The organism is Reyranella sp. CPCC 100927 (genome assembly GCF_007859315.1).
In the GTDB taxonomy this organism is placed as follows: domain Bacteria; phylum Pseudomonadota; class Alphaproteobacteria; order Reyranellales; family Reyranellaceae; genus Vineibacter.
Genome location: NZ_VOHA01000011.1, coordinates 114,138 through 168,373, shown reverse-complemented (window position 1 = coordinate 168,373; position 54,236 = coordinate 114,138). Strand labels below are relative to the sequence as shown.

The 54,236-nt window shown below is 67.2% G+C and carries 59 protein-coding genes and 1 pseudogene (2 of these 60 cut by a window edge); 37 read left to right on the top strand and 23 right to left on the bottom strand.

Features of this window, described 5'->3' with window-relative positions:
* Window positions 1–337, top strand: the 3' end of a protein-coding gene (locus tag FQU96_RS26130; RefSeq protein WP_146544293.1) for a DMT family transporter. The gene continues 617 nt to the left of window position 1, outside the view; 337 of the gene's 954 nt are visible here — the last part of the coding sequence; its start codon lies off the left edge, out of view; its stop codon occupies window positions 335–337.
* A 74-nt stretch (window positions 338–411) separates the two neighbouring features.
* Entirely contained in the window at window positions 412–1,359 is a 948-nt protein-coding gene (locus FQU96_RS26125) for an SDR family oxidoreductase (RefSeq protein ID WP_146544292.1), read from the top strand.
* A 13-nt stretch (window positions 1,360–1,372) separates the two neighbouring features.
* On the opposite strand, the gene FQU96_RS26120 is transcribed toward FQU96_RS26125, so the two are convergent.
* Window positions 1,373–2,278: a LysR family transcriptional regulator gene (locus tag FQU96_RS26120; protein ID WP_146544291.1), complete on the bottom strand. Its 906-nt coding sequence runs from the start codon at window positions 2,276–2,278 to the stop codon at window positions 1,373–1,375.
* Between the two features lie 106 nt (window positions 2,279–2,384).
* Here FQU96_RS26120 and FQU96_RS43180 point away from each other — a divergent pair.
* From FQU96_RS43180 to FQU96_RS26095, 6 genes and pseudogenes are all read left to right on the top strand, one after another.
* Window positions 2,385–2,618, top strand: a pseudogene (locus FQU96_RS43180) (DUF4865 family protein); the annotation flags it as partial.
* 10 nt (window positions 2,619–2,628) lie between these two features.
* On the top strand, window positions 2,629–2,967 hold the full coding sequence (locus FQU96_RS42790) for a DUF4865 family protein (RefSeq protein ID WP_255468564.1): 339 nt from the start codon (window positions 2,629–2,631) through the stop codon (window positions 2,965–2,967).
* Window positions 2,964–3,785 carry an acetoacetate decarboxylase family protein gene (locus FQU96_RS26110; protein WP_146544290.1) on the top strand — a complete coding sequence of 274 codons (822 nt, stop codon included), beginning with the start codon at window positions 2,964–2,966 and terminating at the stop codon, window positions 3,783–3,785. Before FQU96_RS42790 ends, FQU96_RS26110 begins: the two co-directional genes overlap by 4 nt.
* A 20-nt stretch (window positions 3,786–3,805) precedes the next feature.
* A complete protein-coding gene (locus FQU96_RS26105; RefSeq protein ID WP_255468554.1) occupies window positions 3,806–4,573 on the top strand; it encodes an alpha/beta fold hydrolase in 768 nt (255 codons plus the stop codon).
* A gap of 150 nt (window positions 4,574–4,723) precedes the next feature.
* Complete coding sequence (locus tag FQU96_RS26100) at window positions 4,724–6,226, top strand: amidase (RefSeq protein WP_146544289.1); 1,503 nt, start codon at window positions 4,724–4,726, stop codon at window positions 6,224–6,226.
* Between the two features lie 110 nt (window positions 6,227–6,336).
* The gene (locus FQU96_RS26095) at window positions 6,337–6,492 is read left to right on the top strand and encodes an AbrB/MazE/SpoVT family DNA-binding domain-containing protein (RefSeq protein WP_146544360.1); all 156 of its coding nucleotides are present in this window, start codon (window positions 6,337–6,339) and stop codon (window positions 6,490–6,492) included.
* A gap of 150 nt (window positions 6,493–6,642) precedes the next feature.
* On the opposite strand, the gene FQU96_RS26090 is transcribed toward FQU96_RS26095, so the two are convergent.
* The 6 genes from FQU96_RS26090 to FQU96_RS26065 all read right to left on the bottom strand — a co-directional run bounded on the left by FQU96_RS26090 (window position 6,643) and on the right by FQU96_RS26065 (window position 13,327).
* On the bottom strand, window positions 6,643–8,025 hold the full coding sequence (locus tag FQU96_RS26090) for an aminotransferase (RefSeq protein WP_146544288.1): 1,383 nt from the start codon (window positions 8,023–8,025) through the stop codon (window positions 6,643–6,645).
* 30 nt (window positions 8,026–8,055) lie between these two features.
* The gene (locus FQU96_RS26085; protein ID WP_146544287.1) at window positions 8,056–8,889 is read right to left on the bottom strand and encodes an ABC transporter permease; all 834 of its coding nucleotides are present in this window, start codon (window positions 8,887–8,889) and stop codon (window positions 8,056–8,058) included.
* A gap of 1 nt (window position 8,890) precedes the next feature.
* On the bottom strand, window positions 8,891–10,051 hold the full coding sequence (locus tag FQU96_RS26080; RefSeq protein ID WP_255468552.1) for an ABC transporter permease: 1,161 nt from the start codon (window positions 10,049–10,051) through the stop codon (window positions 8,891–8,893).
* A 185-nt stretch (window positions 10,052–10,236) separates the two neighbouring features.
* Window positions 10,237–11,286, bottom strand: a complete 1,050-nt coding sequence (locus FQU96_RS26075; RefSeq protein ID WP_370461393.1) for an ABC transporter substrate-binding protein — start codon at window positions 11,284–11,286, stop codon at window positions 10,237–10,239.
* Between the two features lie 11 nt (window positions 11,287–11,297).
* On the bottom strand, window positions 11,298–12,470 hold the full coding sequence (locus FQU96_RS26070; RefSeq protein ID WP_146544285.1) for an ABC transporter ATP-binding protein: 1,173 nt from the start codon (window positions 12,468–12,470) through the stop codon (window positions 11,298–11,300).
* A 122-nt stretch (window positions 12,471–12,592) separates the two neighbouring features.
* Window positions 12,593–13,327, bottom strand: a complete 735-nt coding sequence (locus FQU96_RS26065; RefSeq protein ID WP_178130708.1) for a GntR family transcriptional regulator — start codon at window positions 13,325–13,327, stop codon at window positions 12,593–12,595.
* Window positions 13,328–13,647: 320 nt separating this feature from the next.
* Between FQU96_RS26065 and FQU96_RS26060 the strand changes: the two genes are divergently transcribed.
* The 16 genes from FQU96_RS26060 to FQU96_RS25985 all read left to right on the top strand — a co-directional run bounded on the left by FQU96_RS26060 (window position 13,648) and on the right by FQU96_RS25985 (window position 28,247).
* Complete coding sequence (locus FQU96_RS26060; protein WP_146544283.1) at window positions 13,648–14,523, top strand: pseudouridine synthase; 876 nt, start codon at window positions 13,648–13,650, stop codon at window positions 14,521–14,523.
* Window positions 14,520–15,134 (top strand): 16S rRNA (guanine(966)-N(2))-methyltransferase RsmD, encoded by a 615-nt coding sequence (gene rsmD / locus FQU96_RS26055; RefSeq protein WP_146544282.1) that lies wholly within the window; start codon window positions 14,520–14,522, stop codon window positions 15,132–15,134. The genes FQU96_RS26060 and rsmD overlap by 4 nt, the downstream gene beginning before the upstream one ends.
* Window positions 15,131–15,820 (top strand): histidine phosphatase family protein, encoded by a 690-nt coding sequence (locus FQU96_RS26050; RefSeq protein ID WP_146544281.1) that lies wholly within the window; start codon window positions 15,131–15,133, stop codon window positions 15,818–15,820. Before rsmD ends, FQU96_RS26050 begins: the two co-directional genes overlap by 4 nt.
* A gap of 40 nt (window positions 15,821–15,860) precedes the next feature.
* A complete protein-coding gene (gene queF / locus FQU96_RS26045; protein ID WP_146544280.1) occupies window positions 15,861–16,319 on the top strand; it encodes a preQ(1) synthase in 459 nt (152 codons plus the stop codon).
* Window positions 16,319–16,768, top strand: coding sequence for a nucleoside deaminase (locus FQU96_RS26040; protein WP_255468550.1), 450 nt, complete (start codon window positions 16,319–16,321; stop codon window positions 16,766–16,768). The genes queF and FQU96_RS26040 overlap by 1 nt, the downstream gene beginning before the upstream one ends.
* Window positions 16,769–16,924: 156 nt before the next feature.
* On the top strand, window positions 16,925–17,563 hold the full coding sequence (gene pncA, locus FQU96_RS26035) for a bifunctional nicotinamidase/pyrazinamidase (protein WP_146544279.1): 639 nt from the start codon (window positions 16,925–16,927) through the stop codon (window positions 17,561–17,563).
* Window positions 17,564–17,671: 108 nt separating this feature from the next.
* Window positions 17,672–18,973 carry a glucose-6-phosphate isomerase gene (locus FQU96_RS26030; RefSeq protein WP_218574863.1) on the top strand — a complete coding sequence of 434 codons (1,302 nt, stop codon included), beginning with the start codon at window positions 17,672–17,674 and terminating at the stop codon, window positions 18,971–18,973.
* A 112-nt stretch (window positions 18,974–19,085) separates the two neighbouring features.
* Entirely contained in the window at window positions 19,086–20,936 is a 1,851-nt protein-coding gene (mutL, locus tag FQU96_RS26025; RefSeq protein ID WP_146544277.1) for a DNA mismatch repair endonuclease MutL, read from the top strand.
* A gap of 36 nt (window positions 20,937–20,972) precedes the next feature.
* Window positions 20,973–21,407 (top strand): hypothetical protein, encoded by a 435-nt coding sequence (locus FQU96_RS26020; protein WP_146544276.1) that lies wholly within the window; start codon window positions 20,973–20,975, stop codon window positions 21,405–21,407.
* Between the two features lie 227 nt (window positions 21,408–21,634).
* Window positions 21,635–23,212 (top strand): glucan biosynthesis protein, encoded by a 1,578-nt coding sequence (locus tag FQU96_RS26015; RefSeq protein ID WP_178130707.1) that lies wholly within the window; start codon window positions 21,635–21,637, stop codon window positions 23,210–23,212.
* A 2-nt stretch (window positions 23,213–23,214) separates the two neighbouring features.
* Window positions 23,215–25,245 (top strand): glucans biosynthesis glucosyltransferase MdoH, encoded by a 2,031-nt coding sequence (gene mdoH, locus FQU96_RS26010; RefSeq protein ID WP_146544274.1) that lies wholly within the window; start codon window positions 23,215–23,217, stop codon window positions 25,243–25,245.
* Window positions 25,246–25,258: 13 nt separating this feature from the next.
* Complete coding sequence (locus FQU96_RS26005; protein WP_146544273.1) at window positions 25,259–25,687, top strand: hypothetical protein; 429 nt, start codon at window positions 25,259–25,261, stop codon at window positions 25,685–25,687.
* Window positions 25,688–25,749: 62 nt separating this feature from the next.
* Complete coding sequence (locus FQU96_RS26000) at window positions 25,750–26,613, top strand: AraC family transcriptional regulator (protein WP_146544272.1); 864 nt, start codon at window positions 25,750–25,752, stop codon at window positions 26,611–26,613.
* Entirely contained in the window at window positions 26,610–27,302 is a 693-nt protein-coding gene (locus tag FQU96_RS25995; protein WP_146544271.1) for an AzlC family ABC transporter permease, read from the top strand. Before FQU96_RS26000 ends, FQU96_RS25995 begins: the two co-directional genes overlap by 4 nt.
* Complete coding sequence (locus tag FQU96_RS25990) at window positions 27,299–27,598, top strand: AzlD family protein (protein ID WP_146544270.1); 300 nt, start codon at window positions 27,299–27,301, stop codon at window positions 27,596–27,598. The genes FQU96_RS25995 and FQU96_RS25990 overlap by 4 nt, the downstream gene beginning before the upstream one ends.
* Before the next feature lie 127 nt (window positions 27,599–27,725).
* A complete protein-coding gene (locus tag FQU96_RS25985) occupies window positions 27,726–28,247 on the top strand; it encodes a hypothetical protein (protein WP_146544269.1) in 522 nt (173 codons plus the stop codon).
* Window positions 28,248–28,256: 9 nt separating this feature from the next.
* Here FQU96_RS25985 and FQU96_RS25980 read toward each other — a convergent pair whose 3' ends face one another.
* Window positions 28,257–29,096, bottom strand: a complete 840-nt coding sequence (locus tag FQU96_RS25980) for a nucleotidyltransferase domain-containing protein (protein ID WP_255468546.1) — start codon at window positions 29,094–29,096, stop codon at window positions 28,257–28,259.
* Between the two features lie 126 nt (window positions 29,097–29,222).
* On the opposite strand from FQU96_RS25980, the gene FQU96_RS25975 reads away from it, so the two are divergent.
* Window positions 29,223–29,576, top strand: coding sequence for a putative quinol monooxygenase (locus FQU96_RS25975; RefSeq protein WP_146544268.1), 354 nt, complete (start codon window positions 29,223–29,225; stop codon window positions 29,574–29,576).
* A gap of 1 nt (window position 29,577) precedes the next feature.
* Here the strand turns inward: FQU96_RS25975 and tgt are convergent, their stop codons facing one another.
* On the bottom strand, window positions 29,578–30,702 hold the full coding sequence (tgt, locus tag FQU96_RS25970) for a tRNA guanosine(34) transglycosylase Tgt (protein ID WP_146544267.1): 1,125 nt from the start codon (window positions 30,700–30,702) through the stop codon (window positions 29,578–29,580).
* Between the two features lie 186 nt (window positions 30,703–30,888).
* Here tgt and FQU96_RS25965 point away from each other — a divergent pair, with 186 nt between their 5' ends.
* Window positions 30,889–31,377 (top strand): hypothetical protein, encoded by a 489-nt coding sequence (locus FQU96_RS25965; protein WP_146544266.1) that lies wholly within the window; start codon window positions 30,889–30,891, stop codon window positions 31,375–31,377.
* A gap of 5 nt (window positions 31,378–31,382) precedes the next feature.
* On the opposite strand, the gene queA is transcribed toward FQU96_RS25965, so the two are convergent.
* The gene (gene queA / locus FQU96_RS25960) at window positions 31,383–32,429 is read right to left on the bottom strand and encodes a tRNA preQ1(34) S-adenosylmethionine ribosyltransferase-isomerase QueA (RefSeq protein ID WP_146544265.1); all 1,047 of its coding nucleotides are present in this window, start codon (window positions 32,427–32,429) and stop codon (window positions 31,383–31,385) included.
* 13 nt (window positions 32,430–32,442) lie between these two features.
* On the bottom strand, window positions 32,443–33,024 hold the full coding sequence (locus tag FQU96_RS25955; RefSeq protein WP_255468544.1) for a queuosine precursor transporter: 582 nt from the start codon (window positions 33,022–33,024) through the stop codon (window positions 32,443–32,445).
* Window positions 33,025–33,179: 155 nt separating this feature from the next.
* On the opposite strand from FQU96_RS25955, the gene FQU96_RS25950 reads away from it, so the two are divergent.
* Window positions 33,180–34,241 (top strand): tartrate dehydrogenase, encoded by a 1,062-nt coding sequence (locus FQU96_RS25950; protein ID WP_146544264.1) that lies wholly within the window; start codon window positions 33,180–33,182, stop codon window positions 34,239–34,241.
* Here FQU96_RS25950 and FQU96_RS25945 read toward each other — a convergent pair.
* Window positions 34,213–34,893, bottom strand: a complete 681-nt coding sequence (locus FQU96_RS25945; protein ID WP_146544263.1) for a TetR/AcrR family transcriptional regulator — start codon at window positions 34,891–34,893, stop codon at window positions 34,213–34,215. The two genes, FQU96_RS25950 and FQU96_RS25945, sit on opposite strands and share 29 nt — an antisense overlap.
* A gap of 87 nt (window positions 34,894–34,980) precedes the next feature.
* On the opposite strand from FQU96_RS25945, the gene FQU96_RS25940 reads away from it, so the two are divergent.
* The 4 genes from FQU96_RS25940 to FQU96_RS25925 all read left to right on the top strand — a co-directional run bounded on the left by FQU96_RS25940 (window position 34,981) and on the right by FQU96_RS25925 (window position 37,483).
* On the top strand, window positions 34,981–36,054 hold the full coding sequence (locus tag FQU96_RS25940; RefSeq protein ID WP_146544262.1) for a DUF2855 family protein: 1,074 nt from the start codon (window positions 34,981–34,983) through the stop codon (window positions 36,052–36,054).
* 21 nt (window positions 36,055–36,075) lie between these two features.
* Entirely contained in the window at window positions 36,076–36,456 is a 381-nt protein-coding gene (locus FQU96_RS25935) for a RidA family protein (RefSeq protein ID WP_146544261.1), read from the top strand.
* A gap of 63 nt (window positions 36,457–36,519) precedes the next feature.
* Window positions 36,520–36,885: a VOC family protein gene (locus FQU96_RS25930; RefSeq protein ID WP_146544260.1), complete on the top strand. Its 366-nt coding sequence runs from the start codon at window positions 36,520–36,522 to the stop codon at window positions 36,883–36,885.
* Between the two features lie 16 nt (window positions 36,886–36,901).
* Window positions 36,902–37,483 (top strand): VOC family protein, encoded by a 582-nt coding sequence (locus tag FQU96_RS25925; protein ID WP_146544259.1) that lies wholly within the window; start codon window positions 36,902–36,904, stop codon window positions 37,481–37,483.
* A gap of 128 nt (window positions 37,484–37,611) precedes the next feature.
* Here FQU96_RS25925 and FQU96_RS25920 read toward each other — a convergent pair whose 3' ends face one another.
* The 3 genes from FQU96_RS25920 to purD form a co-directional block, all read right to left on the bottom strand.
* Entirely contained in the window at window positions 37,612–38,580 is a 969-nt protein-coding gene (locus FQU96_RS25920; protein ID WP_146544258.1) for a hypothetical protein, read from the bottom strand.
* Window positions 38,549–39,670, bottom strand: a complete 1,122-nt coding sequence (locus FQU96_RS25915; RefSeq protein ID WP_146544257.1) for an MBL fold metallo-hydrolase — start codon at window positions 39,668–39,670, stop codon at window positions 38,549–38,551. Before FQU96_RS25915 ends, FQU96_RS25920 begins: the two co-directional genes overlap by 32 nt.
* A gap of 62 nt (window positions 39,671–39,732) precedes the next feature.
* The gene (gene purD, locus FQU96_RS25910; protein WP_146544355.1) at window positions 39,733–41,025 is read right to left on the bottom strand and encodes a phosphoribosylamine--glycine ligase; all 1,293 of its coding nucleotides are present in this window, start codon (window positions 41,023–41,025) and stop codon (window positions 39,733–39,735) included.
* Between the two features lie 120 nt (window positions 41,026–41,145).
* On the opposite strand from purD, the gene xseA reads away from it, so the two are divergent.
* The gene (xseA, locus tag FQU96_RS25905; protein WP_146544256.1) at window positions 41,146–42,708 is read left to right on the top strand and encodes an exodeoxyribonuclease VII large subunit; all 1,563 of its coding nucleotides are present in this window, start codon (window positions 41,146–41,148) and stop codon (window positions 42,706–42,708) included.
* A 22-nt stretch (window positions 42,709–42,730) separates the two neighbouring features.
* Window positions 42,731–43,468: a ribonuclease activity regulator RraA gene (locus tag FQU96_RS25900; RefSeq protein ID WP_146544255.1), complete on the top strand. Its 738-nt coding sequence runs from the start codon at window positions 42,731–42,733 to the stop codon at window positions 43,466–43,468.
* 92 nt (window positions 43,469–43,560) lie between these two features.
* Here the strand turns inward: FQU96_RS25900 and FQU96_RS25895 are convergent, their stop codons facing one another.
* Window positions 43,561–44,646, bottom strand: a complete 1,086-nt coding sequence (locus FQU96_RS25895) for a glycosyltransferase family 1 protein (protein WP_146544254.1) — start codon at window positions 44,644–44,646, stop codon at window positions 43,561–43,563.
* A gap of 7 nt (window positions 44,647–44,653) precedes the next feature.
* Entirely contained in the window at window positions 44,654–45,460 is an 807-nt protein-coding gene (locus FQU96_RS25890; RefSeq protein ID WP_146544253.1) for a UDP-2,3-diacylglucosamine diphosphatase, read from the bottom strand.
* A 166-nt stretch (window positions 45,461–45,626) separates the two neighbouring features.
* Here FQU96_RS25890 and FQU96_RS25885 point away from each other — a divergent pair, with 166 nt between their 5' ends.
* Window positions 45,627–46,562, top strand: a complete 936-nt coding sequence (locus tag FQU96_RS25885) for a diacylglycerol kinase family protein (RefSeq protein WP_146544252.1) — start codon at window positions 45,627–45,629, stop codon at window positions 46,560–46,562.
* Window positions 46,563–46,704: 142 nt separating this feature from the next.
* On the opposite strand, the gene FQU96_RS25880 is transcribed toward FQU96_RS25885, so the two are convergent.
* Both FQU96_RS25880 and FQU96_RS25875 read right to left on the bottom strand, forming a co-directional pair.
* Complete coding sequence (locus FQU96_RS25880; RefSeq protein WP_146544251.1) at window positions 46,705–47,943, bottom strand: lytic murein transglycosylase; 1,239 nt, start codon at window positions 47,941–47,943, stop codon at window positions 46,705–46,707.
* Between the two features lie 26 nt (window positions 47,944–47,969).
* Window positions 47,970–49,373, bottom strand: a complete 1,404-nt coding sequence (locus FQU96_RS25875; protein ID WP_370461394.1) for a TldD/PmbA family protein — start codon at window positions 49,371–49,373, stop codon at window positions 47,970–47,972.
* Here FQU96_RS25875 and FQU96_RS42785 point away from each other — a divergent pair.
* A complete protein-coding gene (locus FQU96_RS42785) occupies window positions 49,357–49,854 on the top strand; it encodes a hypothetical protein (RefSeq protein ID WP_255468541.1) in 498 nt (165 codons plus the stop codon). The two genes, FQU96_RS25875 and FQU96_RS42785, sit on opposite strands and share 17 nt — an antisense overlap.
* 82 nt (window positions 49,855–49,936) lie before the next feature.
* Here FQU96_RS42785 and FQU96_RS25865 read toward each other — a convergent pair whose 3' ends face one another.
* The 3 genes from FQU96_RS25865 to FQU96_RS25855 form a co-directional block, all read right to left on the bottom strand.
* Window positions 49,937–50,587, bottom strand: a complete 651-nt coding sequence (locus tag FQU96_RS25865; protein ID WP_255468539.1) for a class I SAM-dependent methyltransferase — start codon at window positions 50,585–50,587, stop codon at window positions 49,937–49,939.
* A 3-nt stretch (window positions 50,588–50,590) separates the two neighbouring features.
* A complete protein-coding gene (locus FQU96_RS25860; protein ID WP_146544248.1) occupies window positions 50,591–51,823 on the bottom strand; it encodes a DUF3419 family protein in 1,233 nt (410 codons plus the stop codon).
* A gap of 88 nt (window positions 51,824–51,911) precedes the next feature.
* Window positions 51,912–52,298, bottom strand: coding sequence for a lytic transglycosylase domain-containing protein (locus FQU96_RS25855; RefSeq protein ID WP_146544247.1), 387 nt, complete (start codon window positions 52,296–52,298; stop codon window positions 51,912–51,914).
* 210 nt (window positions 52,299–52,508) lie between these two features.
* Here FQU96_RS25855 and FQU96_RS25850 point away from each other — a divergent pair, with 210 nt between their 5' ends.
* Window positions 52,509–53,528: an NAD(P)-dependent alcohol dehydrogenase gene (locus FQU96_RS25850; RefSeq protein WP_146544246.1), complete on the top strand. Its 1,020-nt coding sequence runs from the start codon at window positions 52,509–52,511 to the stop codon at window positions 53,526–53,528.
* A gap of 43 nt (window positions 53,529–53,571) precedes the next feature.
* Here the strand turns inward: FQU96_RS25850 and FQU96_RS25845 are convergent, their stop codons facing one another.
* The gene (locus FQU96_RS25845; RefSeq protein ID WP_146544245.1) at window positions 53,572–54,057 is read right to left on the bottom strand and encodes a DUF3237 domain-containing protein; all 486 of its coding nucleotides are present in this window, start codon (window positions 54,055–54,057) and stop codon (window positions 53,572–53,574) included.
* Between the two features lie 120 nt (window positions 54,058–54,177).
* Between FQU96_RS25845 and FQU96_RS25840 the strand changes: the two genes are divergently transcribed.
* Window positions 54,178–54,236, top strand: the 5' portion of a protein-coding gene (locus tag FQU96_RS25840; protein WP_178130706.1) for a phytanoyl-CoA dioxygenase family protein. The gene runs 802 nt beyond the window's last position; the window shows 59 of its 861 coding nt (coding positions 1–59); its start codon is at window positions 54,178–54,180; its stop codon lies off the right edge, out of view.

The following is a 54,236-nucleotide window of genomic DNA, read 5'->3' as shown; positions in this document are numbered from 1 at the left end:
CAGCGACCCTCTGCAGACATTGGTCTTCCAATGCGTGGTCGGCGCCTTGCTGATGACACCGCAGGCGGTCGCATCGTGGACGACGCCGGCATGGAGCGATCTCGTCTTCTTCGTCGGCCTGGGTGTTTTTTCTGCCGTCGGTCACATTCTGTCGATCGTCGCTTTTCGCCTGGCCGACGCCTCGACGCTGGCCCCGCTGGTCTATGTCGAGCTGATCGGTGCAGCGGCCATCGGCTATCTCGTCTTCCACGAGGTCCCCGGTCCCGGCACCTTGATCGGCGCTGCCTTGATCGCGGCCGGCGGCCTGATCCTGCTGCAGCGACAGCGGCCGGCATAGCGAGCGTGATCCACCTCTTGCCGTCGGTGCAACCTTGATGGCTCAATCGCGGCGGCGAACAGGGAGGCCGAGCCATGGCATGGTCGCCGGATCCGGAAGCGTTGCGCGGCCGCGTGGCGGTCGTCGCGGGCGCGACGCGCGGAGCGGGACGCGGTATCGCGGCCGCCTTGGGCGAGGCGGGCGCCACGGTGATCTGCACCGGCCGGACGACGCGCCAGGCGCGATCCGAGTACAACCGCGCCGAGACGATCGAGGAGACCGCCGAACTTGTCACGCGCCTCGGCGGTACCGGCATTGCCATGGCCGTCGATCATCTGGAGCCCGATCAGGTGAGGCATCTGGCCGAGACGATCCGCAACGATCACGGCCACATCGATGTGCTCGTCAACGATATCTGGGGCGCCGAGAAGCTCAAAGGCGGACCAGCCCAGTGGAATACCCCGATCTGGAAGCTCAGTCTCGACGATGGTCTTCGGATCCTGCGGCTGGCCATCGAGACGCATCTCGTCACATCCCATCATCTCCTGCCGCTTCTGATCGACCGGCCTGGCGGCCTGCTGGTGGAGGTGACGGACGGTACGAGCGACTACAACGCGTCACGCTACCGGATCTCGGTGTTCTACGACCTCGCCAAGGTGGCTGTGAATCGCCTGGCGTTCTCCCAGGGGCATGAGCTGGCGTCCCATGGCGGCACCGCGGTTGCCATTTCACCGGGCTGGCTACGCTCGGAAATGATGCTCGACAACTTCGGTGTCGGTGAAGCGAACTGGCGTGATTGCGTGGGGAAGGCCGCGCCGGCGGACTTCGCCCTCTCCGAATCGCCTCGATATGTCGGGCGTGCCGTGGCCGCCATGGCCGCCGATCCTGCGCGCGCCCGATGGAATCAGAAATCCGTCAATTCCGGTCAGATGGCGGCTGAATACGGCTTCCAGGACCTGGACGGTTCGCGTCCGGACATCTGGCGTTACATCACCGAGATCCGCGAGACCGGCCGCGAAGCCGATCTCGACAGCTATCGTTAGTCCCATCGCAACCTTACGCCCGCACCTTCAAACGTGCGGCCTTGGCGCGCGGCATCTCCGTCGCAATGGCAAGCTCGGTCGCCCGGATTGCGGCGGACAACGTGCGCAGTGCCTGGCGCGCCTGGCGATCGGCGACGTTGGCATAGAGCACCACGTCGCGTGACGGCAGCGGTGGCAGCCCCAGCCGCGGGCCGACATCGATCGTGCCGGCCGGCGCGACGCGACGGCCCAGCGCCGCCACGGCGAGTCCGGCCGAGATCGCCGCCCCGATCGTGGTGACGCCGCCGCCGACAAAGACTTCCGTCCACGGTATGCCGGCGCCGTCGAGCGCGGCGACCGCCATGCTGCGCACGCTGCACGGCTCGGCTTGCGTCGCCAGCCGCAAGGGCTCGCCGGGACGATAGGCGAAGTCGGGCGCCGCCATCCAGCCGAACACCTCCTTGAGCAGGACATCGCCGTCGCGACGCTGATGGTCATGGCGCAGGACGATTGCCGCATCGAGGCGGCCGCGATCGAAGTCGGCCAGCACGTCACGCGACATCGACACGCGCAGCTCCATCACCAGGCCGGGCTCGCTGTCGTTCATGCGCCGCAGCAGCAGCGGCAGCTCGGCGCAGATGATGTGATGGCTGATGCCGACGATCAGCCGTCGCTGTTCGCCGGCGAAGGCGCCGACGGCGCTCTGGTGCGCGGCCACCAGCGCGCGGGCCGCACCGAGGAAGGCGGCGCCGTCGGCCGACAGGCGCACCAGCCGTGGCGTGCGTTCAAACAGGCGGCGACCCAGCCCGTCCTCCAGGCGCTTGATCTTGAGGCTGACCGCCGACTGCGTGGTGTCCAGCGCTTCCGCCGCGCGCGTGAAGCTCTTCAGGTCAGCCACCAGCACGAACGCCTGCACGGCCTCCAGGTCGAGGGCCTTCATGACAGGTTATCCATTTCAATCGGAAATCATAGAAATACTCTTTCATATGGTTTTCCAATGATCAAGCCATCGCTACGTTCCGCCGCGAGATGCTCGGAGTTTGCCGATGATCATTGCGCACTACGGCCATCGCCTGCCGGCCGACTACGATGTCGGCCTGATCCGGGCGCGGGCACGCCAGCGTGGCCCGCTGTGGGACGCCGTGCCGGCTCTGTATTTCAAGGCCTTCCTGCTGCGTGAGAAAGGCCGCCGCGGCAGCAGCGCCAACCACTATTCGTCGCTCTACCTGTGGCAGCACGACACCGCGTTTCGCGACATGCTGGTCGGCGGCGGCTACACGGTCGTGACCGATAAGCTTCGGTCGCGCCGGCATCGATACGGTGGTGGCGCTGGATGCCCGCCGCGGCCGCGGCCGCGAGGCCCGCTTCGCCAGCACACAGGCCTTGGACATTCCGCTCGATGCCGATCTGGCGGCGACCCTCGCTCAGGAGATCGCGTGCAACCGGGAGACAGCCGACCAGCCCGGAACAGTCGCTGCGGCGGTCGGGGTCGATCCACGGCGCTGGGCGCTCACGCGCATCCTGTTGTCAGACCGTGAACCAGAAGGGTTCGAACGCGGCACGTCCTACGAGGTCCTGCATCTGGCACGACCACTGCTGGACTCGCTGCCGGCGGCAGGCGCGCGATGAGCTACCGTTTCGAGGCCGGCCGGATCTATCGCATGCCGACGCATTTCGGGCCGGCACCGGGGCCGCGTCAGGTACCCACAGGTATCGCCGTTGATCCGACGCGCAGTCCGCGCCGCCTCACGGTCGAGGCGCGCTTCCTGACCGATCCGGCACGGCTGGAGCGCCACGTGCCGGAAGGCTTCGTGCTGGCGGGGGAACCCATCGTCACCGTCGAGTTCCACTATATGACCGGCATCGATTGGTTGGCCGGGCGTGGCTACACGATGATCCACGTCAGCTGGCCGGCGACGTTCAGCGGCCGGCGCGACAAGGCCGCAGGCAAGTTTCTCGCCGTGATGTGGGAGAACCTCGCCGATCCGATCATCACCGGGCGTGACGAGATCGGTCACCCCAAGCTCTATGCCGACATCGCCGAACCGCGCTTGTGGGATGGTCGCCAAGTTTGCACGGCCGGCTGGATGGGATTTCGTTTCCTCGATCTCGAGGTCACGCAGCTTCACGATGCGCCGCCCGCGGCACCATCGGCGGCATCGGACGGCACGCTGATGCTGAAATACGCCCCGCGCACCGGCGCCTGGGGCGAGGCTGACGTGTGCCAGGTCACGCTGACGCCCAGCGGCGATCCCGACAACACGGTCGAGCATCGCCAGGCCGGCACGGCATCCCTGCGCTTCCACCGCGCCACATGGGCCGATCTGCCCACGATGGCTCACGTCGTGAACGCGCTCGCCGACCTGCCGGTGATCGAGATGCGCGGCGGCAGCGTGACGCGCTCGCGTGGCGGCAAGTCCGCGCGCGATCAACGGGTGCTGGTGTGATCGAGGGGAGAGGCGTTGCGATGACGGACACGCGTGCGACGATGAAGGGCGAGGGCGGTGCCGACACCTTCGTGTTGGTGCATGGCGCCTGGCACGGCGGCTGGTGCTGGCGTCGGGTGGCCGATCGCCTGCGGGCGGCAGGCCACAGGGTCTTCACCCCGACACTGACCGGCCTGGGCGAACGCCGGCATCTGATGTCCCGTGCCATCACGCTCGATACCTTCACCGAGGACGTACTGAATGTGATCGTGATGGAGGACCTGTCCGACGTGGTGTTGGTGGGGCATTCGTTCGGCGGCTCACCCATCAGCGGGGTGGCCGACAGGATGCCCGAACGCATCCGGCACCTCGTCTATCTCGACTCCTTGATCACCCAGCCCGGCAAGACGGCATTCGACGCATTGCCGCCCGATGGCGTCGCGGCCCGGCTCAAGCTGGCCCGGGAATCCAGCGGTGGTCTCAGTCTGCCGCCACCGTCAGCGGAAGCCTTTGGTATCCGCGACGCCGACGACATCGCCTGGGTGACACGGCACCTGACGCCACATCCGCTGGGCGCCTATACCAGCCCGCTCGCCATCAACGGCCCGATCGGCAATGGCCGGCCGTGCACCTACATTGGTTGCGTCGATCCTCTCTACGCTGCGCTCGACGGCTCGCGACAGTGGGCGCAGCAGCAAAAAAGCTTTCGCTACGTCGAGATGGCCGCCGGCCACGACGCCATGGTCACCCATCCCGATGACCTCGTCCGCTTGCTGTGCACACTGGCAGGAGAGAGCAGTGCCCTGTAGCCATCGCATGGCGAGCATCGGCTGCGTCGCCATGGGCTGCGCGATGACGGCGGTGATCTCGTCCTGATCGCGCTGCAGAACCTGCCGCGATGTGCGCGCTCGGCAGCCGCAGCCTGTCTACGCCGGTTTCATTTGGTTGGAGAGCCCTTCGTGACCGTCACCCTTCCCACACCCGATCAGGTGCGCGCCGTCGCCGACCAATGCGGCCTGTCCCTGACCGACGACGATGTCGCCTCGTTCCGCGGCCTGATGCAGGGCTCGATCGACGCCTACAACGCCGTGGCGGCGATGCCGGACGAAGTCCCCGCCGTGAAATACCCGCGCACGCCAGGCCACCGTCCGGCGCCGGCCGACAACCCGTACAACGCCTGGTATCGCAAGGCGGTCGTGAAAGGCGCCGCCGACGGCAAGCTGAAGGGCCGGACGGTGGCGTTGAAGGACAACATGATGCTGGCCGGCGTGCCGATGATGAACGGCTCGTCGACCCTGGAAGGCTATGTGCCGGACTTCGACGCGACCATCGTCACCCGCATGCTGGATGCCGGCGCCGATATCATGGGCAAAGTGCACAGCGAGCACTTCTGTATCTCCGGCGCCAGCCATACCAACTCGATCGGGCCCGTGCACAATCCCCACCGGATGGGATACTCAGCCGGCGGTTCGTCGTCGGGCAGTGCCGTCGTGGTGGCGCGCGGCGAGGTCGACATGGCGGTCGGCGGCGACCAGGGTGGCTCGGTGCGCATCCCGGCCTCGTTCTGCGGCATCTATGGAATGAAGCCGACCTGGGGCCTGGTACCGTACACCGGCATCATGCCGATCGAGGTCTTCATCGACCACACCGGGCCGATGACCGCCAATGTTGCCGACAATGCGCTGCTGCTGGAGGTCATTGCCGGCGACGACGGCTACGATCCGCGCATCAAGGCACCGCGTGTCGAGACCTACACCGAGGCACTGGGTGGCAGCGTGAAGGGGCTCAAGATCGCGCTGGTCAAGGAGGGTTTCGAACAGCCCACGGCCGAGGCCGCGGTCAATGATAGCGTCCGGGCCGCCGCCCGGCGCTTCGCCGACCTGGGCGCCAGCGTCGAGATGGTGTCGATCCCCATGCACCTGGTCGCGCCGGCGCTGTGGACGCCGATCGGCATCGGCGGCGTGACCCAGACCATGATGCATGGCGATGGCTACGGTCAGGGGCGGCCCGATCTCTACGCCACCTCGTTGATGGAATTCCATCGCGGTTGGCGGCGCCAGGCCGACTCGCTGTCGGAAACCACCAAGCTGTTCCTGATGCTGGGTACCCACATCAACAACCAGTTCGGCCCGCGCTATTACGGCAAAGCGCTCAACATCACCCGACGGCTGACCGCGGCCTATGACGCGGCCCTGCAGCGCTACGATCTGCTGCTGATGCCGACCACGCCGATGACCGCAACACCGCTGCCGGCGCCGACCGCTGCCCGTGAGGTCTATGTGTCACGCGCGGTGGAGCCCATTGCCAACACACTGCCGTTCAATCTCACCCACCATCCGGCGATGTCGATACCGTGCGGCATGATCGATGGTCTGCCGGTCGGCCTCATGCTGGTCGGCCGCCATTTCGACGAGGCGACCATCTATCGTGCCGCACACGCCTTCGAGCAGTCCGGCGACTGAGGCACGTCGACCACGCGCCGTGCTCGAGAAGGATCCAATCGTTGGTGTGGATTGACAGTAAGGCGCTTTTTACCTTGCTGTGCGGGCACTCGAAGCAAGGTATCGCCAGGATGAGCACGCTCACTGTCAGCGCCAAGGGGCAGGTCACGCTCCGCAAAGATGTGTTGAAGCATCTGGGTGTTCAACCCGGTGAGAAGATCATTGTGGAGAACGGCCCGTCATTGTCGATCGAGGAAATGAACAAGATCACCGCCGGCAGGCGATGAAGATCACAGCCGACACCATGTGCTCGTTCGGGCCATTTGGCAGAGGACTGACCGGGCCAGCCACTCCTTGAAGGCGCACCGGTCAGCGCGTCATGTGCGGAGCCGGATGAAGGGCGCGCGACAAATCCGAGCATCCGGCGCCGGGCTTGGCTATCGAGCGAACTGCCGCGCTTCCGCCCACGTATCGTCGAGCGTCTTCTTCAGGCGCAGCAACAGTTCATCGACCTCCGCGGCCGTAATGATCAGCGGCGGTGACAACGCGAGGCGGTTGCCGATGACGCGCAGGATCAGGCCGTGTTTGCGGGCGGCACGATCGGCGATCGCGCCAATCTTCACCTCGGCCGGGAACGGCTGCCGCGTCGCCTTGTCGGCCACCAGCTCGATGCCCGCGATCAGGCCGACGCCGTTGGCGTGGCCGACGATGGGATGGTCACCGAGCGCGCGCAAACCCGCGATCAACCGTGGGCCGACCGTCTGCACGTGCCCGACAATGTCGGTCTCCTCGTAGATCTTCAGCGCTTCCAGCGCCACGGCGGTGGCCACGGGATGGCCGGAATAGGTGTAGCCGTGCGCGAAGCTGCCCTGCTTGTCGCCCTGGACCAGCATGGCCTGGTAGACCTTCTCGTTGATCAGCAGGGCCGAGATCGGCTGGAAGGCGGCCGACAAGGCTTTGGCGCACGAGATCATGTCGGGCTTCAGATCGAAGGTCTGGCTGCCCCACCAGTTGCCGGTGCGGCCGAAGCCGCAGATCACCTCGTCGGCCACGAACAGCACATCGTATTTGCGCAGCACCGCCTGGATCTTCTCGAAGTAGGTGCGCGGCGGCAGCACCGCGCCGCCGGCACCCATCACCGGCTCGGCAAAAAAGGCCGCGATTGTCTCCGGCCCCTCGTCGAGGATGAGCGTCTCCAGCGCCTCGGCCATGCGGGTGGCGAACGCCTCCTCGCTCTCGTCCTCCTGGTGGTGGCGATACCAATGCGGGAACTCGGTGTGGCGCATCATCGGCAGGGGAATGCCGAAGTCGGCATGCATGTCGGGCTTGCCCGACAGGCTGGCGGCGGCAACGGTGTTGCCGTGATAGCCCGCCATGCGGCCGATGATCTTCTTCTTGGCCGGCTTGCCGATGGCGTGATGATAGTACCAGATCAGCTTGATGGCGGTGTCGTTGGCCTCCGAGCCCGAGCACTGCAGCAGCACCTTGGACATCGGCACCGGCGCCAGCTTCAGCAGCTTCTCGGCCAGGTCGATGGTGGGATCGTTCGAACTGCTGCGATAGGTCTGGTAGTAGCCGAGCTTGCGCATCTGCTCGTAGGCGACCCGCGCCAGCCGCTCGTTGGCGGCGAAGCCCAGCGAGGCGCACCACAGGCCGGCGGCAGCATCCAGAGCGCGCTTGCCCTCGTTGTCCTCGATCCAGATGCCGTCGCCCTTGGCGATGATGTTGGGTCCGGTCTCGCGATGGGTGCGCGGGTTGGTCTGCGGGTGGATGTAGGAGGCGACGTCGCGGGCTTCCGGTGAATTCGGCATGAAGGTCATGTGGCTTCTCTCCCAGGGCTGCTCGGTGGTTCAGGAAGGTCTGGCTTTGGCGGAAAATCGTTCGCTGCGCCGGCGCAGCATCTCGATCGTCACCAGCAGGGCGATCGACAGCAGCACCAGCAGGGTAGCGGCGGCGGTGATGGTGGGGCTGATCTCCTCGCGCACGCCGTTGAACATCTGGATCGGCAGGGTGCGCTGGGTCGGTCCAGCCAGGAAGAGGCCCATCACGATCTCATCGAACGAGGTCGCGAAGGCGAAGACGGCGCCAGAGACCACGCCGGGCAGGATCATCGGCAGCATCACGCGGCGGAACGCGACCACGGGTGACGCACCCAGGCTGGCCGCCGCGCGCAGCAGGCTGCCGTCGACATTGTGCAGGCTCGCCGACACGGTGAGCACCACGAACGGGATCGCCAGCACGGTGTGCGCCAGCACGAGGCCGATATAGTTGTTGGTGAGCCGCAGCGGTGCATACAGGAAATAGACACCGACGCCGGTGATCACCACGGGAACGATCAGCGGCGCCAGGATCACGGCGCCCAGCACGCTGCGCGCCCGCGGCTTGAGTCGCATCAGTCCGATGGCGGCCGTCGTTCCCAGCGTCGTGGCGAGCACGGTCGTGGCGGCACCGATGCCGAAGCTGTTGTAGACGGCGGCGAGCCACTTGGGCGAGGTGAAGAAGTCTTCGTACCAGCGTAGCGAGAGGCCCGGCATGGGGAAGGTCAGGAACGATCCAGCGTTGAACGACAGCGGCACGATCACGGCGATGGGCAGCACCAGGAAGACGAACACCAGTCCGCAATAGAAGCGAAAGACCTGCCGCCAAGCGACTTCGCCCCGTGCCGCTGAGGTCCACCCGTCCATGTCAGGCCCACCCCGGGCCAGCGCGCCCGGCCAGTCGGCCGTAGACGGCGTAGAGCAGTGCGGTGATGACCAGCAGGATGCCGCCCAGGGCGCCGGCCATGCCCCAGTTCGTCGTTTCGTTGGTGTAGAACGCGATGAAGGTGCTCAGCATCTGATCGTCGGCGCCGCCGATCAGCGCCGGCGTTACGTAGTAGCCCAGCGCCGAGATGAACACCAACAGCGTGCCGGCGGTGATTCCCGGCACGGTCTGTGGGAGATAGACGCGCGCGAAGGCCAGGAACGGATGGGCGCCCAGCGAGACGGCGGCGCGCATGGTCGTGGGGCCGATGCCTTTCATGACGCTGTAGAGCGGCAGGATCATGAACGGCAACAGCACATGGGTGATCGCCACATACACGCCGACCCGGTTGAAGATCAGGCGCAGCGGCTCATCGATCAGGCCGATCCCGTGCAGAAGGCCGTTGACCGGCCCGTCCTTCTGCAGCAGTACGACCCAGGCGGTGGTGCGCACCAGCAATGACGTCCAGAACGGCAGCAGGACCAGGATCATCAGCAGGTTGGCGATCCGGCTTGATGCCGTGGCCAGCAGGTAGGCGACCGGATAGCCCAGTGCCAGGCACAGCACCGTGACCCAGAAGCCGATCCACAGTGTGCGGCCCAGCACCTTGACGAAGATGGCACGCTCGGCACCGACGCTCTGGATGTCGCCGCTGGCGCTTTGCTTGAGATCGAGCGCGCCCAGAAGAAAGAAGCCCGTCAGCGGTCCGGCGGCGCGCTTGATGGCGGCCCATGTCTTCGTCTGACCCCAGCGGGGATCGACGGCCACCAGCGCCTGCAGCGCATCGCCATCACCTGGCGCGGGCAGGTTGCGCGCCGTCTTCAACAGCAGCGAGCGAAAGCCGTTGATGTCGTAGTTCAGGCGGTTGGCGGCGCGGCTGAGATCGGCGCCGCCGCGCGCGGCGTCGAGTTCGCCGATCATCAGCGTCGCGACGGTCGCGGGCGGCAGGTCACGCCCGTCCCACATCGCGAGCGCCGCCGTCGTTTGCGGCATGATCGCGCGCACATCCGGATCGTCGACGCTGCGGAACAGCATCAGGGCGATGGGCAGCAGGAAATTGACCGCCAGGAACAACAACAGCGGTGCCACCAGCGCCCCGGCCATCAGCGCCTGCCGCCGTTCGATGCGCCGCAGCTTCGCTTTCAGTGCGGCTGTCCTGGGAGCGCGGGCGTCTCGCCCGCATTCGCCCGCAGCGTCAGCAGAGGGCGAAACGGCGCTGGTCGGCGCTGGCGCGCCGGTGCGGGCGAGACGCCCGCGCTCCCAGCGGAACAAGCCCATCGCCGTTTGCCTTACTTGCTCGCCCAGGCGTTGAAGCGCTGGTTGAGCTGGTCGGTGTTGTCGACCCAGAACTCGACATCCAGCGGCAGGGCCACGCGCAGGTTGTCGGGGCTGGTCGGAATGCTGGGCACGACGGCGGCGTCGATCTGCTTGCCGGCCTCGATGCTGGTGATGCCCTGCAGCGCCAGCGGCGGGAACTGCTTCTGGTTCTCCGGCCGCGTCATGAAGGTGACCAGCTGCATGGCCTGCGCCTTGTTGGGGCTGCCCTTCAGGATCACCCAGAAGTCGATGGCGTAGACGCTGGCCGGCCACACGACCTTGAAGTTGCGGCCATCGGCCTTGTTGGCGGCCAGCACGCGGCTGAAATAGGCGTCGCCCATCACCACCTCGCCCGACGCCAGAAGCTGCGGCGGTTGCGAGCCTGCCGTCCACCACACGATGTGCGGCTTCAGTTCGTCGAGCTTCTTGAAGGCGCGATCGACGCCGGCCGGCGTGCGCAGCACCTTGTAGACATCGGCCGGCGCGACACCGTCGGCCATCAGTGCCGACTCCAGCGTGTACTTGGCGCCTTTGCGCATGGTGCGTTTGCCGGGGAACTTGGCGACGTCCCAGAAGTCGGCCCAGGTCTTGGGCCCGTCCTTGAAGCGGTTGCCGTCGTAGACCAGCCCGGTGGTCCAGACCACCGATCCGACGGCGCAGTCCGTCGCGGCGCCCTTGATGAAGCTGTCCTTGCCGCCCAGCATCGTCCAGTCGAGCTTCTCGAACAGGCCTTCGTCGCAGCCCAGCACGGCCTCGTCGGCCTCGACCTGCACGACATCCCAGTTCGCGTTGCCGCCCTGGACCTTGGTGCGCAGCAGGCCGATGCCGCCCGACCACGAGTCTTCCAGCAGCTTCACGCCGCTCTTCGCCGAAAAGGCTTCGTAGTAGATCTTCTTCTGCGCCGCCTGCGAGGAGCCGCCCCAGGCTGTCACCGTAAGCTCGCGCGCCGTGGCAGATCCCGTCAGCCAGAGCGCGCAAAGCGAAACCGCCATGGCAATGCCCACGCGTTTGGAAGGGTGCATGGCGAACTCCTCTAGGACGACGGTGTGGTCGAGGGTGCGAGCGGGTCCAGTGCCCGGCAGTCGGTGGCGCGCCAGGCCAGGCGCACATCGACGCCGACGGCGAAAGCGCCGGCGTGGCGCGGGTTGGAGATCTTGACGGTAAAGGCATGGCCGCCGGCGAGACGGAACTGCGCGCGGGCATGATCGCCGTGATAGATCAGGTTTTCGAGCCGGGCGGGCACGACGTTGTCCCAATGTCCGTCCGTCGGATCGATGACGACATGCTCGGGTCGGATCGACAGCGTCGTGCGCGATCCGACGTCGCCGACGGCGACCGGGACGGCCCTGACCGTCAGCGCGCCATCGACGCGCACCACGCAGCGATCGCCGTCGCGCGCCTCGACCGCGCCGTCGAGCCGGTTGCTCTCGCCGATGAACTGCGCCACGAACGAGGTCGCCGGTCGTTCATAGATTTCGACGGCGCTGCCGATCTGCTGGATGGCGCCATCCTTGAAGACCGCGATCCGGTCGGACAGCGTAAGTGCCTCCGATTGATCGTGCGTCACGTAGACGATCGTCACGCCGAGATTGGCGTGGATGTGCTTGATCTCCAGCTGCAGCTGCTCGCGCAGTTGCTTGTCGAGCGCCCCCAGCGGTTCGTCCATCAGCACCAGGTCGGGATCGAACACGACGGCGCGCGCGACCGCCACCCGCTGCTGCTGGCCGCCGGAGAGTTCGCTCGGCCGGCGATGGCCCAGACCGTCGAGACGCACCAGCGCCAGCGCGCGTTCGACGCGCCGTGCGATCTCCTCGCGCTTCACGCCCCGTACCGACAGCGGAAAGCCGATGTTCTGCGCCACCGTCATGTGCGGAAACAGCGCGTAATTCTGGAACACCATGCCGATGTTGCGCTGGTGCGGCGGCGTGTGGCGGACGGAACGGCCGGCCAGCCGGATGTCGCCGTCCGTCGGGGCTTCGAAGCCCGCCAGCATCATCAGCGAGGTGGTCTTGCCCGATCCGGATGGGCCGAGGAAGGTGACGAACTCGCCCTTGGCGATGCGCAGATCGACATGGGCGACCGCCAGCGTGTCGCCGTCATAGCTTTTGCAGACGTCGAGGAACTCGACGAAGGGAGTCGCGCGCTCAGCGACGGCCGCGGGTTCGGTCGGGATATCCTGCGTTGCTCTCGGCACGGAACGCGGCATCACGGCTTTCGATGGGGTGCTTGGTCCGTGAAGTCTGGTATACCATCATACAAACATCCAGCGGTTTTCGCCGCCGTTTCGGTCGGATGAGCCATGCCGGCAGCGCGCCACTCCCAGGGAGTCTAGCTCGCCGCGCGCTCCGGCGTGTCGCGTTCGTCCACGGCCGCGACGGCGCCGCTGTTCAGCAGGTCGAGCACGCCGGCCAGTGCGTTGGCGACGTGCGCCTCGGCCAGGGCGCGCGCCTTCTGCGCGTCGCGGGCGGCAATGGCCTGCACGATCGCGCGCTTTTCCTCGAGGCTCGACTGTCCGCGCTCACGGCGCGAGAGCGCGATGGCGCGCAGCCAGGCCAGCCGGGCGCGATGCGATGCCACGGCCTGGCACAGCATGTCGTTGCCCGTACCGCGCAGCAGCAGATCGTAAAAATGCTCGACCGCCTGGCGCTGTCCCGCGCCATCGCCGCGCTGATAGCAGTCGGCGATGGTCTCGACGGCGGTGGCCAACGCCGCGACGGCCGAATCCGCGGCGCGCTCGACGAACAGCTTGGCCGCCAGCCCCTCCAGGGCGCCGCGCATCTCGTAGATCTCTTGCACCTGGGCGGGCAGCAAGACCGCAACCGACGGCCCGCGGTAGGGCGCGTTCTCGACCAGCCCCTCGGCCTCGAGCTGGCGCAATGCCTCGCGGACCAGGGTGCGGCTCACCCCCAGCAGGTCGCATACCTTGCGCTCCACCAGGCGTTCGCCGGCCTTGAATGTGCCGTCGATGATGGCGTTACGCAGCGTGCTGACGACCTGCGTCCGCAATGTCCCCGCCGGCCGCAAGATTCTGAGGGAATGGCCTTGCGGCTCACCAGCGGTCATCCGGGCCTCGTTCGGGTGCTGCACTGCAGTAGAATAAGCGTCCCCGATGAACAGCGGCAAGGTTGGGTGGGTGTCCCGATTTTTCTTGTTCTTGAATAGAGAATTGTATAGAGTGCGTGGTTGAGGAGATCTGTCCCCCGGTGGTGGTCTGGTCGGGTGTTTCTGTCGCTTTCTGTCAGGTTTCTGTCGGGGCGCCATCCCAGGCATAACTTGTTGCTATCCTTACCGGAATCGGTTTCTGTCGTTTCTGTCGCCCTGTCGGCGTCGCGGCACTGCCAAACGAATTCCCCCGGGGCGAAATCCGCCCTAGAAGCCTGTCCATGACTCTTTCACCCCAACCGCCGGCCGACACCGGCAAGGGCGAACGTATCGCCAAGCGACTGGCGCGCGCTGGCCTGTGCTCGCGCCGCGATGCCGAGCGCTGGATCGCCGAAGGCCGGGTCGTCGTCGACGGCCAGCGCATCGACACGCCGGCGACGCTGGTGACCGCCACGAGCGACATCCGCGTCGACGGCAAGCCGGTCGCGGCGCCTGAAAAGGCGCGCCTGTGGCTCTACCACAAGCCGGTCGGACTGGTCGTGACGGCGCATGATCCCGAGGGCCGGTCCACCATCTTCCAGGCCTTGCCCAAGGAGATGCCGCGAGTCGTCTCGGTGGGGCGGCTCGATCTCAATTCCGAGGGGTTGCTGTTGCTGACCAATGATGGCGCGCTGGCGCGGCGGTTGGAGTTGCCGGCCAGCGGTTGGACCCGGCGCTACCGGGTGCGGGCGCACGGCCAGATCGACCAGGCGGCGCTCGATCGCCTGCGTGACGGCGTGGTGGTGGACGGCGTCACCTACGGCGCCATCGATGCCCGGCTCGACCGCCAGCAGCGCAGCAACATGTGGCTCACCATCGCGCTGAAGGAAGGCCGCAACCGCGAGGTGCGCCGGGTGATGGCGCATCTGGGGTTGGGCGTGAACCGGCTGATTCGTATCGCCTACGGTCCCTTCACCCTGGACGCGCTGCCGGAGGGCGCGGTGATCGAGGCCAGCCCTCGGCTGGTGGCGCAGGTTTCCGGTGAGCAGGGCGTCGATGCCCGTGGCCGCAAACCGGGCTGGGCCAAGCCCAAGCCGCGCGACGATCGCAAGCGGCCGAGCAAGCGCCCATCGCGCAGCCCGTCGGGTGGCGCGCGGCGCAGCGGAGGACGGCCATGAGCCGGTTGCGACGCGATGTACCGCCGGCGCCGCCCCGCATCGTGGCCGGCAAATACCGCGGCCGCCCGCTGGTGGTGCCGCTGGGTGTCGAGATCCGGCCGACCTCGTCGCGGGCGCGCGAGTCACTGTTCAACATCCTGGTGCATGCCGACCTCAATGGTGACGGCACCTCGCCGCTGCCGGGCGCGCGCGTGCTGGATGTCTTCGCCGGTTGCGGTGCGCTCGGTATCGAGGCGCTGTCGCGCGGCGTGGCGCACGTGACGTTCATGGACAGCTCGTCCGAGGCGATCCGCACCGTCGGCGAGAACCTGCGCACCTTGAAGGAAACCGCCAACGCCCGCGTGCTGCGCACCGACGCCACACAGCCGCAACCGGCGCCCAGTGATGCCGCCTGCGGGCTGGCGTTCCTCGATCCGCCGTATCGGTCCGGGCTGGGCCCGCGTGCGCTCGCGGCGCTGGCGCGTGTGGGATGGCTGGCGTCGGGTGCCATTTGCATCGTCGAGATCGCGGCCAAGGAGGATCTCGAGGCGGTGCCCGATTTCACGGCATTCGACGAGCGCCGCTACGGCGCGGCCAAGATCATCTTCCTGCGCTACCAGCCGTCATCATGAGCAACCCGCATCCGATCTATGTGTTCCGGCACGGGCGCACCGAGTGGAACACGATCGAGCGCATTCAGGGAGCACTCGACTCGCCGCTCACCGCGCAAGGTCGTGCCCAGGCGCGTGCCGTGGGCGCGGCGTTGCGTGCGGCGTTGCAACGGGCCGGCATCGCGCCGCGGGATGTCGCGCTGTTTGCCAGTCCGTTGGGCCGCGTGCGCCAGACGGTCGACCTTGCCTGCGCCGAGGCCGGTATCGATGTCGCGCAGTGCCGCTTCGATGACCGCTTGCGCGAAGTCACCTGGGGCGATTGGGACGGCCTGACGCGGCCCGAGATCGAGCAGCGTCAGCCCGGCGCGCTGGCCCGGCGCGATAGTCTGAAATGGCATCACCAGCCGCCCGGCGGCGAGAGCTACGCCATGGCGGCACCGCGGGCGCAGGCGGTGCTTGCTGATCTCGTGACGTCGGCCGCGACGCGGCCCGTGGCGGCGTTTTCGCACGGCGCGATCGGTCGCCTGCTACGCGGTGCGTATGCCCGCCTGTCGCCCGACGAGATCATCTGGCTCGACGAGCCGCAGGACGCCTTCTTCCGCCTCCAGTCCGGCACTGTCACGCGGATCGAAGCAACGTCAAGTTTCGGACCGCGCGCGTTCCCGCGCGCTCAAGACATATCATCCGCAGCGGGGACGACGTCATGAGGCGCGCATGGACGCGCGCGGTCCAAAGGGACAAATCCTGATGGCCAAATACAAGCACCTCCAACAGCTGGGACAGGCAACATCGTTGCCGGCATCACCGGACCAGGCCGTGCTGGAGACGGTACCCAACCCGCATCCGCGCACGCTCTATCTCGTGCGCTTCACTCAGCCGGAGTTCACCTCGCTTTGTCCGATGACCGGCCAGCCGGATTTCGCGCACCTGGTCATCGACTACGCGCCGGCGGCCAAGCTGATCGAGAGCAAGTCGCTGAAACTGTTCCTGGGCAGCTTCCGCAATCACGGCGCCTTCCACGAGGACTGCACCATGCTGATCGCCAAGCGGCTGGTGGCGGCGTTGAAGCCGAAGTGGCTGCGGATCGGCGGCTACTGGTACCCGCGCGGCGGCATGCCGATCGACGTGTTCTGGCAAACCGGCGCGCCGCCGCGGGGACTGTGGTTGCCGGATCAGGGCGTTGCGCCCTATCGCGGTCGCGGGTGATGTCAAAGCCGTCGCCCATGGAGCTTGCGCTGGCGCAGGCGCGATTGGCGGCGGCGCGCGACGAGGTGCCGATCGGCGCGGTGGTCGTCGGGCCCGACGGTGCGGTGCTGGCGGCGGACGGCAATCGCGTCGAGGCCATGAACGATCCGACGGCACACGCCGAACTGCTGGTGATCCGCGCCGCCGCCGCAGCCCTGGGCGCGCCGCGCCTGGTTGACTGCGATCTTTATGTGACCCTGGAGCCGTGCCCCATGTGTGCCCAGGCGATCGCCTTCGCCCGCCTTCGCCGGGTCTACTATGGCGCCGCCGATCCCAAGGGCGGCGGTGTCGAGCACGGTCCGCGCATCTTCAGCCAGCCGACCTGCCACCACGCGCCGGAGGTCTATTCCGGTATCGCCGAGACTGATGCGGCCGAGCTCCTGCGGGACTTCTTCCGTGCGCGCCGGTGATACGTAATCTTCCTCCCCACGCAGTGGGGAGGTGCCCCCGAAGGGGCGGAGGGGACCCGACGTGGTCTATGTAACTGAGACCGCGTCGGGTCCCCCTCCGGCCTTCGGCCACCTCCCCCAGCGAAGCTGGGGGAAGGCAGCAAAGAGGACAACGCCATGACCAACACGCCACTCGGGCCGGGAACGGCGCTGCTGGTGATCGACGTGCAGAATGATTTCTGCCCGGGCGGTGCGCTTGCGGTACCGCACGGCGATGCGATCGTGCCGGCCGTGAACAAGCTCATCGCTGCGGCCGACCTCGTCGTGCTGACGCAGGATTGGCATCCGCGCCGCCACGGTTCCTTCGCATCGGTGCACAAGGGCAAGGCGCCGTTCGAAACCATCGAGGTTGCCTACGGACCACAGACCTTGTGGCCCGATCATTGCGTGCAGGGCACGTCGGGCGCGGCCTTTCATGAAGATCTGATGACGGATCGCGCTGCCTTGGTGGTACGCAAGGGCATGCGGCCGGCAGTCGATTCCTATTCGGCCTTCTTTGAGAACGATCGCACGACCACGACGGGCCTCGACGGCTGGCTGCGCGCCCGTGCGGTATCGCGTGTCGTGTGCTGCGGCCTTGCCTTCGATTTCTGCGTGGCCTACTCGGCGCTGGACGCGCAGGGCCTGGGATTTGGCGTCGTCGTCGCCGAGGATGCCTGCGCCGCTATCGACCTCGACGGCAGCCGCGCGGCACAGGCTGCGGCCATGGCGAAAGCCGGCGTGACCTTGACGACCGTGGCGTCACTGAGCGCCTGAGCCTGCCGCTATCCTGACGAATTCCACAGGCACAGCACGCCAGCCGGCGCTTTCACGCGCCGCGGCACTCCTCTAGTCTCGGACCCCGTTCACAACCATATGCGGCGCATGTCCTACCAGCACCAGATCGACTCCATCTTCGCCGATGCCATCGGCGCCAACGGCCTGTCGCGGCGCGCCTACGAGCGCGAGCTGGAACAGGTCCTGCCGGCCTTGCAGGGCGTCAAGCGCCGCCAGACCGACGGCTCGTTGCCGCTGTTGCGCCTGCCGGCCGCGCGCGATGATCTTGCGGCCCTGAAGCCGCATGTCGAACGGCTGCGCCAGTTCGCGCACGTGGTCATCCTCGGCACCGGCGGCTCCAGCCTGGGCGGCCAGACCTTGTCGGCGCTGACCGACATCGGCTTCGGCCCGGCGGTCGGCGCACCCAAGCTGTGGTTCATGGACAATGTCGATCCGGCGACGTTCGCCGAACTGCTGACACGCCTGGACCTGGCGAAAACGGCGTTCGTGCCGATCTCGAAGTCGGGCGGCACGGCGGAGACGCTGACCCAGCTCTTCATCGTGCTCGACGCGCTGGAGGCCAAGCTCGGCAAGGGCAAGATCGCCGACCACGTGCTGACCATCACCGAGCCCAAGGACAACGCACTGCGCAAGATCGCGCAGCGTATCGGTGGTTCCATCCTCGATCACGACCCGGGTGTGGGCGGCCGCTTCTCGGTGTTGTCGCTGGTCGGCCTGCTGCCGGCGATGATCGCGGGCCTCGATGCCGTCGCCATCCGCGAAGGCGCGGCGAGCGTGCTCGATCCGGCGTTGTCGGCCACGGACGCCACGACCAGTGCGCCCGCGGTCGGCGCGGCGTTGTCGGTCGGGCTGTGGCGCGAGCGCAACGTGGGGACCACGGTTGTGATGCCCTACGTCGATCGCTTGGCTTACTTCGGTCTCTGGTTCCGCCAGCTGTGGGCCGAGAGCCTGGGCAAGAACGGCAAGGGCACGACGCCGATCCGCGCCATGGGCACGGTCGATCAGCACAGCCAGCTGCAGCTCTATCTCGACGGGCCGGCCGACAAGCTTTTCACCGTGATCATCCGCGATACGGCAGGCGAGGGCGCCAAGGTACGTCCTGACGCGCTGGGCGGCGATGCGTCGCTGAACTACCTCGCCAACCATTCGCTGGGTGACCTGCTGCTGGCCGAGGCCGACGCGACCGCAGCGACTCTGGCCAAGAACGGACGGCCCACGCGGGTGATGCGCATCGCTAAACTGGACGAGCGCGTGATGGGTGCGCTGCTGATGCACTTCATGCTGGAGACCATCATCGCCGCCGATCTGCTGCAGGTCGATGCCTTCGACCAGCCCGCCGTCGAAGAGGGCAAGGTGCTCACGCGCGAGTACCTGGCGGGGAAGCGGTGAGCCCCTTTTTGGACCGCGGGCGTCCACGCCCGCATTCGCTCGGAGCGCCAGCGAAGAGCGAAGGTGTGTCGGCGCTAGGGCGCCGATGCGCGCGGTCCAAAAGAGAAGAGCCATGACCATCCGCCGCCTGCCGCTGACCGTGGTGAACCGCATCGCCGCCGGCGAAGTGGTGGAGCGGCCGGCGTCGGCGGTGAAGGAACTGGTCGAGAACGCCATCGACGCGAGAGCAGGCCGTGTCGCGGTGAGCCTGGTCGAAGGCGGGCGCAGCCTGATCACCGTCACCGACGACGGCGTCGGCATGACGCCGGACGAACTGGCGCTGGCGGTCGATCGGCACTGCACGTCCAAGCTGGCCGACGACGAGGACCTGCTTGACATCCGTACCTTGGGTTTTCGCGGCGAGGCGCTGCCGTCGATCGCCTCGGTCAGCCGGTTTGTCGTCACGTCGCGGCCCAAGGGCGCCGACAGTGCCTGGGCATTGCGCATCGAGGGTGACGGCAAGGGCCAACCGCAGCCGGCGGCACATCCGCCCGGCACGCGCGTGGAAGTGCGTGATCTTTTTTTTGCCGTGCCGGCGCGCCTGAAGTTCCTCAAGGAGCCGCGCACCGAGCAGGCACAGGTCGCCGACACCATCAAGCGCCTGGCGATGGCGCATCCGCAGATCGCCTTCTCGCTCGAGGACGAGGACCGAACGCTCTTCAACTATGCTGCCATTGCACCGTCGCTGGTCGAGGACGGTGAGGACGCCGCGCGCCTGGAGCGCCTCGCCGCCATCATGGGCCGCGACTTCGCCCAGAACAGCCTGCCGATCCGCGCCGAACGCGAAGGTTTCGTCCTGACCGGTCATGTCGGCCTGCCGACGCTCAACCGGGGCACGGCGCAGCATCAGTATTTGTTCGTGAACGGCCGGCCGGTGCGCGACAAGCTGCTGGTCGGTGCCGTGCGTGGCGCCTACCAGGATTTCCTTGCCCGTGACCGGCATCCGCTGGTGGCGCTGTTCCTTGAAGCGCCGTCCGGCATGGTCGACGTCAACGTGCATCCGGCCAAGACGGAGGTGCGCTTCCGAGACGCCGGCATCGTGCGTGGCCTGATCGTGGGCGCCATCCGACAGGCGCTGGCGGCTGCCGGCCATCGTGCCAGCACGACGGTGGCGCAGGCGGCGCTGGGCGCGGTGCGGCCGGTGGGCGGCCTGCCGCTGGGCGGCGGACCGCGTGGCGGTGCATGGCCCTCATCTTATTCTGGCGGCATGGCGCGGCCCTCGCCCGGGCTGGCTGAAGCGGCGGCGGCGTTCCTCGCACCGCACCCCGCGGCGGCGACGCTCGACGGTGTCGACCACATCTCGGCCCGTGCCGAGATGGCGGCGCCGGTCGAGGATCTGCGACGCTATCCGCTGGGCGCGGCGCGGGCGCAGGTGCACGAGACCTACATCGTGGCGCAGACCGAGGACGGCGTGGTGATCGTCGATCAGCACGCCGCGCATGAACGCCTGGTCTACGAGCGTATGAAGGAGTCGCTGGCCGAGCACGGCGTGAAGCGCCAGATGCTGCTGATCCCCGAGATCGTCGAACTGGGTGACGATGCGGCGCGCCGATTGCTGGCGCGCGCTGAGCAACTGGGCGAACTGGGGCTGGTGATCGAACCGTTCGGCGCTGGCACGGTGGCGGTGCGCGAGACACCGGCGCTGCTGGGCGACACCGACGTGGCCGGCCTGGTGCGTGACCTCGCCGACGAATTATCCGAATTCGGCGAACATCTGTCGCTGAAGGAAAAGCTCGAAGAGGTGTGCGGCACCATGGCGTGCCACGGCAGCGTGCGCTCGGGCCGGCGGCTGTCGGTCGACGAAATGAACGCGTTGCTGCGCCAGATGGAAGCGACGCCGCATTCAGGCCAGTGCAATCACGGTCGGCCGACCTATGTCGAACTCAAGCTGGCCGATATCGAGCGATTGTTCGGCCGACGGTAGTCGTCAATGCCGAGTGGTCCTGAGGAGAACAAAAGCATGCTGTCCTTGTCGTTGCATTGCGCCCTGCGGATGGCTGTCGGTACCGGCTTCGTCATGCTGGCCACCACCGCGTGGGGACAATCCGACGGCGCCTGGATCGGCCGTGCGGAGGCTGCGGGCCGCTGTGCGTTGCTGGACGTGCGTATCACGATTGAAAGCGGGTTGCTCGACGGTACCGCCAGCGAGCCTGACACCGGTGCACCGCGGGTGCAGGGCAAGAAGGGCGAGCAGCTGCCGGCGCCTCCGGCGCTGTGGCAATTGAATGGCCGCGTCGACGGCAATGGCACCATCGCGATCATCGGCCTGCGATCCATGCGTGACCGGGACCGCGAGCGCTCGCGCTGGAGCGGCCGCGCCGACGGCAACGCCTTGCGTATCAGCGAAACCGAAGGCCCCTGCCGTCGCACAGCGACACTGACACGCAGCCGCTAAATCCTTTCTTCTCGTCTGCGCGCAGAGAAGAGGCACAACGCCGCACGGCGCCCGCGATTGCGCCGCAATACGGTCCCAAACATTCACTACGCCTGACGTCTCCGAGCAACCGCGAGCGTGAGCGTTTCCTGATGAGTCTGCGTAAATCTGCATGGATGCAACCTGCCCCACCGCCCGGCGTTCCAAGCGATGCGGAGCGTCGCGCTTCGGTGGGGGACAGTCAGATCATGCGGAGCTGTACGCGGCGAAACCTGACGATCGGTGCGCTGGCCGCCGCGGCGTTGGCGCCTTCTGTCGCGCGCGCGCAGCTTCCGCCGCCGGTCGGGCAGATCCCGGCGCCGCCGCCGGCATCGTTCGACTACACCACGGTCCTGGATGAAGCCCGCCGGGTCGCCGCCGGTCCCTATCAGGCGCCGAGCCCGGCCGCGTTGCCAGCCGAATGGCGGGACCTGGGCTATGATCGCTACCAGCAGATCCGCTTCCGGCCTGCGGCATCGCTGTGGAGCGATCGCAAGGCTTTCTTTCGTGCCCAGTTCTTCGCTGCCGGTTTCATCTACAGCGCACCCATCTCGATCAACATCGTGACGGACGGCGTGTCCAATCCGTTCGTCGCCAGCCGCGACATGTTCGATTGGAGTGACGTCAAGCTGAAGGAACCGCCGCCCGAGCAGATACCGCTGGCAGGTTTTCGCCTGCACTACCCGCTGCATGGGCCGGAGCCGGTGGACGAGATCGCCGCCTTTCTCGGCGCCAGCTACTTCCGCCTGCTGGGCCGCAACCAGGTCTACGGCATCTCGGCGCGCGGGTTGGCTATCGACACCGGCCTGCAGCGCCAGGAGGAGTTCCCGTTCTTCCGCACCTTCTGGCTGGTGACACCGACGCCGGAGGCGCGCGAGATCGTCATCTACGCGCTGCTCGACAGCCCGGCGCTGGCCGGCGCGTACATGTTCACCTTGCGGCCGGGCACGGAGACCCGTCTTGAAGTGACGGCAACCCTGTTCATGCGCCACGGCGTCGGCATGCTGGGCGTGGCGCCGCTCACCAGCATGTTTCTCGCCGGCAAGAACAGCGACCGCCGCCAACGCGGCGACTTCCGCCCCGAGGTACATGACTCTGACGGCCTGTTGATCGAGACCAGTGCCGGCGAGTGGATCTGGCGTCCGCTCAGCAACTCGGCCGAACTCGACATCTCCAGCTTCGGCGACAAGAATCCGCGCGGCTTCGGCCTCATTCAGCGCGACCGGTCGCTGGACCACTACCAGGACCTGCAAGCGCTCTATCACCGACGGCCCAGCCTCTGGGTCGAGACGATGGGTGAGTGGGGCGAAGGCGAGATCAGGCTGATCGAGATCCCCACCGACTCGGAGATCCACGACAACATCGTGGCGTTCTGGGTCGGCCGCGAGCCGGTCAAGGCAGGCCAGCGGATCGAGCTGCGCTACCGCCTGCATTCCTTTGCCGATGCGGCACGCTTCCCGCCGGGCGGACGCGCGGTGGCAACCCGCATCGGCCTTACCGATATCCCGGGCAGTGGCAAGCCGGCCAAGACCACGCGCCGTGTGCTTGTTGACTTTGCGGGCGGTGAACTGGTCAACCTGCGACCGGAGCATCCGGTCAGTGCCCAGGTGAACGTCACGGCCGGCAAGCTGGTGAACGCAGAGCTGCAGTCGATCCCCTCGACCAAGATGTGGCGGCTGGTGGCGGACGTCGAGCCTGACGGCAAGAAGCCGATCGAAATGCGTGCATACCTGCGCCTCTATGACGAGGCGCTGACCGAGACCTGGACCTACCGTTGGCGGCCCTGACCATGCTCCACCTTGAACCGAAGGCGAAGTGGGCGTTCTGGCGCCGCGGGCTGATGGCGCTGCTGGTGCTCGGCAGCACGGCCGGCGCCACGTGGCTGATGGGCGTGGTGCTGGGCACCAATTCCCTGACCGTTGCCGAAGGCGCGGTGCTGGTGGTGTTTGCCGTCAGCTTCGGCTGGATCGCATTGTCGTTCTGGGCTGCTGCCGCCGGCTTCGTGCTGTCGGTGCTGGGCCGCCATCCGGTGACCTTGCGGTGCGAGAGCGCCGCCGATGGCCCGATGCCCACACTGCGCGCGCGCACCGCGATATTGATGCCGATCTACAACGAGGATACGCGCCGCGTGTTCGCCGGCCTGGCCGCGACCTATCGCTCGGTCGAAGCCACCGGGCAGCTGGCGCAGTTCGATTTCTTCGTGCTGAGCGACACCACCGATGCCGACATCTGGGTGGCCGAGGAAGCGCAATGGCATGACACCTGCCGGGCGCTGGGTGCCGGCGGCCGGCTGTTCTATCGCCATCGCGCGGCCAATGTTGGCCGCAAGGCCGGCAACATCGCCGAATGGGTGCGGACACAGGGCGGCGCCTACGAAAACATGGTCGTGCTCGACGCCGACAGCGTGATGGAGGGTGACACCATCGTGCGGTTGGCGGGGCTGATGGAGGCCAATCCCAAGGCCGGCATCATCCAGACCTTGGCCATCGCCGCCAACCGCACCACGTTGTTCGCGCGCTGGCTTCAGTTTGCCAGCCGACTCTATGGCCCGCTGCTGGCGGTCGGCCACAGCTTCTGGTGGGCCGGCGAAGGCAACTACTACGGCCACAACGCGATCATCCGCACGCGGGCGTTCGCTGCGCATTGCGGCCTGCCCAAGCTGCCCGGCAAGGCGCCGCTGGGCGGCGAGATCATGAGCCATGATTTCGTCGAGGCGGCCTGCATGCGCCGCGGCGGTTGGCACGTCTGGTTCCTGCCCGAACTGCGTGGCAGCTACGAGGAGATTCCGTCCAACATCGTCGACTATGCCGTGCGCGACCGGCGCTGGGCGCAAGGCAATCTGCAACATGCCCGCATCCTGAAGGCGCCGCGACTGCACTGGGTGAGTCGCCTGCACATGGCGATGGGCGTGCTGGCCTTCATCGCCTCGCCGCTGTGGCTGCTGCTTCTGTTCCTCAGCAGCTACGTGGTGATCCAGCAGGCCTTGGCCGGCCATGCCTACTTCCTGCCCGGCTACAATCTCTTTCCCATCTGGCCGGAGTACCGGCCGTTCGAGAGCCATGCGCTGCTGGCGGTTACGGCGGCCGTCCTGTTCCTGCCCAAGCTCTTCAGCCTGGTGCTGACCCTGGGCAGCCGCGCACGCCGGGTGCGATTCGGCGGCGCCGGACGGCTGCTGCGCAGCGCCGTGGCCGAGATGATGTTCTCTCTGCTGCTGGCACCCGTGATGATGCTGTTCCACAGCAAGTTCGTGTTCACCATCCTGGCCGGCAGCAGTGTCGGCTGGGCCTCGCAGCCGCGTGACGACCGCGGCATCACATGGTCGGAAGCGGCACGCCGGCACGCGGTGCATAGCCTGATCGGCCTGGCCTGGGGCGGTGTCGTCTTCTGGTACGCCATCGACTTTCTATGGTGGGTGGCGCCCATCGTGCTGGGCATGGCGGTGGCGATACCGCTCAACGTGATCTCCAGCCGCACCGGCGCCGGGCTGGCGATGCAGCGCGGCGGTTTCTTCTGGACACCGGAAGAGACGGCACCTTCGCCGGCGTTGCGCCTGCTGGACGAAGAGCTGAAGCGCCTCGAAGACCGGTCCTTGCCCAGCTTCGTTCATGTGCTGAGCGACCGGCCGCTGGCGGCACTGCACATGGCGATGCTGCCCGATCGCACGCCGGCGGATCACGCGCTGATCGATTCGGCGGAGCGCGCCGCGATCCGCGCCGAGTCGCTGGAGCCCGTCGAGCGGCGCGCTCTGCTGGGCAGCGCGGCGGCGCTAGAGCACGCTCTGCGGACGCTCGAGCAGCGCCGCCTGCAGCGGGCGGCGTGAGAGGATGCCTGCCATGTCGCCTGAAGACGACTTGTCGCCAGTACCATCGATCGTCGCCCGGCGGCTGGCGATTGCAGCCGAACGGCGGCTGGCAGCCTGGGGTCCGTTCGAACCGGACTGGCAGCGGCGACTGGTCGGCGCCGTCACCGCGGCTGCCGCCGAGGCAGCGGCAAGCCCGCCATATGATGCCGACCGGGCTGCCCGCGAGGCTTTGGACGGCTTGCTGGCGCGCTGGGCCGCGTCGCTGGCCAGCGACGATGGCGGCCCGGTGCCCGTCGATGCTCTGCGAGCCGCCTTTCTCGCCATTGATGGCGCTCGGCGCTGGCCGGATCAGTTCCTGGAAACGCAGCCGGAGTCGGATTTTCGCGATGACTTGCGGCGGGCCTTGCCACGCCCGCTGCCGGCAGGTGCCCCACTGGAGATGCCGGAACAGCCTTTGTAGGCGGGCCCGACAGCAATTTTCTTCAAGACGCGCCGTGCCAGATCGGCTTTACACTGCGGTGCATGGACGGGATCACCCAGGCCGAAGCCGTGGCCGCGACGCCGCTTGCCGCGGGCGAGCGCGCGCGTTTCTTCATGGCCGGCCGCTTTGATGGGCTGGAGTGCCTGGCGGCGACCTTCCGCACGCATCGCTATGCCCTGCATATTCACGATACCTACGTGGTGGGCGGCATCCTGGCGGGTTGCGAGACCTGGAATGTGCGTGGCAGCCGCCGCTACGCGACGCCCGGCGACCTGGTCTTCAACCATCCGCACGATGTCCATGATGGCGAGGCCTATGGCGGCGGCTATTGCTATCGCATGACGTATCCGTCGGTGGTGCTGCTGCAGGGCATTGCCATGGAAGTCTCCGGCGTACCGGTCGTGGGCACGCCCTGGTTTCCCGAACCCGTGGTCCATGACCCGCACGGTGTGGCGCTGATCTCCGCGGCCCACAGCATGCTCGAGGAAGAAGGTGCCACCCTGGCCGCCGACGAGCTGCTGTCGCGGGCCTATGCGCATTGCCTGGTGCGTCACGCGCGGATCGTGCCGGCCCCGTTGGGTCGCGAGCGGGGGCCGGTGGCGCGCGTGAAAACGCTCTTGGAACAGCGCCATGCCGAAGACCTGCCGCTGTCGCTGCTGGCTGCCGAGGCCGGATTGTCGCCGTACCACCTGATCCGCGCCTTTCGCCGCGAGACCGGGCTGACGCCGCATGCCTGGCTGATCAACCTGCGGGTCGAGGCGGCCAAGATCCGGCTGCGTCGCGGTGAGACGCCGGTTGTGGTTGCCTCGGCGACCGGCTTCTGTGACCAGGCCCATCTGACACGCGCATTCAAAGCCCGCATCGGCGTGACACCCGGGGCCTACCGCACGGCTGTCGTGGCATGAATCCACCAGCGACGGCGCGCGAGGGCGCCCGCGATATTCTGCCCGCCATGATCGCGGCCGTCCCGATCGGCATGCTGTTCGGGGCGTTGGCGGTCGGCAAGGGGCTATCCGTGCTCGAAGCCGGCCTGATGTCCATCCTCGTGTTCGCCGGCGGGGCGCAGTTCGCGGCGCTGGAACTGTGGTCCTATCCGGTGCCGGTCCTGGCGCTGGCATTTTCGACGCTGCTGATCAATGCCCGCCACACCCTGATGGGCGCGTCGCTCAACCCGAAGATGGATGGCTTTTCGCTGGCCCAGCGCCTGGCCGCGGCGTGGGTACTGACCGACGAATCCTGGGCCCTGGCCGAACGGCGCGCGATCGAGCGGCGCATCACGCCGGCGTACTGGTTCGCGGTGGCCGGCATGCTGCCGGTGGCGTGGATCGGCTGTACCTTTCTCGGTGCCTGGCTGGGCTCGTTCCTTGGCGATCCCAAACGGCTGGGCGCGGACTTCGCCTTTACGGCGCTCTTCATCGGACTGATTGCGGGACTGTGGAAGGGGCGTGCGACGGCGATCGTCGTCGCGGCCAGCGCCGCCGCCTCGGCCCTGGCCTACATTGCCGCCGGACCACCATGGCACGTGGCCGCCGGCGCCTTCGCCGGGATTGCGGCCGCCTGGTGTGCGGCCACGCCGGAGCGCGCCACGCCATGACCCTCGATCCCGCTACCGTGGCCGCCATCGTCGCCATGGCGGTCGTGACCTACCTCGGCCGCGTGGCCGGCTTCTTCATCACCGGCAAGCTGGCGCTGCAGGGCCGTGCCAAGGCGGCGTTCGATGCCATCCCACCGGCCGTGCTGGTGGCGGTGATCGCTCCCACCGCATTGACCACCGGGTGGCCGGAGACAGTGGCCGCGGCCGTGACGATCCTGGCGGCGACGCGCTTGCCGCTGCTGGCGACCGTCGCCGTGGGGGTGCTGGTCGTCGTCGCATTGCGCGCACTCAGCTGACGGTTTTCTGCAGGTACGCGCAGCCATGCGCCGCGAGGCCTTGCGCGTGAGCGCCGGCGCGCGCCTACTGTTGCCACAATGATCCTGTGCGGTGAGGGGGCCGACACGCAGCATAGGGGAGTGGCGTATGAGGCGGCTGGCGCTCTTTGTCCTGCTGTTGCTGGTGGCGGCATTGCCGGCCGCGGCGCAACGGACCGAGCTATACGATGGCACCGTGTCGCTGCAACTGCCGGCCGGCTTCCGGCCGATGACCCCGGCCGAGATCACGCTGAAATATCCGCGCTCCCAACCACCGCAGTTCGCCTTCACGAGCAGCGACGGCCTGACGCAGACGATCGCCGTCAGTCGCCTGCGCTTTCCACCCGGCAGCCCGCCACCGCTCGGTGATCTCGGCAACGAGATGCAGCGCCGGGTCGCGCTGCAGACCGGTGCGGTCGTCCATCGCCACGGCCTGGTCGAGATCGGCTCGCGTCAATGGTATGCGATCGAATTCCAGTCGCCGGCCGCCGATCAGCCGGTCGAGAACATCATGCGCGTGACCATGGCCAACGACCACATCATCATTCTGACCGCCAACGTCGTCAGCCGCCTGTTCGCCGAGAACGAGGCGATGCTGCGTCAGTCGGTCGAGTCGGTGGTGGTGCGCTAAGGTCGCCGGCTATGAACCGGTCAGCGCTGTCGTTTCCGCGATGAGGCTGTCGAGCGCATCAAGTGCTGCGGCGCCGTCACCGTCACCGTCACCGGCATCGCGATAGAGCGCCGCGATCCGCGCGGCGAAGCGCTCGGGCCGTTGCGTGAAGCGATCGGCGATGGCCACGGCGCCCTTCTCGTTCAGCAGATAATGGCCATTGTGGGCGAACAGCGTCTGGCACAGGCAGGCGACGGCCCGGAAGATGCAGCCGGCGAGGTAGTTGCTGTCACCGCGATCGAGACTCTTGCGGGCATTGGCTGCTGCGAATCCGGCTTCCCAGCCGAACCGCCGGATCACCGCGGTGCGCAGCGCCGCCGGGTAGGGGGTGGTGCGGGCGATCTGGTCGCGCAGCACGGCATCGCGCTCCATCAGCGGCCGGCAGATGGCGACTTCGCCCATGTAGATCGCCGAGACGAACGCATGCGGGTGCCCCGGCTGATAGGCGACGTCGATGGCCCCGGCATGGCAGTCGTCGATCACGGCCCGGACACGGCCGAGATCGCGGTACAGCAGGTCAACGCGTGCGCCATCGATGGTCAGCCAGCCGCCGCCGTTGATCCACGGTCCCCATTCGCCGATCGGCGTTACGGTTGCATCGGCATCGTCGAGCGTTGCCGCGGCGTGGCTCAGCGTTGCGTGGTCGAACGGCGCATCGCCCTCATAGTAGAGGCCGATGTCGTAGTCGGACTGCGGCGTTGCCGTACCGCGGGCACGCGAACCACCCAGCACGATGGCCGCAATGCCTGGCACTGCCGCCAGCGTTTCCACGATGCGCGCCAGCAGACGCTCGTCGTTGGCAGCGATCACCACTGCTCTCTCCCTCGCCGTCGCTCCGCTCGTAGCGCGGTCAGCCCTACCTGTCACGTAATTGAGGCCGGCGGGGCGTGCTGCCACCGTGTGGGTGTTGGCGAATGACAGCACGGGAGAGATCTGATGCTTCGGCAAAAGCCAGCTTCAAGTGAACTGGTGGCCGTGATCGTGTCCATTCATGTGAAGCCGGATTGCGAGGCTGAGTTCCTGGCGCTGCTGACGCCGGTCCTCGACGCCATGCGGAACGAGCCGACCTTCATCAATGCCGTCCTGCATCGCGACATCGATGATCCTGCACGCTTCATGCTCTACGAGACCTGGGCGAGCCACGACGATCTGATACAGGTCCAGCTCAAGCGTGACTACCGCCAGGCCTACGAGGCGCGCCTGCCTGAACTCGTATGCCGGCCGCGGCAGGCCCACGTTTTTCAGCCGATGCGGGGCGACTTCAACTTCCTTGCTGCAGCCTATCGATAGCCTACAGCGCCGCGATGTCGCCCTTGGCCTGCTCTTCGTGAAACCAGCCGGTCCAGTCCGCCATGCCGCCTTTCTCGATGGCGCCGCGCAGGCCGCGCATGACGTCCTGATAGAAGTGCAGGTTGTGCCAGGTGAGCAGCATGGCGCCGAGGATTTCGTCGCTCTTGATGAGATGGTGCAGGTAGGCGCGGCTATGTCCCGTGCAGGCGGGGCAGGCGCAGCCATCCGATAGCGGCCTGGGATCGTCGCGGTGCCGCGCATTGCGCAGGTTCAATTCGCCGCGCCAGGTGAACGCCTGTGCCGTGCGCCCGGCGCGGGTCGGCATCACGCAGTCGAACATGTCGATGCCGCGCTGGACGGCGCCCACGATGTCGGCCGGACGGCCGACGCCCATCAGATAGCGCGGCCGGTCATCCGGCAGCGCCGGCACGGTGATGTCCAAGGTGCGGAACATCGCCGGCTGGCCTTCGCCGACCGCCAGACCACCGATGGCGTAGCCGTCGAAGCCGATGTTCGTGAGGGTGCGGGCCGACTCCAGGCGCAGATCCTCGTAGGTGCTGCCCTGCACGATGCCGAACAGGCCGTAACCGGACCGCGGCACGAAGGCACGCTTGCCGCGCTCGGCCCAGCGCATGGACAACCGCATCGAGGTCGCCGCCTGTGGTTGCGTGGCCGGGAAGGGGGTGCACTCGTCGAAGCTCATGGTGATGTCGGCGTCGAGCTGGCGCTGGATGGCGATCGAGCTTTCCGGCGTCAGCCGCTGCCGGGAGCCGTCGATGTGCGACTGGAAGTCGACGCCGTCGGCATCGATCTGGCGCAGCTTGCTGAGCGACATCACCTGGAAACCACCGGAATCGGTAAGGATCGGCGCCGGCCAGTTCATGAACGCGTGCAGCCCGCCGAGTCGCTCGACGCGCTCGGCGCCCGGCCGCAGCATCAGGTGATAGGTATTGCCCAGCACGATCTCGGCACCGGTGGCGGCAACCGATTGCGGCAGCATGGCTTTGACCGTCGCGGCGGTGCCCACGGGCATGAAGGCGGGTGTTTCGACCGTGCCATGGGCGGTCTTCAGCCGTCCCCGGCGCGCGCTGCCGTCCGATGTCAGCAGGGAAAATTCAGTGGTCATGGCTGTTCATTGTTTAGCGGTGTGGCGCGCCGCATCGAAGCTCTCGAAGAAACGCGCAAAATCGCATAAAATGGGCCGGTTGGGGCGGCGGCCACGTTGGCTGCCCGAAAAGGGGCCTGGCGGGCGGCCACTGGCGTATGCCGGATGGCGTAAGGGAAGCCCGTACGGGTATTGGGGTGAGACACGATGCGTAGATATCTGGCGGCGATCCTGGGGTTGACGGCGTTCCTGACCACGGGGGTCGCCGGTGCCGAGGTGATCCAACGCTATAACACCGGTTCGTGGACAGTGGAGGCCAACGCCGAGAACGGCTCGTTGCAGAACTGTACGGCCTCGGGCCAGTATGGCGGCGGCGCCTCGGTGATCTTCATGTTGACCCGCAGCCTGACCTGGGGCATCGCGATCAACAACCCGAACTGGAATTGGCGCACCGGCTCGGAAGGCGGGATCAGCTATTGGGTCGATTCCTTTGGGCGGCGCAACGGCACGGCGCGGGCGCTGGGGCCGACCCGGCTGCTGGTGCTGCTGGCCGACTCGCAGCAGCTGTTCCACGAAATCCGGCAGGGCAATCGGATGTATTTCGAGCCAAAAGGCGCCAACGGTTTCTCCATCACCCTGGTCGGCACGTCGGTGGCGCTGAATGAACTGCTGGCGTGCGTCCAACGCCATCGCTGAGCCGGTCATACCGCCTCCCGCCGCTCCAGCAGGGAGGCATCGCCATAGGAATAGAATCGGAAATCACGCGCGATCGCGTCGGCGTAAAGCGCCTGCATGCGCTGCAGGCCGGCGAAAGCCGATACCAGCATGAACAGCGTCGAGCGCGGCAGGTGGAAGTTGGTCATCAACAGGTCCACGGCGCGGAACCGGAAGCCGGGCGTGATGAAGAGGTCGATGTCGCCGCGCCATGGTACCAGCGCGCCGTCGTGGTGCGCCGCGACCGCCTCGAGCACGCGCAGGCTGGTGGTGCCGACGGCGATCACCCTGCCACCGCGGGCTCGGCAGGTGTCGATCGCGGTGATCGTATCGGGGCCCAGCTCGCCGTGTTCGATGTGCATGACGTGTGCATCGGTGTCGTCGACGCGCACGGGCTGAAAGGTGCCGATGCCGACATGCAGGGTCACGGCGGCCGTCGCGACGCCGGCATCGCGCAGGCGCGCCAGCAACGCCTCGGTGAAGTGCAGCGCCGCCGTCGGTGCCGCGATGGCGCCGTCATGGCGCGCCACGACGGTCTGATAGTCGTGGCGGTCGTGGGCATCGTCGCGTCCGCCGCGGATGTAGGGCGGTAACGGCATGTGACCGTGCGCCCGCAGTGCAGCCAGCACGGCACTGTCGGCGAGGCCGAAGTCGAGCACGACCGTGCCGTCGCCGCCGATCGCCGTCACCGCGGCCGACAAACCGCCCTCGAACGTGAGCCGGGCGTCGAGGCGCAGTTTCGCCACGCCGCGCACCATGGCCGTCCACGCACCGCTGTCGGTCGGTCCCAGCAGCAATGCTTCGATCTTACCGCCGCTCGCCCGTCGGCCGTAGAGCCGGGCTGGGATGACGCGCGTGTCGTTGAACACCAGCAGGTCGCCCGGGCGCAGCAAATCCGGCAGATCCCGTACGGCATGCTCTGCCGCCGCGGCGTCGCGAGGCAGGTGCAGCAACCGCGCGGCATCGCGCGGCACGGCAGGCCGCTGCGCGATCAGCCGCTCGGGCAGGTCGAAGTCGAACAGGTCGACGCGCACGATGCCGCCGCGCTCAGCGCGATGCCGTGATTGGCTTCATCGGCACGATGCGCCCCATCAGGGCGCGGAACGGGGCCAGGAAGAACAGCGCGAACGACAGCTTCACGATCAGGTCGCCTTGGATCAGGGACAGCACCGACGGCCCAAGGCCGGCCGGCAGCAACGGAAAGATGCCGATGAAGGCCACGCAGAAGAACAGCACCGTGTCGATGATCGAGCCCAGTGCCGAGCCGGCGAACGGTGCCTGCCACCAGGGGGCCTGGCGCAGTCGGTTGAAGACGGCAATGTCGAGCAGCTGGCCGACCAGGAATGCGGTGCCCGACGCCACCGCGATCCGCCACGGCGCCAGCAGGAGCGACACCACCACGCCGACCGCGAAGCCGGCATAGATCACCTGTCGCGCCCGTTGCGGACCGAAGGCGCGGTTGGCGAGGTCGGTGACGAAGAACGTCACCGGATAGGTCAGCGCACCCCACGTCACGGTGCCCAGCACCGACAGCGTGAAGATCTCGAACTGCACGACATAGTTGGACAGCGCGACGGCGCCGACCATGGCGGCAACGGCGATGGCCATGCCGCGGGAGATCCCGGTCATCTTCTCCTCCATGCCCCTTCCGGCGACACAGGCCAGCGGGCGGCGGGCTTATAGAACAGGTGGCACCGCTTGGCGAGGGCAGGAGGAAGGCCATGACCGCGCACCCCTGGGCCGGCTAAGGTGCCCGCTCCGGCGACTGAGCAGAGGAAAACACCGTGCGCGAATACAGGATCGCCGCCATCCCCGGCGACGGCATTGGCAAGGAAGTGATCCCGGCCGGGCTCACGGTGCTGCAGCGGCTGGCGCGGCTGACTAACGAATTCCGCCTCGACGTCACCAGCTTCGACTGGGGCTCGGATTTCTACCGGCGGACGGGCGCGCTGATGCCCGAGGACGGACTGGCGACGCTGAAGCCATTCGATGCCATCTATTTCGGTGCGGTTGGCGATCCGGCTGTGCCTGACCACGTGACCCTGTGGGGCCTGCGGCTGAAGATTTGCCAGGGCTTTGACCAGTACGCCAATGTCAGGCCGACCCGCGTCCTGCCCGGGCTGAGGAGCCCGCTGGCTGATTGCCCGCCGGGCAAGCTCGACTGGGTGATCGTGCGCGAGAACAGCGAGGGCGAGTACGCCGGCCAGGGCGGCCGCTCGCACCGCGGCCACCCCGAGGAGGTGGCGACCGAGGTCTCGATCTTCACCCGTGCCGGCGTGACCCGCATCATGCGCTTTGCCTTCGCGCTGGCGCGCTCGCGGCCGCGCCGGAAACTCACCGTGATCACCAAGTCCAACGCCCAGCGCCACGGCATGGTGATGTGGGATGAAATCGCCGCCGAGGTCGCGCAGGACTTCCCCGACGTCACCGTCGACAAGGAGCTGGTCGACGCCGCCACGGTGCGCATGGTGAACCGGCCTGACAGCCTCGACACCATTGTCGCCACCAACCTGCACGCCGACATCCTGAGCGATCTCGCGGCGGCGCTGGCCGGCAGCATCGGGATCGCGCCGACCGGCAACATCAATCCCGAGCGCCGCTATCCCTCGATGTTCGAGCCGATCCACGGCTCGGCCTTCGACATCATGGGCAAGGGGCTGGCCAACCCGATCGGCACCTTCTGGTCGGCGGTGATGATGCTGGAGCACCTGGGCGAGAAGGATGCCGCGCAGCGCCTGATGGCGGCTATTGAAAAGGTGACGGCTGACGGCCGGATGCTGACCCGCGATCTTGGCGGGACCGCCGGCACGTCGAGCGTCACGGACGCGGTGTGCGACGCCCTGTAGAACGGGTCGCGGCGGCGTGCCGCGGCGCCGGTCGATGGCGGGACGAGGATTGGAGATCCAGTCCTAGTCCTTTCAGGAGCGTGAGGAACGTTTCCCGCCGCAGCGTTACCGGATCGATGTGCGGCGACAGTTTGTCGGCCATCTGCAGAACAACCGCGCCATGCAGCGCCGACCACAACATGTGCGCCACCATCTCGGGCTCGCCGGTGATCAGCCCGGCGTCGATCAACTCGGCGGCCTGGCGTGTCATCATGGCGCGCGCTCGCGTGCACGCGGCCACGAGATCCGGATAGTCGGCTTCGGTCGACTGCGACAGGTCGAACATCAGCCGATAGGCGTGCTGATGCTCCAGCGCGAACGTCACGTAAGCGCGTCCGACCTCGCGTGAGCGGGCCACCGGATCGGTTGCGCTGGCGAACGCGGCCTCGACCGCGGCAGCCATCCGGTTGAAAGCTCGGGTGCGCACCGCGGCCAGAATGTCGTCCTTGTCCTTGAAATAGCGGTAGGGAGTCATCGGGCTGACCCCCAGCTCGGCGGCGACGTGGCGCATCGTCATGCGTTCCGGCCCATGACGCCCGAACAGCCGCTCGGCCGCATCGGTCAACCGGTCACGGAAATCTTCGACGTCGGACGAGGAGAGGACACGGGGCATGGATGGTCGCGAGGCGGCTTGATCGGACTGGATTTTCGGTTTATATCTTACAACATAAATTTACAAAGTAAAACTATGGAGGCCCTCATGAGCACAGCCTGGGATTTCGTGGTGGCGAAAAGTGATCTGTGCCAGGCGCGGATGGTGCCGGCAGCCGATCCGAACGATGTGCCGTTGGCATCGGACCAAAGCCTGCTGGCCGTCGAGCGCTTTGCGCTGACCGCCAACAACATCACCTACGGTGTGATCGGCGAGTCCTTCGGCTACTGGCGGTTCTTTCCGGCGGAGGCGGGGTTGGGCCGCATCCCGGTCTGGGGCTACGCGCGTGTGATCCGCTCCGGGAGGCCCGATGTTGCCGTCGGCCAGAGGGTCTTCGGCTATCTGCCGCCCTCGAGTCATATGACGGCGACGCTGCAGGCGGCGGCCGGCGGTTTCGTCGATGCCGCACCCCATCGCGCCGATCTGCCCGCGACGTACAATCGCTACGCTGCCGTTTCGGATGACGCCGGCATCGATGACTACCGCGCCTTGCTGCGTCCGCTGTTCATGACGTCGTTCTTGATCGACGACCTGTTGTCGGAGCAGGCCTTGTTCGGCGGGCGGTCCGTGCTGCTGTCGAGCGCTTCCAGCAAGACGGCGCTGGGTCTCGCCTGGCTGCTGCACCGCCGCGGTGTTGCCGTTACCGGTCTCAGCGCGCCGTCGCGCGTCGATTTCCTGCGCGGGCTGGGTTTCTTCGATCGTGTCGAACCCTACGCGCAAGTGGCAGAGCTCGACGTGCCGGCGCCGGTCGTGTTCGTCGACTTCGCGGGCGATCCGGCGGTGGTTGGCGCCGTGCATCATCGCTTCGGCGATGCGCTGGCCCACAGCGCGATCGTGGGCGGTACCCACTGGCAGGCCATGGGTGCCGGCGGCGGCGACGCGTTGCCGGGACCCGAGCCCACACTGTTCTTCGCCCCCGACCAGGTGCGCAAGCGGCTCGACGAATGGGGCGCGGCAACACTGGAGGCGCGCTTCAATGCCGCCATGCGTGCGTTTGTGGCCGACAATGGCTGGTTGCGCATCGAGCATCACCGTGGTCCGGAGGCGCTCCTGCGTGTTTACGCCCAGGTCCTGGAAGGACGATCGAACCCCGATGTCGGCCACATCGTGATTCCCGCCTAACCCCGGCTGCAGGAGATATCGATGCTGCGAAAATTCAATCCGGCAGGGCTGCCGGCACCGGTTGCCTACAGCCAGGGTGTCGAGGCGACGTCGTTTCAGAAGATCGTATTCGTTTCCGGCCAGGTTGGCGTACGGGCCGACGGCAGCGTGGCGGAGGGTATCCAGGATCAGACCCGCACCGCGATCGCCAACATGAACACGGTTCTCGCCGATGCCGGCATGGATGCCAGCAATATCGCGAAGGCGACGATCTACCTGACCGACGAAAGCCTGCTGGGCGATTTCATGGCAGCGGGCGGTGGCCTGTTGCCCACGCCGCCGCCGGCCACCACCCTTCTGTTCGTGAAGGCGTTGGCTTCCCCTGCGTTGCTGGTCGAGATCGAGGCCATCGCGGTAAAATAGTCATGCGCGCGCGCTGAAGGCGTTGCGCTATAGTTCCTCCTCACATGCGGTGGAGGAACGCGCATGCTGAAGTTCGATCACCTCGCCTTGCCGGTCGCCGACTGGCAGGCGTCGCGCGACTGGTATGTCGCGACCTTGGGGATGTCGGTCGAGTTCGAGATTCCCGACCGGCTGACAGCGGCCGTACGCGATCAATTCGACTTCACGATCTTCCTGGTGCAGGCCCAGACCGCGCCTGGCGGTGGCGGCATCGCGCTCTGGTTCCAGGTCGATGATGTCGATGCAACGCACGCCGCGTTGTCACGACGCGGTGTCGCGTTCAACCATGCACCCGCCAAGATGTTCTGGGGCTACGGCGCCGAGCTGTCCGATCCGGATGGCTACCGGATCCGCCTGTGGGACGAGACGACGATGAAGGCGCACGCATGACGGGTGGGAGGAGGCCATGAGTTCAGGCATCGATCGCGAGCGGCTGCGGGCGTACGACCGCCCGCAGGGCATGCCGTTTCGCATCAACAAGATCGGCCACGTGGTGCTGAACTGCACGAATCTCGAGCGGTCGGTGAAGTTCTATACCGAGGTGCTGGGCCTTCAGATCTCCGACATCTACGGCGAGGACATGATGCCCGGCGGCATGGTGTTCATGCGCTTCAACGCTGATCATCATGGCCTCGCATTGGTCGGCGGCCTGGCGCAGCCCTCCAGCAGCGCTGAACTGAATCACCTGGCTTTCGAGGTCAGCTCGTTGGACGAGGTGCTTCTGGCGCGAGACCGGTTGCGTGCGCTCGGTGTGACGATCGACTTCGAGGGGCGCCGTCGCGCGGGCGTGCAGATCGCCGTCGAGTTCCGGGATCCCGATGGCCATCGGCTCGAAATCTACTGGGGTCTGGATCAGGTCGGCAGCGACGGGCAGGTGCGGCCGGCCCACGAATGGAAGGGCGCCCGCAGCCTGTCCGTCGCGATCCGCGATCCTGTGCGCGGCCAGGACACCACCCTGCGCGACCCATCGCTGCTGAAGGATGTGTGACCATCCGCCCGGCTGTCATTCCGAGCGAAGCGAGGAATCTTTCGGGGGTGTGAGGGCCGGTCGTGATCGAAAGATCCCTCGCTGCGCTCGGGGTGACGGTCGCGACTCACACGCGAGCGATCGCGGGGCTAATCGACGATGATCAGGTGGCAGCGGCGGCTGTGGCCCATCGCCTTGTAGATCACATCCAGGGCCTGGACACAGGATCGGGTTTCGCCCGCGAAGTCGCGGTGGTTCTTCAGGCGGGGCGCGATGCACCCAGTCAGCCATGACGGGTTGGGCGCTTCGTGCACCAGGATGCCGGCGGAATTGCCGTTGCGTTGCTTGACGCTGTGACCTCGGACCACGAAGCATTTGCCGATCTGGCCAGCACGAATACCCATCTTCTCGTGAAACCGCCCGACCTGGGCGTTCGTGGTGATGTCCAATGCATAGGGATTCCACGGCTGAACCGGGAGCCGGACATACCAGGCATCCTTGTTGTCGTTGGTGCGGTATCGCTCCATCGTGTCGAATTCGGCCACCGTCTTGAGCGGGACGCTGCCGTCCGTGACCAGTGACACGGTCTGCCCGGCCAGGGTGATCTGCTCGACCTGCGGCTTGGCACCGGGTGGCATCCGGCTTTGTGCGAGTCCACAGATGACCGAGCGCCCGACGAGGGATGGTGTTCCGCGGTGGGCCGCGCCGACGACCGGCCCACTGACGACCGCCATGGTGCCCCACTGGCCGCTGATGGCTTTCTTTGCGGCTTTGTCGCCGCCAACCCTCTTGTGAGAGTCAGGATCGAGCGTGCCGAAGAGCTGGCGCTCCTCCTCGGCGTCGTCGATGACCTCGTAGTAACTGGTGCTGACCTTGCGACCCTTGTGCATCTCCTGCTTGTGCAGCCAGACGAACTCGACGCGAGGCCGACGGGTCATGACCAAGGTGACGTTGTTACGCATCGGCGCCTCGCTGCGGATATGTGAGCATTTGCTCACCAACATGCAGGAGTCGCTTGTCGGACGCCAATTAAACGTCGCGATGGTTCCTATAAGGAATTGTTTGAGAGTGCCGCTTTTGGTGCGCTCAAACCACTTCGAACACTTCCGAATCACCATCGGACGGCATCGCCGCCGGCACCGGCTTCACGACAACGAAGCGGTGTATGCCGTCGGTGCCGGTGCGCCGCACGACATGGCCGCGGGTTTCCAGGCAATGCATGTGCGCCAGTGTCTCGGCGAAGGCGAAGACCACTTGGTTGTTGTCGAGATGACGCGGGAAGAGAGTAGGCACCATGTCCCATGCCGTGGCGCCGACCTCGCCGCGTGCGGCGGTGGCGGCGGCTATTTCCGACAGGCGCGCGTCGTGGTGGGCCGTAAGCTGGTCCAGCCGGGTGTGCAAGCCGACGAACGGGAAGCCGTGCGAGGGCAGAACCAGGGCGTCGGCGGGCAGGGCGCGGAAGCGCGCGAAGCTGTCGAGGAACCACGACAGCGCATCGGCGCGCGGCTCGTTGGGCCACACGCCGACATTGGTGCTGATCTTGGGTAGAACCTGGTCGCCGGAGATCAGCACGTTGAGATCGGGACACCAAAGCGATGCGTGTTCGGGGGCATGGCCGCGGCCCACGATGACCTGCCAGCGCCGCCCGCCCATGACCAGTGGATGGCCATGGATGAGCCGCTCGAAACTGGTCGGCAGCGGCCCGACGCCCTTGCTGTAGCCGCCGCGATGGCGGGCGAACGTCTCGACCAGGTCCGCCGGCACGCCGTTGGACAGCAGGTGCGTGCCGCGTGTCTCGGCGCCGTCGACGATGCCGTTGCGGATCGCCTGCGAGCTCATGTAATCGCCCAGCGTCATGTGCAAGGTCGCACCCCAGCGCTCGCACAACCAGCCGGCCAGGCCGACATGGTCGGGGTGCATGTGGGTGACCACGACCCGCGTCACGGGCTTGCCGCCCAGTTGCTGCGCGAAGATGGTCTCCCAGTAGCGCTGGGTTTCTTCCATGTTGATGCCGGTGTCGACGATGACCCAGCCGTCGCGTTCCTCGACCAGCCACAGATTGATGTGATTGAGCTGAAACGGCAGCGGCATGCGCAGCCAGTACACTGACGGCGCCACGTTCTTGATGGTGCCGGCATCCGGCGGATCACCGTGGGGGAAGCGCAGCTGGGCCAGCAGTCGCTGTGCCTGGTCAAGGGAGTCGGGCATTTTGCAATCCGAAATCAAATTTTGTGCACTGCGACAAGGGTACGGATCGCACTGCCCGCTGTCTATGGACCCGCAGCAAGAGCCCGCCATGCAATATCACGGCGGCAGAAGCCGCCGAGCCAGTCGATCTGGTCGACGGCGGCATAGGCCCGGCGGCGGGCTTCCTCGACGGTGGGCGCCATGGCGGTGACGTTCAGCACGCGGCCGCCGTTGGCCAGGATGCGGCCGTTGTCGCGCCGGGTGCCGGCGTGGAAGACGGTGACGCCCTCGACCGCACCGGCGGCCTCCAATCCGCGGATCTCGCTGCCCTTTTTCGGCGCCTCCGGGTAGCCCTCGGCAGCCATCACGACAGTCAGTGCCGTCTCGGCATGCCAGCGCAGGTCGAAGTGGTCGAGCGCGCCATCGGCGGTGGCGATCAGCGCCGGCAGCAGATCCGACTTCAGGCGCATCATCAGCACCTGGCACTCGGGATCGCCGAAGCGGCAGTTGTATTCGATCAGCTTGGGTCCGCTGGCGGTCAGCATCAGGCCGGCAAACAGAACGCCACGGAAGGGCGCGCCTTCGGCCGTCATGGCACGCACCGTGGGCCGGATGATCTCGTCCATCACGCGCTCGGCCAGGGCCGGTGTCATGCACGGCGCCGGCGAATAGGCGCCCATGCCGCCGGTGTTGGGGCCCGTGTCGCCGTCACCCACGCGCTTGTGGTCCTGGGCGGCGACCAGCGGCAGCGCATGCACGCCGTCGACCAGGGCGAAGAAACTGGCCTCCTCGCCCTGCATGAATTCCTCGATCACCACCGAACTGCCGGCGGCGCCGAAGCTGTTGCCCGACAGCATGTCCCGCGTGGCCGCGATTGCCTCTTCGGCGCTCGGGGCGATGATCACGCCCTTGCCGGCAGCGAGCCCGTCGGCCTTGACGACGATCGGCTGGTCCTTCCAGGCATTGCCCTGGCGCTGAATGTAGGCAGTGGCCGCCGCAATATCGGTGAAGCGTTCATAGGCCGCCGTGGGGATGGCGTACTTGCGGCAGAGGTCCTTGGTGAAGCCCTTGGAGCCCTCCAGCCGCGCCGCGGCCGCCGACGGGCCGAAGACCTTGATGCCGGCTGCCGTCAGCTGGTCGGCCAGGCCGGCCACCAGCGGTCCCTCGGGACCGACGACGACGAAATCGATGCGCTCGCGGCGGGCGAAATCAACCAGGGCCGGCAGGTCCTCCTGGCCGATGGCGACGCACTGGGCGACCTCCTCGATACCGGCATTGCCGGGGGCACAGTAAAGCGTCTCGCACAGCGGCGAGGCGGCGATCGCCCAGCACAGCGCATGCTCGCGTCCGCCGCTGCCGACCACCAGGATTCGCATCATCCAGTCTCCCTTGTCCCCGCGCGAAGCGGGCGGACAAAACCACGGAAACGACCGGCCTGCAAAGCGCCATCAGGGGTGGTTTTCCACGTGCCGGGACCGATATGGTGGGGCATGGCCATGAACGAACACGAAGCGGTGCCGGAGGGCGCCGGCCACAATGTGCCGGAATACACGGTTTCCGAGCTTGCCTTCGCCTTGAAGCGCGAGATCGAGCAGGCGTTTCCGCGCGTGCGGGTGCGCGGCGAGATTTCGCAGCCCAGCTTCCCGCGGTCCGGCCACTGCTACTTCAGGCTCAAGGACGTGGACGCCGTGCTCGATGCGGTGGTCTGGAAGAGCACGCTGTTGCGGCTGGGGCTGAAGGTCGAGGACGGGCTGGAGGTCATCGCCAGCGGCCGCATCACGACCTATCCGGGATCGTCCCGTTACCAGATCATCATCGACCGGCTGGAGCTGGCGGGCCAGGGCGCCCTGCTCAAGCTGCTGGAGGAGCGCCGCAAGAACCTGCAGGCCGAAGGCCTGTTCGATGCCGACCGCAAGCGCCCGCTGCCGTTCCTGCCCGACGTGATCGGTGTGGTGACGTCACCCAGCGGCGCCGTGATCCGCGACATCCTCCACCGGCTGGCCGATCGCTTCCCGCGTCATGTCTTGATCTGGCCGGTCGCGGTGCAGGGCGCCACGGCGGCGGCCGAGGTGGCGGCGGCCATCGCCGGCTTCAACCGCCTGGCGCCGGGTGGCGCCGTGCCGCGGCCCGATGTGCTGATCGTGGCGCGCGGCGGCGGCAGCCTGGAGGATCTCTGGGCCTTCAACGAGGAGGTCGTGGTCCGCGCTGCCGCAGCGTCGGCGATCCCGTTGATCTCGGCGGTGGGCCATGAGACGGACACCACGCTGATCGACTTCGTGTCCGACCGGCGCGCGCCCACGCCCACGGCGGCGGCCGAGATGGCGGTACCGGTGCGAGCCGAGCTGCTGGCGAAGGTTCGCGACAGCGACGGCCGGCTGTTGAGCGCGCTGAATCGACGCCTGCGCGAAGCCGAGACCGAACTCGCCGGGCTGGCGCGTGGGTTGCCCGATCCCCTCCGCCTGATCGAGGACCGGGCGCAGCGCCTTGACGTCAGCGGCGAGCGCCTGGCGAGCGCGACGACCAATCTGGTGGCGCTGCGCCAGGCCGCCTTCGTCGGTATCGCCGATCGCCTGCGCACGCCGCGCGAGACCATCGATGCCAAGGCGCAGCTGTTGGCCGGCGAGTGGCGGGCGCTGACCGGTGCCTTGCGCCGCTACGCCGGCGAGACGGTGCAGAAGAGCGAGCGCGCCGGGGATCGCGTCATGACGCTGTCGGATCGATTGGCACGGGCGATGCGCGGGCTTGCCGATCAACACGCCACCGCCCTCGACGGCCTGGGCAAGCTGCTGGAGAGCTATTCCTTCAAGGGTACCTTGGCGCGCGGCTTCGCCCTGGTGCGCGATTCGTCCGGTCATACGGTGATGTCGGTGGCGGCAGCCCAGCCCGGCAGCGCCGTCCACATCGAATTCGCCGACGGTGTCGCCGGTGCCACCATCGACGATGCCACCACCAGCGATAGAGGGGCCAAGCCTGCTGCGGCCCCGGCGCTCACCGCGGCCAAGACACCACCACCACCACCACGCCGCCGCGACGGTGGCCCGCAGGGCAGCTTGTTCTGAACGATCGAGGGAGAAAACGCAGATGAGCGAGGCCGTTGTCTTCAAGCCGCTGTCACCGGAAACGATCAAGCAGTTCCAGGCCGCCAGCACCGCCACCATCACCATGCAGCTGATGAAGCGTGGCCTGCGCCAGATGGCGATCAACCTGCGGCCGATGAACCCCAACGCCGCGCGCATGGTCGGGCCGGCTTTTACCCTGCGCTACATTCCCGGACGCGAAGACCTCACGCCGCCGCCCAAGCCGACGGATCCGAGCAACGCACAACGCGAAGCCGTTGAGCTCGCGCCTGCGGGCGCCGTCGTCGTGGTGTCGAGCGGCGGTGAACTGCGCAGCGGCACGTTCGGCGACATCCTGGCGGCGCGCATGATGGTACGCGGCATTGCCGGAGTCGTCTCCGACGGCGGCATGCGCGATGCGCCGGTGCTGGCGACGATGAACCTGCCGGTCTTCGCCGTCTGTCCGACGGCACCGCCCAGCATGACCAGCCTGATGCCGATCGACGTGCAGCGTCCGATCGGCTGCGGTGGCGTGCCGGTGTTCCCCAACGACGTGATCATCGCCGATGCCGACGGTGTCGTCGTGGTGCCGCGTCACATCGCCGATGAAGTGGCCCGCGATTCCGCCGACCAGGAGCACCTCGAGAAGTTCATTGCCCTGCAGGTGATGAAGGGCAAGGCGATCCCGGGGCTTTATCCGCCCAACGATGAAACCAAGGCCGCCTACAAGGCCTGGATCGCCGCCGGCGAACCGACGAACTGAGTAATTGCTGGGAGCGCGGGCGTCCCGCCCGCTTCATGCCTTTCGGTGCCGGGCGCCGATGCGGGCGGGACGCCCGCGCTCCCAGGCAAAACTCAGCCAGCCCTGCTGGCGATGCCTTCTTGCCCGGCGTGAACGGAAGGCTGGGGTCTTGTCTGGCGCCATCCGGCGTCAGGCGCCTGGAACGGCGCCAAGTTCCCGAAAAAAATTTCGGCCGTCCGCCTCCAGGAGTAGCGCGCGGCATGCGCACGGCAGGCGGCGCGATCGGCGTCCAGCGCCATCAGCGCCGCAGCGCGCAGATCGTCGTTCAGAGCGCCAACGGGTGCATCGCCGATGACGTCTCGCGGGCCCGGCACCGGATAGGCCGCGACCGGCAGGCCCGAGGCCAGCGCTTCGAGCAGCACCAGCCCGAACGTATCGGTGCGGCTGGGAAAGACGAACACGTCGGCGGCGCGATAGAGCGCCGCGAGCTGCTCGCCCTGCTGCTGGCCGGTGAAGCGCACGTCGGGATAGCGTGCGACGAACTTGGGCAGCAGCGGGCCGCCGCCCACCACCCACTTGCTTCCCGGCAGGTCCAGCGCCAGGAACGCCTCGATGTTCTTCTCGATTGCGACGCGGCCGACATAGAGCCAGATCGGCCGTTGCGGATCCTCCGGCGTCGGGCCGGGATCGCGCGGGCGGAACAGCTCCAGATCGACGCCGCGGGTCCACGACTTGATGTTGCGGAAGCCGCGGGCCGCGAGATCGCGGCGGATGCTGTCGGTCGATACCATCACGCCCGACGACGGCCCATGGAACCGGCGCATGATCGCGTAGGTCCATGCGGTCGGGAACAGGAAGCGCGCCCGCACGTATTCGGGGAAGCGCGTGTGGTAGGCGGTCGTGAACGGCAGCTTGTTGTCGAGACAGAAGCGGCGTGCGGCCATGCCCAGCGGCCCTTCGGTGGCGATATGGATCGCCTCGGGCGCAAAGCTCCGCAGCAACGTGGCCAGCCGGCGCGTTGGAAACAGCGCCAGGCGGATCTCGGGATATGTCGGGCAAGGCCAGGTGCGGAAACGGTCGGGGCCGAACATCTCGACGGTGTGGCCCATCTCCACGAGTTCGCCGCGTACCGTGTCCAGGGTACGGACGACGCCGTTGACTTGAGGCAGCCAGGCGTCGCTGACGATGGCGATCCGCACGCGGAACCTACTCGGCGGCCAGTCGCGCCGGCGCCGGAATCGGCGTCAGTCGACGGGCGCGCTCGTCGCTCCAGCGCAGGATCGACATGTGCCCGTTGCGGTCCTCGACCAGCGCGGTGCAGCTTTCGACCCAGTCGCCGTCGTTGCAGTACAGCACGCCCTCGATGTCGCGGATCTCGGCATGGTGGATGTGGCCGCAGACCACGCCGTCCACGCCGCGGCGGCGCGCCTCGGCGGCGACGGCGGTCTCGAAGCGGCCGATGTACTCGACGGCGTTCTTGACCTTGTGTTTGAGGTACGCCGACAGCGACCAGTAGGGCAGGCCGAGCGCGCGACGGATGCCGTTGAAGATGTAGTTGAGCTTCAGCGCCAGCGCGTAGGCCCAGTCACCCAGGACAGCGAGCCACTTCGCGTGGCGCACCACACCGTCGAAAATGTCGCCGTGCAGGATCAGCAGCTTGCGACCATCGGCGGTTTCGTGGATCGCCTCTTCGACAACCTCGACACCACCGAACAGCAGGCCGCAGTAATCGCGCGCCGCCTCGTCGTGGTTGCCGGGCACGTAAATGACCTTGGTGCCCTTGCGCGCCTTGCGCAGGACCTTCTGCACGACATCGTTGTGGGCCTGCGGCCAGTACCACCAGCGTTTCAGGCGCCAGCCGTCGACGATGTCGCCGACCAGGTAGAGGTAGTCGCTCTCGTTGTTGCGCAGGAAGTCAAGCAGCATCTCGGCCTGACAGCCTCGGGTGCCCAGATGGATATCCGAGAGGTATATCGTCCGCCATCTGGCCGGCGCCGGCCGCAGCGCGTTCATCGAACCATCTCTTGCCGGTTCTCGTTGCGCAAGGCACGAAGGGTTGATTCAATGGCGTTGTTGTACGGTTGGTCGATGATGGCATTGTGACTCTTGTGCGGCGGTTCGATTACGGCCAGACAGTGTGACCTTTCCAACACACCACGAACGCTCCACACAGTCCGGTATGCAGTCCGCCACCACTCTTCCCCCGCGCCGCCTCCTGGTGATCCGCAACCCGACGGCCGGCCGCCGCCATCCGCGGGTCTTTGACGCGGTCCTGGCGCAGGTTCGCGCCAGCGGCCTGATGGTCGACGTCGTGGATACGGCGGCGCGCGGTGACGCCGAGCGGCTGGCCCGGGATGCCGATGCCGCGCGATACGATGTGGTCGTGGCGGCCGGCGGCGACGGTACGATCAACGAGGTCGTGAATGGCCTGATGACCCGTCCGGTCGATGACCTGGCCCTGGGTATCATTGCGCTCGGCACTGCCAATGTGCTGGCCCGCGAGATCGGAGTCGGCACGCGTATTGAGAAGCTGGCGGCGGCGCTGACCCGGGGCGACCCGACGCCCGTCATGGCCGGCAAGCTGACGGATGCCGCCGGCACGGACTCCTATTTCCTGCTGATGGTGGGCGCCGGGTTCGACGCCCATGTCGTGGCCGGGGTCGATACCGACCTGAAGCGCCGCTTCGGGAAGGGTGCCTATGTCTGGCGATCCCTGGTCGAGATGGCCCGCTATCGCGACCGGCGCTACCGGGTGTCGATCGATGGCGCGTCCTGCGACGTCGCATCGGCGGTGGTCAGCAACGGCCGGTTTTATGGCGGTGCGTTCGTCGTGGCACCGGCCGCCGATCTGCGCCGGCCTGTCCTGTCGGTGTGTCTGTTCGAACGCGGTGGCCGCACACAGGTGATGCGCTACGGCGCGGCCCTGGTGATGGGCCGGTTACCGGCCGCGTCGGGCTATCGCGTCGTCGAGGGCCAGCATGTGCGCATCGACAGCGTGGCGCCATCGGGCGGCGGCATCGAGCCGGTTCAGGTCGACGGCGATCACACCGCGGCGCTGCCCGTCATCGTCGCCGTCGCCCCCCGCCGCCTGCGGCTGCTGATGCCACCTAGTTAACCTCTCCCCACCGGGGAAAGGTCGGCGAGGGTGCCTTCGGACCGCGGGCGTCCGCGCCCGCATTCGCTCGGAGCGGAGCGCAGAGCGAAGGATCGTCGGCGCTCAATGCGCCGATGCGCGCGTGGACGCGCGCGGTCCAAAACTACGGTGCGGCGGTGCGTAGGCGGGCCAGGGTGTCCAGGGTCGGGTAGCCGTCGGCGATGACGCCGGCGCGGACCTGGAAGTCGCGGATGGCGGCCCGGGTGCGCGGGCCCAGCAGGCCGTCGATTTCGTCGCTATAGAGATTGAGCCGCTGCAGGCGCCCCTGCAGGTCGAACACCGCCTCGCGCGACAGCGGCTGGTCGTCGGCCGGCGGCTGTCGCATCAGGCCCGAACCACCTTGGATCTGGCGCGCCAGCTCACCCACCGACAGGGCGTAGAGCTGCGAGCGATTCCACACCATGATCGTCTTGTAGTTCGGCCACAGCAGGAATGCCGGACCGCGATAGCCGGCGGGCAGCGCGATGGCGGCGCGCTCGCCGAAATCGTTGAGCGAGCGGCCATCGGCGTAGCGCACGCCCAGGGCTTGCCATTCGCGTGCCGTCCGTTCGGTCGACAGGTCGACCCGCGCATAATCGAACGCCTGTGGCAGCGCCACTTCTTCGTGCGAGGGCTGGCCGCGCTTCCAGCCGCTCTTGGACAGGAAGTTGGCCGACGAGGCGAAGACGTCGGGCAGACTGGCCCACAGATCGACCCGGCCATCGCCGTCGCGATCGACGGCGTAGTTGACGTAGGTCGAGGGCATGAACTGCGTGTTGCCCATGGCGCCCGCCCATGAGCCCTTCATCTGCGCCGCGCTCATATGGTTGCGCGACAGGATCTTCAGCGCCTGCACCAGTTCGTTGGAAAAGAATGCGCCGCGCTTGGTCTGGCACGCCAGGGTCGCCAGCGATCGGATCACGGAGAAGTCGCCCATGATCGTGCCGTAGTTGGTCTCCAGGCCCCAGAACGCCACGAGATAGGCACTCTGCACGCCGTATTCGCGCTCGACCGGATCCAGCAGCGCGCGGTGCCGCGCCAGCAATTGCTGGCCCTTGGCAATGCGCTCGGCGCTGATTGCGTTGCCCAGGTAGCGCCCCAGCGTCAGCGTGAATTCCGGCTGCTTGCCGTCGAGGTCGATGACGCGAGGATCCGGCGTGATCGTGCGCAAGGCCTGATCCGCGACGGCCTGCGGCACGCCCTGGCCGGCCGCTGTGTCCCGGATGGCATCAAGGCAGGCGCGGAAATCCGATGATTGGGCGGTGGCCGATGAGTTGCCCATGGTGGCCAGCAGGCCGCCAGCCAGGAGGATTGCGGTGGTCGACGAGCGCTGCCGTCGGACGAAGGAGATGATGGTGTTCATATCAGGACACCCCTGGCTGGACGACGCTACTCGCCGGCAATGGTCATGCCGTCGACGCGCACGGTGGGTGCGTTGACGGCGCCCTTGAAGACCAGGTCGTTCGCCGGCGTCAGGTTGAGGAACATGTCCTTGAGATTGCCGGCCACCGTCATGCCCGAGACGGGAAAGGTCAGCTTGCCGTTCTCGATCCAGAAGCCGGCGGCGCCGCGGCTGTAGTCGCCGGTGACGCCATTGACACCGAATCCGATCAGCTCGGTCACGTAGAGGCCGTTCTCGATGTCGGCGATCAGGTCGTCGACCGACTGATCGCCGGGCTCCAGGTAGAGGTTGCTGGTCGACGGGCTGGGCGGTCCGGAGACGCCGCGGCTGCCATGGCCTGTCGGCGCCAGGTCGAGCTGGCGGGCCGAGGCCATGTCGAGCACCCACGTGGTGAGTACGCCATCGTCGATGATGTTCCAGCGCCGGGTCGGCAGGCCCTCGCCGTCGAACGGCCGCGATCCCGATTCGCGCTTGCGATGCGGGTCATCGACGATGCGGATGCCGGCCTTGAAGATGCGTTGGCCCAGCCTGTCGAGCAGGAACGACGTCTTGCGGGCGATAGCCCGCCCGTTGATGGCGCCGGCCAGGTGGCCCACCAGGCCCGACGCGATCCGCTGGTCATAGACGACCGGCGCCTTGGTGCTCTTCATGCGGCGCGGATTGAGGCGCTTGACGGCGTTCTCGCCTGCGGTGCGGCCGATCTTCTCCGGCGCTTCGAGCTGGTCGACATAGACGCCGCTGGTCCAGTCGTAGTCCCGCTCCATGCCGGTGCCGTCACCAGCCAGTACCGAGCAGGAGAGCGAGTAGCCGCCCCGGCTGTAGGTGCCGGCGAAGCCGTTGCTGGCTGCCAGCGCCACGCGGGTGCGTCCCCACGACGCCGAGGCACCTTCCGAATTGGTGACGCCGCTGATGGCACGCGCTGCGTCCTCGGCCCGCGCGCACCAGTCGGCCAGCTGGTCGACCGATGCCTCGGCGCCATCGTCGAGATCGAGGTCAGGCCATTGCCGGGCCAGAAGGTCCGATGGCGCCAGGCCGCATACGGGATCCTCGGGCACGGCGCGTGCCATCGCCACGGCGCGCTGCGCCAGTTCCTTCAAGGCGGCAACGTTAAGATCGGTCGTCGAGACGATGGCCTGGCGTGTGCCGACGAAGACGCGCAGGCCGACATCGCGACCCTCGCTGCGCTCCAGCTGTTCGCGCTCGCCCAGTCGCTGGCTGACGGCAAGCTGCGTGCCCTCGACATAGATCGCATCGACGGCATCGGCGCCGGCGGCCTTGGCCCAGCTCACCGTGTCATGGAGCAAGGCGGTGTCGACGGCGGGTTGCGGCGGCCGTGATGTCGACTGAATCGCCGGCGTGGGTGACGTTGCGGCCTTGGACTTCGGGCGCACGGTCGTCACAGCCGGCTTCTGTTTGACAACGGCGGCGGCCGCGTTGCGCAGCGCGGTCGTCACCGACGCCGTTGCCTTTGGCTTCGTGGTGCTTTTCGGTTTGGCGACGGCGAGCGCCGCTTTGGACGGCGGTTTGGCAGGCTTGGCGCTCGGCTTGGTCTTCGCCACGACAGCGGCTGGTTTCTTCGGCGCCGCCATCTTGGTCGCTGCCTTCTTCGGCGCAGGCTTCTTTGGCGCTGCTGACTTCGCCGCGGGCTTGTTGGCGGCGACCTTCTTCACCGCGGCCTTCTTGGTCGCCGGTGATGTCGCACCTTTTGCCGCTTTCTTTTTTGCTGCTGCCATTCAGAAACTCCGCAACGCGCTCAACCCGAGCTGTCGCAGAGGTAATAGGACACAAATCGCCCGGAAGCGACCCCCTGGACAATCAATCCTGTACGGCACGGCAGCGGCAAATCCGCCGCTGGGCGCGCCGATCGGCTGAGGAAGCAGTGCTGGGCGAGGCAAGGCCATGGCCTACCATAGCCCAGCATCCTGTGGTGGGCGAGGGAGGCAGTCGTGGTCGATCAGGCCGTCCGCATCACGGCGTAGCGCGCATAGCCTCTGTAGAGGGATTCGACGCGGGCAGACATGCCGGCACGGTGGGCGACCGCCGACACTACCGCCGCGAGGTCATCGCAGGGCGTAACGTCGAACAGGGCAAGCCAGTGCCGCAGCCCGGCGCGGAGCCAGCGCGGCACACCATCCTGATCACCGAAGTCCACAATATGCAGTTCGCCGTCGGGCGACATCAGGCGCGGCATGCCGGCGACGATGTCACGCCAGGCCGGGATCATCGACAGGCTGTAGGATATGAAGATGCGGTCGAACCGTGTCAGACCAAAATGGCGGATCGGATCGAGCGTGACGGCATCCGCCTGGACCAGACGGATGCGCGACGCCAGTCCGCTGCGCACGATGTGATGCCGGGCGGTCGCCAGCATGGCGGTCGACACGTCAAGCCCGTGGAAGCGGACGGCGGGGTAGCGGCGCGACGCAGCGATCAGGTTGCGCCCGGTGCCGCAGCCGACCTCCAGCACGGTACAGCCCGCCGGCGGTGCCAGCCGCGCGATCAATTGGTCGCGACCGAGCAGGTAGAATTTGCGGCTGAGGTTATAGACATGCCGCTGATGCCGGTACATCCGGTCCATCAGCACCGCGGCGTTCGCGGTGTCCACGGCCTAGCCTCGCCGCACGTAGAGGTGGAAGCCACCGTAGATGGCCGAGCGGTCACGCGCGGCCAAGGCCCGTGACGTCGCATCGTCGTAGTGCCAATGGGCCATCGTGTCATCGCTGACACGTCCGGGCAGCAGGCTGGGTTCGGCGGCGGTGCGGAAGATCACCCGGGCGTCCGGCCGTGCCGTGCGCGTGATCTGCTGCCACAACGCGTTCAACTGAGCGTCCGTCATCCAGTCCTGCGCATCGAGCAGCACGAAGCGGTCGACTGAACCACGCGGCCGGCTCTCGAGGTAGTCGGTAAGGGAGCGATGCAAAACCTCGACACGATCGGCCCTTGCGCGCACGACCTCGAAATGGTCGCGCCGCAGGTAGGGCGGCAAGGGGCCGGCGCCGTCGTCGGCGTAGGCGCGACCGAAGGCCTGCCAGGCGAAGTAGTTGTCCTCGAAGCTGAAGCCGCACGCCAGACGCTCGACGCGCGCCCGCAGCACCGTGGCCACGTGGCCCTCCGATGCGGCGGCGAGCGCATCGTATTGCGCCGGCGGGATGCCCAGGCCGTACAGCGACATGCGATTGCTGGTCGCCCATCGCACCAGCTTCTTGTCGAACAGCGGCGCCAGTGCCGTGTCGAAGAAGCTGCGCTGCTCGTCGAGCGTGCGCGCGCGCAGGGCATGGCGCAGATCGACGCCGTAGATCCGTGCCGCCCAGTAGCCGGCGCTGAGGAAGTGGCCGAGCAGCCCATGGCGATAGAAGTTGCGCGCGAACAGCGACACCCGCCGACGGCCCAGGCCGAACAGGCCGCGGCCTTCCCAGTAGGCACGCGCCTCGGTATCGAGATGCGGCGCCAGGAAGCGCCAGTAGGCGGTGACATTCGCCTTGTCGTCGGCTTCGCCGAAGAAGCGGTAGAAGGCCGACCAGTTGGGCAGGCGCTGCGCCGCCGTGAGCTTCAGGCGGTTGAGCGCGACATGCGCGCGGTTGAGGTCGACCGCCGTGATGCGCTGCGGGTCAGCCGTCAGGTAGGAGAGGATGTTGCAACCACCCGAGGCGATCGCGACCACGTGATGGTCCGGCGCGATGGCCAGAGCCTCGAGGTCGATCTCCGGATCTTCCCAGATCTGCGGATAGACCAGCCCCTTGAAGGCCCAGGTGAACAGATGTTCGAGGATCCCGTCGCGGGACAAGACACCGTTGCGGTGAACGGCCTGTTTCAGCAGCTTGCCGCTGTGCTTGTTGTTCACTCCCGTCCTCACGCTGCCTGTTTAGCGCGTGACAACTTAAAGGATAGGTGATGTTGGTTTGATGACAGGACGGAATGACAGCCGGCGGCTAATATCCCGTGCCGTAGAGAACGCGTGCGACTTCGGCGTTGCCTTGCGCCATCCGGTAGGCACCGGCGAGATAGCGCACGCCCCAGGTGAGGTTAATGTCGGGGTCGAGCAGACCGGAGGCGGGGCCGCGATAGCCCAGGCCGCGTGCGGTGGTGTACTTGATCTGCATCAGGCCCATGGCGCCGCCGCCGCCGACCACGCGGGGATGGTAGCGGCTCTCTTCGTGGCAGATGCGATGGATCAACGACTCGGGCACGCCATTGGCTTTCGCGTGCTTGGCGATCAGTTCATTCAGGCTCGCCGTCGGTGCCTGCGCGATGGCCGCGGCCGGGGTCATCAGTGATGCCGCGATCGCAGCGATAAGCATCTGACGACGGCGGATCATCGGTTTTTCCTCCTCTTGTGCGACGGCGCATGGCGACCGACCCGCCACTACACGACGGTGGCGATGACAGCGTCAAGGCCAGCCAAATGCGGCAGGAACAGGGCGGGGCATTTTCGCAGCGTGATGACGGTAGCCGGCCCTCTGCTTGCCCGCCGGGAATGTCACGGCCATCCTCGATATCATCTGTCGCAACCCAGTGGATTCCGCCCCATGAAAGCCGTCGTCCTTGAATCATTTGGCAAGCTCGAGATGCGTGACCTGCCCGTGCCCAAGCCCGGTCCGGGCCAGGTGCTGGTGCGCATTCGCGCCGCCTCGCTCAACTACCGCGACCTGCTGATGGTCAAGGGCGGTTACGGATCGGTGGCCAAGCCGCCATTCGTGCCGGTGTCGGATGGCGCCGGCGAGGTCGCTGACGTCGGCCCCGGCGTCACGCGCGTGAAGCCGGGTGATCGCGTGACGATGAGCTTTTTCCAGAAGTGGCTCGCGGGTCCGGCACATCGGCTCGATCCGCGTGCCGTACCCGACAAGGCGCCGTTGGGCGGTCCCAACGATGGCGCGCTGCGTGAGTTCGGCGTATTCCACGAGAGCGGTGTGTCCGTCATTCCATCGCACCTTTCCTACGAGGCTGCGGCCTGCCTGCCGTGCGCGGGCGTCACGGCGTGGAGTGCCGTGGTGGCGCAGGCGACGACCGAGCCGGGCGATGTGGTGCTGACACAGGGCAGCGGCGGCGTGTCGATCTTCGCCTTGCAGTTCGCGAAGCTGCGCGGATGCCGCGTTGTCGCCACGTCCTCCAGCAGCGAGAAGATCGCGCGCCTGAAGCAGCTGGGCGCCGATGTCACGATCAACTACAAGACGACGCCGGAATGGGGCAAGGCGGCGCGGGCGGCCAACGGCGGTCAGGGTGTCGATCAGGTGGTGGAAGTTGGCGGTGCCGGCACGCTGGCGCAATCGATCCGGGCGACGCGCTTCGGCGGCACGCTCAGCATGATCGGCGTGCTCGATGGCGCCGCGGGCGACGTGCCGGTGGCGCTGGTGGTGATGAGCAATTTGCGCCTGCAGGGGATCACCGTCGGCAGCCGCGCCGATCTCGAACAGATGATCAAGGCGATCGATGCGGCGAAGCTGGAGCCCGTGGTGGACAGCGTCTTCCCGTTGGACAAATGGGCCGACGCCATGGCGCACATGAGCGCGGGCAAGCACTTCGGCAAGGTCTGTATCGGCATCGGCTGAGGGTATGTCCTTCTCCCCGCCTTCGCGGGGGGAAGGGATGACCCTACAGCAGCTGGAAATAATCGATGGACAGGCGCCACGGTTCCGGCGACGGCGTGTCGGACAGGATGCCGAAGAAGATGTTCTGCGTCAGCCAGTCATGCGGGCCGGTCTGCACTTCGAACGTGGGCACGACCCGCATGTAGAACTCCGATGGCTTGGGTTTGTCGGTGACGGCCGGGTCCCGCCAGCGGGCGAATACCTCGGGTGGCGCCCGGCGGATGCCGCGGTTGCGCAACAGGATCACCGTGCCGTCGTCTTCCTGCAGGCAGTAGCGCGCGTCGATGCGCAGCACGCCCTCGGGCGCGATCAGGGGAAACTCGCCCCCGCCGGGCAGCACCTTGCCGCGCAGCCGCGGCCCCTCGAAGACACCGTCGGCGAGGGGCACGAAGAGACGGTCGCCGCCCGTCGGCAGCGGCCCGATCCGCTGCACCGGCTGCGGCCCGATGCGCAGATGGACCGTCATCACGAACGCGAACGCCGGTGTCATGGGAACCCACCCTTTGCTGCATGGATGCGACGGCCGTCGCCCGCCTGTTGTGAATATCGATATTCATATTTATTGTCGGCAAAGGGAAAAAGACAAACAAGCGTGACCTGGAGGAAGCCCATGGCCCAAACACTCGGGAACGCCACGGGTGTGCGCGACCTGACGTCGGCGGAGATCGA

What these genes read in the sequence shown, in the direction of transcription:
- mutL (WP_146544277.1), top strand. Translation starts at nt 19,086, where the DNA reads ATGACCATCCGCCGCCTGCCGCTGACCGTGGTGAACCGCATCGCCGCC.
- FQU96_RS26020 (WP_146544276.1), top strand. Translation starts at nt 20,973, where the DNA reads ATGCTGTCCTTGTCGTTGCATTGCGCCCTGCGGATGGCTGTCGGTACC.
- FQU96_RS26120 (WP_146544291.1), bottom strand. Translation starts at nt 2,278, where the DNA reads ATGAAGGCCCTCGACCTGGAGGCCGTGCAGGCGTTCGTGCTGGTGGCT.
- FQU96_RS25930 (WP_146544260.1), top strand. Translation starts at nt 36,520, where the DNA reads ATGCTGAAGTTCGATCACCTCGCCTTGCCGGTCGCCGACTGGCAGGCG.
- FQU96_RS26095 (WP_146544360.1), top strand. Translation starts at nt 6,337, where the DNA reads ATGAGCACGCTCACTGTCAGCGCCAAGGGGCAGGTCACGCTCCGCAAA.
- FQU96_RS25890 (WP_146544253.1), bottom strand. Translation starts at nt 45,460, where the DNA reads ATGAACGCGCTGCGGCCGGCGCCGGCCAGATGGCGGACGATATACCTC.
- FQU96_RS25935 (WP_146544261.1), top strand. Translation starts at nt 36,076, where the DNA reads ATGCTGCGAAAATTCAATCCGGCAGGGCTGCCGGCACCGGTTGCCTAC.
- xseA (WP_146544256.1), top strand. Translation starts at nt 41,146, where the DNA reads ATGAACGAACACGAAGCGGTGCCGGAGGGCGCCGGCCACAATGTGCCG.
- FQU96_RS26070 (WP_146544285.1), bottom strand. Translation starts at nt 12,470, where the DNA reads ATGCCGCGTTCCGTGCCGAGAGCAACGCAGGATATCCCGACCGAACCC.
- tgt (WP_146544267.1), bottom strand. Translation starts at nt 30,702, where the DNA reads ATGACCACTGAATTTTCCCTGCTGACATCGGACGGCAGCGCGCGCCGG.
- FQU96_RS26125 (WP_146544292.1), top strand. Translation starts at nt 412, where the DNA reads ATGGCATGGTCGCCGGATCCGGAAGCGTTGCGCGGCCGCGTGGCGGTC.
- FQU96_RS26015 (WP_178130707.1), top strand. Translation starts at nt 21,635, where the DNA reads ATGCGGAGCTGTACGCGGCGAAACCTGACGATCGGTGCGCTGGCCGCC.
- FQU96_RS25940 (WP_146544262.1), top strand. Translation starts at nt 34,981, where the DNA reads ATGAGCACAGCCTGGGATTTCGTGGTGGCGAAAAGTGATCTGTGCCAG.
- FQU96_RS25900 (WP_146544255.1), top strand. Translation starts at nt 42,731, where the DNA reads ATGAGCGAGGCCGTTGTCTTCAAGCCGCTGTCACCGGAAACGATCAAG.
- FQU96_RS25885 (WP_146544252.1), top strand. Translation starts at nt 45,627, where the DNA reads ATGCAGTCCGCCACCACTCTTCCCCCGCGCCGCCTCCTGGTGATCCGC.
- FQU96_RS26005 (WP_146544273.1), top strand. Translation starts at nt 25,259, where the DNA reads ATGTCGCCTGAAGACGACTTGTCGCCAGTACCATCGATCGTCGCCCGG.
- FQU96_RS26040 (WP_255468550.1), top strand. Translation starts at nt 16,319, where the DNA reads ATGTCAAAGCCGTCGCCCATGGAGCTTGCGCTGGCGCAGGCGCGATTG.
- FQU96_RS25965 (WP_146544266.1), top strand. Translation starts at nt 30,889, where the DNA reads ATGCGTAGATATCTGGCGGCGATCCTGGGGTTGACGGCGTTCCTGACC.
- FQU96_RS26060 (WP_146544283.1), top strand. Translation starts at nt 13,648, where the DNA reads ATGACTCTTTCACCCCAACCGCCGGCCGACACCGGCAAGGGCGAACGT.
- FQU96_RS26085 (WP_146544287.1), bottom strand. Translation starts at nt 8,889, where the DNA reads ATGGACGGGTGGACCTCAGCGGCACGGGGCGAAGTCGCTTGGCGGCAG.
- FQU96_RS25880 (WP_146544251.1), bottom strand. Translation starts at nt 47,943, where the DNA reads ATGAACACCATCATCTCCTTCGTCCGACGGCAGCGCTCGTCGACCACC.
- FQU96_RS25850 (WP_146544246.1), top strand. Translation starts at nt 52,509, where the DNA reads ATGAAAGCCGTCGTCCTTGAATCATTTGGCAAGCTCGAGATGCGTGAC.
- FQU96_RS26000 (WP_146544272.1), top strand. Translation starts at nt 25,750, where the DNA reads ATGGACGGGATCACCCAGGCCGAAGCCGTGGCCGCGACGCCGCTTGCC.
- FQU96_RS25915 (WP_146544257.1), bottom strand. Translation starts at nt 39,670, where the DNA reads ATGCCCGACTCCCTTGACCAGGCACAGCGACTGCTGGCCCAGCTGCGC.
- queF (WP_146544280.1), top strand. Translation starts at nt 15,861, where the DNA reads ATGGCCAAATACAAGCACCTCCAACAGCTGGGACAGGCAACATCGTTG.
- mdoH (WP_146544274.1), top strand. Translation starts at nt 23,215, where the DNA reads ATGCTCCACCTTGAACCGAAGGCGAAGTGGGCGTTCTGGCGCCGCGGG.
- FQU96_RS25945 (WP_146544263.1), bottom strand. Translation starts at nt 34,893, where the DNA reads ATGCCCCGTGTCCTCTCCTCGTCCGACGTCGAAGATTTCCGTGACCGG.
- FQU96_RS26065 (WP_178130708.1), bottom strand. Translation starts at nt 13,327, where the DNA reads ATGACCGCTGGTGAGCCGCAAGGCCATTCCCTCAGAATCTTGCGGCCG.
- FQU96_RS25985 (WP_146544269.1), top strand. Translation starts at nt 27,726, where the DNA reads ATGAGGCGGCTGGCGCTCTTTGTCCTGCTGTTGCTGGTGGCGGCATTG.
- FQU96_RS26050 (WP_146544281.1), top strand. Translation starts at nt 15,131, where the DNA reads ATGAGCAACCCGCATCCGATCTATGTGTTCCGGCACGGGCGCACCGAG.
- rsmD (WP_146544282.1), top strand. Translation starts at nt 14,520, where the DNA reads ATGAGCCGGTTGCGACGCGATGTACCGCCGGCGCCGCCCCGCATCGTG.
- FQU96_RS25955 (WP_255468544.1), bottom strand. Translation starts at nt 33,024, where the DNA reads ATGACCGGGATCTCCCGCGGCATGGCCATCGCCGTTGCCGCCATGGTC.
- FQU96_RS26090 (WP_146544288.1), bottom strand. Translation starts at nt 8,025, where the DNA reads ATGACCTTCATGCCGAATTCACCGGAAGCCCGCGACGTCGCCTCCTAC.
- FQU96_RS26110 (WP_146544290.1), top strand. Translation starts at nt 2,964, where the DNA reads ATGAGCTACCGTTTCGAGGCCGGCCGGATCTATCGCATGCCGACGCAT.
- pncA (WP_146544279.1), top strand. Translation starts at nt 16,925, where the DNA reads ATGACCAACACGCCACTCGGGCCGGGAACGGCGCTGCTGGTGATCGAC.
- purD (WP_146544355.1), bottom strand. Translation starts at nt 41,025, where the DNA reads ATGCGAATCCTGGTGGTCGGCAGCGGCGGACGCGAGCATGCGCTGTGC.
- FQU96_RS25845 (WP_146544245.1), bottom strand. Translation starts at nt 54,057, where the DNA reads ATGACACCGGCGTTCGCGTTCGTGATGACGGTCCATCTGCGCATCGGG.
- FQU96_RS26080 (WP_255468552.1), bottom strand. Translation starts at nt 10,051, where the DNA reads ATGGCCGGGGCGCTGGTGGCACCGCTGTTGTTGTTCCTGGCGGTCAAT.
- FQU96_RS25925 (WP_146544259.1), top strand. Translation starts at nt 36,902, where the DNA reads ATGAGTTCAGGCATCGATCGCGAGCGGCTGCGGGCGTACGACCGCCCG.
- FQU96_RS26105 (WP_255468554.1), top strand. Translation starts at nt 3,806, where the DNA reads ATGACGGACACGCGTGCGACGATGAAGGGCGAGGGCGGTGCCGACACC.
- FQU96_RS25975 (WP_146544268.1), top strand. Translation starts at nt 29,223, where the DNA reads ATGCTTCGGCAAAAGCCAGCTTCAAGTGAACTGGTGGCCGTGATCGTG.
- FQU96_RS25855 (WP_146544247.1), bottom strand. Translation starts at nt 52,298, where the DNA reads ATGATCCGCCGTCGTCAGATGCTTATCGCTGCGATCGCGGCATCACTG.
- FQU96_RS25990 (WP_146544270.1), top strand. Translation starts at nt 27,299, where the DNA reads ATGACCCTCGATCCCGCTACCGTGGCCGCCATCGTCGCCATGGCGGTC.
- FQU96_RS25920 (WP_146544258.1), bottom strand. Translation starts at nt 38,580, where the DNA reads ATGGTGATTCGGAAGTGTTCGAAGTGGTTTGAGCGCACCAAAAGCGGC.
- FQU96_RS25995 (WP_146544271.1), top strand. Translation starts at nt 26,610, where the DNA reads ATGAATCCACCAGCGACGGCGCGCGAGGGCGCCCGCGATATTCTGCCC.
- FQU96_RS26030 (WP_218574863.1), top strand. Translation starts at nt 17,672, where the DNA reads ATGTCCTACCAGCACCAGATCGACTCCATCTTCGCCGATGCCATCGGC.
- FQU96_RS26075 (WP_370461393.1), bottom strand. Translation starts at nt 11,286, where the DNA reads ATGCACCCTTCCAAACGCGTGGGCATTGCCATGGCGGTTTCGCTTTGC.